The organism is Paenalcaligenes niemegkensis (assembly GCF_022230885.1).
Classification (GTDB): Bacteria; Pseudomonadota; Gammaproteobacteria; order Burkholderiales; family Burkholderiaceae_B; genus Paenalcaligenes; species Paenalcaligenes niemegkensis.
Genome location: NZ_JAKGCT010000004.1, coordinates 230,687 through 288,357, shown reverse-complemented (window position 1 = coordinate 288,357; position 57,671 = coordinate 230,687). Strand labels below are relative to the sequence as shown.

The 57,671-nt window shown below is 53.5% G+C and carries 44 protein-coding genes and 9 pseudogenes (2 of these 53 running past the window's edge); 22 read left to right on the top strand and 31 right to left on the bottom strand.

Annotated elements, in window-relative coordinates; genetic code table 11:
* The 4 genes from sucD to metE form a co-directional block, all read right to left on the bottom strand.
* Positions 1-604, bottom strand: partial view of a succinate--CoA ligase subunit alpha gene (sucD, locus tag L1889_RS05285; RefSeq protein ID WP_238664251.1) — the 5' portion only. It extends 278 nt beyond the left edge of the window; the window shows 604 of its 882 coding nt (coding positions 1-604); the start codon lies at positions 602-604; its stop codon lies beyond the left edge, outside the window.
* A gap of 21 nt (positions 605-625) precedes the next feature.
* Positions 626-1,786, bottom strand: a complete 1,161-nt coding sequence (gene sucC, locus L1889_RS05280) for an ADP-forming succinate--CoA ligase subunit beta (RefSeq protein WP_238664250.1) — start codon at positions 1,784-1,786, stop codon at positions 626-628.
* Between the two features lie 74 nt (positions 1,787-1,860).
* Positions 1,861-2,490, bottom strand: coding sequence for a DUF2889 domain-containing protein (locus L1889_RS05275; RefSeq protein WP_308217597.1), 630 nt, complete (start codon positions 2,488-2,490; stop codon positions 1,861-1,863).
* Positions 2,491-2,750: 260 nt separating this feature from the next.
* Entirely contained in the window at positions 2,751-5,051 is a 2,301-nt protein-coding gene (gene metE, locus L1889_RS05270; protein ID WP_238664248.1) for a 5-methyltetrahydropteroyltriglutamate--homocysteine S-methyltransferase, read from the bottom strand.
* Positions 5,052-5,189: 138 nt separating this feature from the next.
* Between metE and L1889_RS05265 the strand changes: the two genes are divergently transcribed.
* The gene (locus L1889_RS05265; RefSeq protein WP_238664247.1) at positions 5,190-6,119 is read left to right on the top strand and encodes a LysR family transcriptional regulator; all 930 of its coding nucleotides are present in this window, start codon (positions 5,190-5,192) and stop codon (positions 6,117-6,119) included.
* Here the strand turns inward: L1889_RS05265 and L1889_RS05260 are convergent.
* On the bottom strand, positions 6,116-7,081 hold the full coding sequence (locus L1889_RS05260; RefSeq protein WP_238664246.1) for a LysR family transcriptional regulator: 966 nt from the start codon (positions 7,079-7,081) through the stop codon (positions 6,116-6,118). The two genes, L1889_RS05265 and L1889_RS05260, sit on opposite strands and share 4 nt — an antisense overlap.
* A gap of 168 nt (positions 7,082-7,249) precedes the next feature.
* On the opposite strand from L1889_RS05260, the gene L1889_RS05255 reads away from it, so the two are divergent.
* The 4 genes and pseudogenes from L1889_RS05255 (at position 7,250) to L1889_RS05240 (ending at position 12,216) form a co-directional block, all read left to right on the top strand.
* Positions 7,250-8,584 (top strand): DUF3100 domain-containing protein, encoded by a 1,335-nt coding sequence (locus L1889_RS05255; protein ID WP_238664245.1) that lies wholly within the window; start codon positions 7,250-7,252, stop codon positions 8,582-8,584.
* A 74-nt stretch (positions 8,585-8,658) separates the two neighbouring features.
* Positions 8,659-9,522 (top strand): NAD(P)-dependent oxidoreductase, encoded by an 864-nt coding sequence (locus tag L1889_RS05250; RefSeq protein ID WP_238664244.1) that lies wholly within the window; start codon positions 8,659-8,661, stop codon positions 9,520-9,522.
* Positions 9,523-9,524: 2 nt separating this feature from the next.
* Positions 9,525-11,038, top strand: a pseudogene (locus L1889_RS05245) (aldehyde dehydrogenase family protein).
* A gap of 14 nt (positions 11,039-11,052) precedes the next feature.
* Positions 11,053-12,216 (top strand): M20 aminoacylase family protein, encoded by a 1,164-nt coding sequence (locus tag L1889_RS05240; RefSeq protein WP_238664242.1) that lies wholly within the window; start codon positions 11,053-11,055, stop codon positions 12,214-12,216.
* 41 nt (positions 12,217-12,257) lie between these two features.
* Here the strand turns inward: L1889_RS05240 and L1889_RS05235 are convergent, their stop codons facing one another.
* Complete coding sequence (locus tag L1889_RS05235) at positions 12,258-13,670, bottom strand: L-serine ammonia-lyase (RefSeq protein WP_238664241.1); 1,413 nt, start codon at positions 13,668-13,670, stop codon at positions 12,258-12,260.
* Between the two features lie 89 nt (positions 13,671-13,759).
* Here L1889_RS05235 and L1889_RS05230 point away from each other — a divergent pair, with 89 nt between their 5' ends.
* Positions 13,760-14,089, top strand: coding sequence for a LysR family transcriptional regulator (locus L1889_RS05230; RefSeq protein ID WP_238664239.1), 330 nt, complete (start codon positions 13,760-13,762; stop codon positions 14,087-14,089).
* Positions 14,090-14,100: 11 nt separating this feature from the next.
* On the top strand, positions 14,101-14,682 hold the full coding sequence (locus tag L1889_RS05225; RefSeq protein ID WP_238664237.1) for a LysR substrate-binding domain-containing protein: 582 nt from the start codon (positions 14,101-14,103) through the stop codon (positions 14,680-14,682).
* Positions 14,683-14,765: 83 nt separating this feature from the next.
* On the opposite strand, the pseudogene L1889_RS19090 reads toward L1889_RS05225, so the two are convergent.
* From L1889_RS19090 to recA, 3 genes and pseudogenes are all read right to left on the bottom strand, one after another.
* A pseudogene (locus L1889_RS19090) lies at positions 14,766-14,843 on the bottom strand (hypothetical protein); the annotation flags it as partial.
* Complete coding sequence (gene recX / locus L1889_RS05220) at positions 14,843-15,295, bottom strand: recombination regulator RecX (RefSeq protein ID WP_238664236.1); 453 nt, start codon at positions 15,293-15,295, stop codon at positions 14,843-14,845. The gene recX and the pseudogene L1889_RS19090, both read right to left, overlap by 1 nt.
* A gap of 6 nt (positions 15,296-15,301) precedes the next feature.
* On the bottom strand, positions 15,302-16,393 hold the full coding sequence (gene recA / locus L1889_RS05215) for a recombinase RecA (protein ID WP_238664235.1): 1,092 nt from the start codon (positions 16,391-16,393) through the stop codon (positions 15,302-15,304).
* 510 nt (positions 16,394-16,903) lie between these two features.
* On the opposite strand from recA, the pseudogene L1889_RS05210 reads away from it, so the two are divergent.
* Positions 16,904-17,804: pseudogene (locus L1889_RS05210) on the top strand (recombination-associated protein RdgC).
* A gap of 132 nt (positions 17,805-17,936) precedes the next feature.
* Here the strand turns inward: L1889_RS05210 and L1889_RS05205 are convergent.
* The 7 genes from L1889_RS05205 to L1889_RS05175 form a co-directional block, all read right to left on the bottom strand.
* Positions 17,937-19,232, bottom strand: coding sequence for an aspartate carbamoyltransferase (locus tag L1889_RS05205; RefSeq protein ID WP_238664234.1), 1,296 nt, complete (start codon positions 19,230-19,232; stop codon positions 17,937-17,939).
* Between the two features lie 230 nt (positions 19,233-19,462).
* Positions 19,463-19,909, bottom strand: coding sequence for a hypothetical protein (locus tag L1889_RS05200; protein WP_238664232.1), 447 nt, complete (start codon positions 19,907-19,909; stop codon positions 19,463-19,465).
* Positions 19,910-19,920: 11 nt separating this feature from the next.
* Positions 19,921-20,547: a SecDF P1 head subdomain-containing protein gene (locus tag L1889_RS05195; protein WP_238664230.1), complete on the bottom strand. Its 627-nt coding sequence runs from the start codon at positions 20,545-20,547 to the stop codon at positions 19,921-19,923.
* Between the two features lie 109 nt (positions 20,548-20,656).
* On the bottom strand, positions 20,657-22,921 hold the full coding sequence (gene pbpC, locus L1889_RS05190; protein WP_238664228.1) for a penicillin-binding protein 1C: 2,265 nt from the start codon (positions 22,919-22,921) through the stop codon (positions 20,657-20,659).
* 2 nt (positions 22,922-22,923) lie between these two features.
* Positions 22,924-27,165: an alpha-2-macroglobulin family protein gene (locus L1889_RS05185; RefSeq protein WP_238664227.1), complete on the bottom strand. Its 4,242-nt coding sequence runs from the start codon at positions 27,163-27,165 to the stop codon at positions 22,924-22,926.
* Between the two features lie 26 nt (positions 27,166-27,191).
* Positions 27,192-28,835 (bottom strand): hypothetical protein, encoded by a 1,644-nt coding sequence (locus L1889_RS05180; RefSeq protein ID WP_238664226.1) that lies wholly within the window; start codon positions 28,833-28,835, stop codon positions 27,192-27,194.
* Between the two features lie 86 nt (positions 28,836-28,921).
* On the bottom strand, positions 28,922-29,416 hold the full coding sequence (locus L1889_RS05175; RefSeq protein ID WP_238664225.1) for a MarR family winged helix-turn-helix transcriptional regulator: 495 nt from the start codon (positions 29,414-29,416) through the stop codon (positions 28,922-28,924).
* A gap of 164 nt (positions 29,417-29,580) precedes the next feature.
* Between L1889_RS05175 and L1889_RS05170 the strand changes: the two genes are divergently transcribed.
* Both L1889_RS05170 and L1889_RS05165 read left to right on the top strand, forming a co-directional pair.
* Entirely contained in the window at positions 29,581-30,333 is a 753-nt protein-coding gene (locus L1889_RS05170) for an MFS transporter (RefSeq protein ID WP_238664224.1), read from the top strand.
* The gene (locus L1889_RS05165) at positions 30,315-30,902 is read left to right on the top strand and encodes an MFS transporter (protein WP_238664222.1); all 588 of its coding nucleotides are present in this window, start codon (positions 30,315-30,317) and stop codon (positions 30,900-30,902) included. The genes L1889_RS05170 and L1889_RS05165 overlap by 19 nt, the downstream gene beginning before the upstream one ends.
* A gap of 20 nt (positions 30,903-30,922) precedes the next feature.
* On the opposite strand, the pseudogene L1889_RS05160 reads toward L1889_RS05165, so the two are convergent.
* Both L1889_RS05160 and L1889_RS05155 read right to left on the bottom strand, forming a co-directional pair.
* Positions 30,923-31,674 (bottom strand): annotated as a pseudogene (locus L1889_RS05160) (baeRF3 domain-containing protein).
* A 372-nt stretch (positions 31,675-32,046) separates the two neighbouring features.
* Positions 32,047-32,241, bottom strand: a complete 195-nt coding sequence (locus tag L1889_RS05155; protein WP_238664220.1) for a hypothetical protein — start codon at positions 32,239-32,241, stop codon at positions 32,047-32,049.
* Positions 32,242-32,622: 381 nt separating this feature from the next.
* Here L1889_RS05155 and L1889_RS05150 point away from each other — a divergent pair, with 381 nt between their 5' ends.
* Positions 32,623-33,330 (top strand): glutathione S-transferase C-terminal domain-containing protein, encoded by a 708-nt coding sequence (locus L1889_RS05150; protein WP_238664218.1) that lies wholly within the window; start codon positions 32,623-32,625, stop codon positions 33,328-33,330.
* 36 nt (positions 33,331-33,366) lie between these two features.
* Here the strand turns inward: L1889_RS05150 and L1889_RS05145 are convergent.
* Positions 33,367-34,231: pseudogene (locus L1889_RS05145) on the bottom strand (pirin family protein).
* Between the two features lie 173 nt (positions 34,232-34,404).
* On the opposite strand from L1889_RS05145, the gene L1889_RS05140 reads away from it, so the two are divergent.
* The 8 genes and pseudogenes from L1889_RS05140 (at position 34,405) to L1889_RS05105 (ending at position 42,005) form a co-directional block, all read left to right on the top strand.
* Positions 34,405-35,625 carry an MFS transporter gene (locus L1889_RS05140; RefSeq protein ID WP_238664217.1) on the top strand — a complete coding sequence of 407 codons (1,221 nt, stop codon included), beginning with the start codon at positions 34,405-34,407 and terminating at the stop codon, positions 35,623-35,625.
* Positions 35,626-35,714: 89 nt separating this feature from the next.
* Positions 35,715-36,731, top strand: coding sequence for a LacI family DNA-binding transcriptional regulator (locus L1889_RS05135; RefSeq protein WP_238664216.1), 1,017 nt, complete (start codon positions 35,715-35,717; stop codon positions 36,729-36,731).
* Positions 36,732-36,765: 34 nt separating this feature from the next.
* A complete protein-coding gene (locus L1889_RS05130) occupies positions 36,766-37,776 on the top strand; it encodes an ABC transporter substrate-binding protein (protein ID WP_238664215.1) in 1,011 nt (336 codons plus the stop codon).
* 15 nt (positions 37,777-37,791) lie between these two features.
* The gene (locus tag L1889_RS05125) at positions 37,792-38,634 is read left to right on the top strand and encodes an ABC transporter permease (RefSeq protein ID WP_238664214.1); all 843 of its coding nucleotides are present in this window, start codon (positions 37,792-37,794) and stop codon (positions 38,632-38,634) included.
* Positions 38,631-39,431, top strand: a complete 801-nt coding sequence (locus L1889_RS05120) for an ABC transporter permease (protein ID WP_238664213.1) — start codon at positions 38,631-38,633, stop codon at positions 39,429-39,431. The genes L1889_RS05125 and L1889_RS05120 overlap by 4 nt, the downstream gene beginning before the upstream one ends.
* A gap of 10 nt (positions 39,432-39,441) precedes the next feature.
* Positions 39,442-40,498 (top strand): annotated as a pseudogene (locus L1889_RS05115) (ABC transporter ATP-binding protein).
* Positions 40,495-41,328 (top strand): phosphodiesterase, encoded by an 834-nt coding sequence (locus L1889_RS05110; protein ID WP_238664211.1) that lies wholly within the window; start codon positions 40,495-40,497, stop codon positions 41,326-41,328. The pseudogene L1889_RS05115 and the gene L1889_RS05110 overlap by 4 nt, the downstream one beginning before the upstream one ends.
* 137 nt (positions 41,329-41,465) lie before the next feature.
* Complete coding sequence (locus L1889_RS05105; protein WP_238664209.1) at positions 41,466-42,005, top strand: YaeQ family protein; 540 nt, start codon at positions 41,466-41,468, stop codon at positions 42,003-42,005.
* Positions 42,006-42,018: 13 nt separating this feature from the next.
* Here the strand turns inward: L1889_RS05105 and L1889_RS05100 are convergent, their stop codons facing one another.
* A complete protein-coding gene (locus L1889_RS05100) occupies positions 42,019-43,344 on the bottom strand; it encodes a TIGR00366 family protein (protein ID WP_238664208.1) in 1,326 nt (441 codons plus the stop codon).
* A 389-nt stretch (positions 43,345-43,733) separates the two neighbouring features.
* Here L1889_RS05100 and L1889_RS05095 point away from each other — a divergent pair, with 389 nt between their 5' ends.
* The gene (locus L1889_RS05095; protein ID WP_238664207.1) at positions 43,734-44,522 is read left to right on the top strand and encodes an IclR family transcriptional regulator domain-containing protein; all 789 of its coding nucleotides are present in this window, start codon (positions 43,734-43,736) and stop codon (positions 44,520-44,522) included.
* Positions 44,523-44,575: 53 nt separating this feature from the next.
* On the opposite strand, the pseudogene L1889_RS05090 reads toward L1889_RS05095, so the two are convergent.
* The 8 genes and pseudogenes from L1889_RS05090 to L1889_RS05055 all read right to left on the bottom strand — a co-directional run bounded on the left by L1889_RS05090 (position 44,576) and on the right by L1889_RS05055 (position 52,718).
* Positions 44,576-45,666 (bottom strand): annotated as a pseudogene (locus L1889_RS05090) (PQQ-dependent sugar dehydrogenase).
* A 114-nt stretch (positions 45,667-45,780) separates the two neighbouring features.
* Positions 45,781-46,911 carry an aminotransferase class V-fold PLP-dependent enzyme gene (locus L1889_RS05085; protein WP_238664206.1) on the bottom strand — a complete coding sequence of 377 codons (1,131 nt, stop codon included), beginning with the start codon at positions 46,909-46,911 and terminating at the stop codon, positions 45,781-45,783.
* 214 nt (positions 46,912-47,125) lie between these two features.
* The gene (locus L1889_RS05080) at positions 47,126-47,968 is read right to left on the bottom strand and encodes a heme ABC transporter ATP-binding protein (protein ID WP_372871715.1); all 843 of its coding nucleotides are present in this window, start codon (positions 47,966-47,968) and stop codon (positions 47,126-47,128) included.
* A gap of 20 nt (positions 47,969-47,988) precedes the next feature.
* Positions 47,989-48,946, bottom strand: a pseudogene (locus L1889_RS05075) (FecCD family ABC transporter permease).
* Between the two features lie 66 nt (positions 48,947-49,012).
* A complete protein-coding gene (locus tag L1889_RS05070) occupies positions 49,013-49,828 on the bottom strand; it encodes a heme/hemin ABC transporter substrate-binding protein (protein ID WP_238664204.1) in 816 nt (271 codons plus the stop codon).
* A gap of 1 nt (position 49,829) precedes the next feature.
* Positions 49,830-50,876 carry a hemin-degrading factor gene (locus tag L1889_RS05065; protein WP_238664203.1) on the bottom strand — a complete coding sequence of 349 codons (1,047 nt, stop codon included), beginning with the start codon at positions 50,874-50,876 and terminating at the stop codon, positions 49,830-49,832.
* A 108-nt stretch (positions 50,877-50,984) separates the two neighbouring features.
* Positions 50,985-51,857: a M90 family metallopeptidase gene (locus L1889_RS05060; protein WP_238664202.1), complete on the bottom strand. Its 873-nt coding sequence runs from the start codon at positions 51,855-51,857 to the stop codon at positions 50,985-50,987.
* Between the two features lie 37 nt (positions 51,858-51,894).
* Positions 51,895-52,718: pseudogene (locus L1889_RS05055) on the bottom strand (arylamine N-acetyltransferase family protein).
* Positions 52,719-52,986: 268 nt separating this feature from the next.
* On the opposite strand from L1889_RS05055, the gene L1889_RS05050 reads away from it, so the two are divergent.
* Complete coding sequence (locus tag L1889_RS05050) at positions 52,987-54,486, top strand: catalase (RefSeq protein WP_238664201.1); 1,500 nt, start codon at positions 52,987-52,989, stop codon at positions 54,484-54,486.
* 140 nt (positions 54,487-54,626) lie between these two features.
* Here L1889_RS05050 and L1889_RS05045 read toward each other — a convergent pair whose 3' ends face one another.
* Positions 54,627-55,604: a glutathione S-transferase family protein gene (locus tag L1889_RS05045; RefSeq protein WP_238664200.1), complete on the bottom strand. Its 978-nt coding sequence runs from the start codon at positions 55,602-55,604 to the stop codon at positions 54,627-54,629.
* 252 nt (positions 55,605-55,856) lie between these two features.
* Positions 55,857-56,285 (bottom strand): DUF4148 domain-containing protein, encoded by a 429-nt coding sequence (locus L1889_RS05040; RefSeq protein WP_238664199.1) that lies wholly within the window; start codon positions 56,283-56,285, stop codon positions 55,857-55,859.
* A gap of 202 nt (positions 56,286-56,487) precedes the next feature.
* On the opposite strand from L1889_RS05040, the gene L1889_RS05035 reads away from it, so the two are divergent.
* The gene (locus L1889_RS05035; protein ID WP_238664198.1) at positions 56,488-57,420 is read left to right on the top strand and encodes a LysR family transcriptional regulator; all 933 of its coding nucleotides are present in this window, start codon (positions 56,488-56,490) and stop codon (positions 57,418-57,420) included.
* Positions 57,421-57,424: 4 nt separating this feature from the next.
* Here L1889_RS05035 and L1889_RS05030 read toward each other — a convergent pair whose 3' ends face one another.
* Positions 57,425-57,671, bottom strand: the 3' portion of a protein-coding gene (locus L1889_RS05030) for an outer membrane protein assembly factor BamB family protein (RefSeq protein ID WP_238664197.1). The gene runs 1,079 nt beyond the window's last position; only the last 247 of its 1,326 coding nucleotides appear in the window; its start codon lies beyond the right edge, outside the window — the gene reads right to left on this strand; its stop codon occupies positions 57,425-57,427.

Genomic DNA, 57,671 nt, shown 5'->3' with positions numbered 1-57,671 from the left:
CGTTGAACATTTTCAGCACATCAATGTGCTTAAGACCACTGATGGGGTCACCGCCAATACCAACTGCGCTGGATTGACCCAGGCCGAGTTCGGTAACTTGAGCCACGGCTTCGTAAGTTAAGGTACCGGAGCGACTGACCACCCCGATACGGCCTTTACGATGGATATGGCCGGGCATGATACCGATCTTGATTTCATCAGGTGTAATCAGACCTGGGCAGTTAGGCCCGAGCAGCAAGGTTTTCTTGTTCTCAGCGCGCATGCGGTTACGTAATTCGAGCATGTCACGAACAGGAATACCCTCGGTTATGCAAATAACCAGGTCGAGATCGGCTTCTACTGCTTCCCAGATAGCCGCTGCAGCACCTGCTGGCGGTACGTAGATAACTGAAACCGTTGCGCCCGTTGCGTCACGCGCATCACCGACGTTTGCGTAAATAGGTATACCTTCGAAGTCTTCGCCAGCACGACGTGGGTTGACACCCGCAACGAAAGCTTCCTGGCCGTTACCGTATTCGCGGCACATACGCGTGTGAAACTGGCCTGTTTTACCAGTAATACCTTGCGTGATGACTTTTGTGTCTTTATTGATCAGAATCGACATTTATTAAACCCTTTCCCGTACTTATTTGGCTGCGGCAACGACTTTGGTGGCTGCTTCAGCCATCGTGTCGGCACTGATGATGGGCAGACCGGAGTCGGCAAGCATTTGTTTACCCAGCTCTTCGTTGGTACCTTTCATGCGCACGACGAGCGGCACGTTGAGGTTGACTGCTTTACACGCGGCAATAACACCTTCGGCAATAACATCACAACGCATGATGCCACCAAAGATATTGACCAGAATGGCTTTGACGCCCTGGTTTGCAAGCATGATCTTGAAAGCTTCGGTTACCTTCTCGGCTGTGGCACCGCCACCTACGTCGAGGAAGTTGGCGGGTTCACCGCCAAACAGCTTAATGGTATCCATGGTGGCCATTGCCAGACCAGCACCATTGACCAGGCAACCAATATTACCGTCGAGCTGAATGTAGGCTAAATCGTACTTGCTGGCTTCAACTTCAGCAGGGTCTTCTTCATCAAGGTCACGGTACTCGACCAGCTCAGGCTGACGGTACAAGGCGTTGGTGTCGAAATTGAACTTGGCATCCAGTGCCATGATGTCGCCAGAGCCGGTCAGGATCAAGGGATTGATCTCAGCCAAGGAGGCATCAGTTTCCCAGTAGGCTTTATAAAGTTTCTGGAACTCGACAGCCGCTTTGGCCTGGGAGGCCTCGGGCACGCCGATACCGGCAGCCAGACCTGTGGCTTCGGCGTCAGTCAGGCCTGTAGCCGGATCAACAAAGACTTTAAGAATGGCATCGGGATTGCTCTCGGCCACTTCTTCGATTTCCATACCACCTTCAGCCGAGGCCATAACGCACACGCGTTGGGTCTCGCGATCGGTAACAATACCGACGTAGTATTCGGTTTTGATGTCGGCACCGTCTTCAACAAGAAGGCGACGTACTTTTTGACCTTCAGGTCCGGTCTGGTGAGTAATCAGCTGCATGCCCAGAATTTCGCTGGCCAGTTGACGCACCTCGTCGATGGAACGGGCCAGCTTAACGCCACCACCCATACCGCGGCCGCCTGCGTGGATTTGCGCTTTAACAACCCAGACCGGGCCGCCCAGCTCTTCGGCTATGGCAACTGCTTCATCGACGGAGAATGCTGGCTTACCACGTGGCACAACCACCCCGTACTTCCTTAGCAGTGCTTTGCCCTGATATTCATGAATTTTCATTTATTACCTGTCAGTCTTAAAAACACATTGAAAAAACTGTCGTCGGCGTGCCGACACAACCTTGCCCAACTTACTTACACCCCAGCCACTTCGACTTGAGGTGCTATATACCATCGGGGATATTTCACTTTCACTACCTCGCCAGAGCTATGCATCGCATGACAGCCATCGATATGGAACGGCTTGACTGGCTCGTCTCCGGTGGGCGGGTTCGTGCTGTGAACCCGGTTTGCCATGGACTGAATGGCTACGGTAGGTAATACATCGGTTAATTCGGTCATGTGCGTACATCCCGCCGTTTTGGAAAAACGTTCTCGTACGGCTCTGCGGAATCCCTTTACAAGATTCAAGCCTATAAGTTGCTGGTACGCGTCAGAAATCGAGACACACAATTGCCCATACGGGGCTGCATCGTAGACAGCAACGGCATCGGTAATGGTGAGTTCATCGTTAATCGTAATACGCAACAGCATGTGATGCACGGGCGTACCCGCCTTATGTACACCACCTTTAGCATGCGGAAAGTCGTAGGCCTTGATGTCGATCAGCTCGGCCTCGATATCCCATTGACCGTCGACGCGCGCAAAGGCTTGCGCACGGATGGTTCGGGTATGGAGAGGCTCACGTGATACGGTAGGTGGAGGAAGCGGCATGAAACGATTTAATGATGAGAAAAGACGAATTACTAATCGAGTATAACGCACCTCGTATCCTGCGTATAACTAGACAATGAGGTATCTATGCTGATGTTCGGTGCTGATAAGTCACAATAATGGCAAGCCTGGGCCAGCCGACGCAATAATTTCAAAAATGTGACTGTCACTTCAATCAATGTCATCAATCGCTGTACTCGGGCAAGTGCACGCATTTTGGCAAAAGCCGCTCTAAAAACAAAAAAGCGTGGATATGCATTAACACATCCACACTTGATCAGACCTCAACCCTCAGGCCAGCAGTCTGGTTTTTAAGCGACAGCCTTACGCAGCTCTTTCGCTGCCGAAACCATGGCTTTCAAGGAGCTGCCCGTTTCTTCCCAGCCGCGAGTCTTCAAGCCGCAATCCGGATTCACCCACAGACGTTCTGCTGGCAACCGTTTGGCCGCTTTGCGCATGAGATCCACCATCCATTGCTGATCAGGCACGTTGGGAGAATGAATATCGTAAACCCCGGGACCAATATCATTGGGGTAATCGAAGTTCTCAAAGGCTTCCAGCAGCTCCATATTTGAACGTGACGTTTCAATGGTAATTACGTCGGCATCCATCGCGGCAATCGAGTCAATGATGTCGTTGAACTCTGAATAGCACATATGCGTGTGAATTTGAGTGTCGTCATCAATTCCACTGGTGGAAATACGGAAGCAATCGACGGCCCAGTCCAGGTAGGCGTTCCAGTCGCCTTTACGTAGCGGCAAACCTTCGCGGAATGCCGGCTCATCAATTTGAATCACATGAATGCCTGCGGCTTCCAGATCTGAAACCTCGTCGCGCAAGGCCAAGGCCAACTGACGGCAAGTCTCTGAGCGAGCCTGATCGTCGCGCACGAAGGACCACTGCAACATGGTTACCGGTCCGGTCAACATGCCTTTTACGGGCAAGGACGTCAGCGACTGTGCAAATTGCGACCAGGCAACGGTCATGGCTGCCGGCCGAACCACATCTCCAAAAATAATGGGCGGTTTTACACAGCGTGAACCGTAGCTTTGAACCCAGCCATTTTTCGTAAAGGCAAATCCGCCTAACAGTTCGCCGAAGTACTCGACCATATCGTTACGCTCGGCTTCGCCGTGTACCAGCACATCCAGCCCCACTTCTTCCTGAAAGCGAATCACGTGTTCAATTTCAGCACGAATCGCTTTTTCATAAGCGGCATCGCCCAGCGAACCCGCCCGCCAGTCACGGCGCAGCTTACGGATCTCTTGCGTTTGCGGGAATGAACCAATAGTAGTGGTTGGGAAGACCGGCAATCCCAGCCGTTTATTTTGCGCTTCGATACGCTTATCGAAAGGAGCGCGATCACGGCTTAAGGTAGCCAGTTCCGCCACACGGGCTGCTACAGTCGGATTATGCGTACGGGGGGAACTCGCGCGAAGCTGCAGCGCCTTGCGTTGCGTATCCAAAGCTGCCTGACCCTGTGCGTCAAGGGTATCGTCGACAATATGCTTGAGCAAGGCCAGCTCATCAAGTTTCTGAACCGCAAATGACAGCCAGCTATAAAGCTCGGCATCCAGTCCGTCTTCGCCTTGCAAGTCAACCGGCACATGCAATAGCGAGCAAGAAGGCGCCAACCATAGACGCTCGCCCAGGCTGGCTTTTAACTTTTGGATCAACGCCGCGGCCGCGTCCAGGTCGGTGCGCCAGATGTTGCGCCCGTCAATAAGGCCTACCGACAGAACTTGCCCGGAATGTAACTGGGCAGCGACACTTTCCAACTGATCTGGAGCACGCACAGCGTCAACGTGTACACCATCAACTGCCAAGTCTTTGAGTACAGATGCATTATTGCGCAGGCCCTCGAAATACGTAGCCAACAGCAGCTTGGGTGCATTCTGCTTCAGCTGAGCATACACATCGGCATAAGCATCCAGCCACGCTTCGGGAATGTCCAGCGCAAGAATAGGCTCATCAATCTGTACCCAGTTCACGCCCTGCTCGACAAAGCGCGCAAAGACCTGCTGATACACCGTAACTAGCTGAGGCAGCAACGCCAGCTTCTGCTCATCTGCAGCGCCGTTGACAAAGGCGTCGCCCTTGGACAGCCAAAGCCATGTCAGTGGACCGGGAATAACGGGTTTGGCGTTATACCCCAGCGCTGCCGCGTCTTTGACTTGTTCAAACAAGTCTTCACGCGCTATGCGGAATTCCTGGCCCGGGGTGATCTCTGGCACGATGTAGTGATAGTTGGTATCGAACCACTTGGTCATTTCGCAGGCTGCAGCCGGTGTACCGCTTGGAGCACGTCCACGAGCCATTCTGAATAAGGTATCCAGGCTGACCGTTTCCGCACTGTCTTGAGCGAAGCGGGCAGGCACCACGCCCAGCAAGGTAGTCCACTCGAGAATCTGGTCGTACCACGCAAAATCCCCTACAGGCACAAGATCTACACCTGCCGACTTTTGAATCTGCCAATGACGCTCACGTAACTGGCGCCCTGTCTCGAGCAAATCTTCTGATAAAAGCTTGCCTGCCCAATAAGACTCGACCGCGCGCTTTAGTTCGCGTTGCTTACCAATGCGGGGGAATCCCAAATTATGAATAATTGTCATCATCAACCCAAATGTAGAAAGTAAAAGTCTTGCCGTCTCAGCTACCTATGAATTGTGCCTGTACAATTGCTTGAAAAAAAATCAAATTCACCATGCATAGTATGAATTATTTTCATTAAAAATCAGGAGTATGCACATATGCTTGAAGTACGTCACCTTGAGACGCTCACAGCCATACGTCAAACCGGCAGTTTGCAAGAGGCGGCCGAACATCTACATGTAACGCAATCCGCTCTCTCGCATCAGCTACGAGATCTTGAGGTGCGTTTAAAAGTAAAGTTGCTGAACCGCCGCACACGCCCGGCTCGGCTCACTACGGCGGCGCTGCGCATACTGACCTTAGCCGATGAGGTTCTGCCGCGCATACGTGCCACCGAGCGTGAACTTCAACGCCTGTCGGCAGGACAAACAGGCAGACTTCATATCGCGATAGACTGCCACTCTTGCTTTCAGTGGCTGATGCCCGCCCTGGATGCCTTCAGGCAAAGCTGGCCGGATGTCAGCCTGGACTTATCTGCAGCCTTTTCCTTCGCCCCTCTTCCCGCCCTGATACGCGGCGACCTGGATGTAGTGATCACCTCAGACCCCCAGCCCCTGGAAGGTATCGAGTATGTCCCTTTATTTAGTTATGAGCTGGTGCTCGCCGTCGCCTCGGCAAACCCTCTGGCGCAATACCGATATATAGAAGCCCACCAACTGCAGGACCAAACCCTTATTACCTATCCGGTAGAACGTAGCCGTCTGGATGTGTTTACCGAGTTTTTAGATCCGGCGGATATCGAGCCTGTCGCCATACGCCAGGCTGAGCTCACCACCATGATCATGCAACTGGTGGCCAGTCACCGTGGCGTGGCGGCACTGCCAAACTGGGCATTGACTGAATACCTGAATCACGGATGGCTACGCACAGTGAAATTGTCCGAGCACGGGGTCTGGCGAGACCTATACGCCACCGTACGCACCGAGGATCATGACTCGGATTACCTGAAAGCCTTTTTAGAACAAGCGCGACGCACCTGTTTTGAAACCCTCAGAGATATAGAAGAACTAAAGCAGGTTCGCTTCTAAGTTCGACGGGTCAGCGACTGCATATCGAGCTCGCCCTGCTCGTCGTAAAGCGTTCCGGCATCAAAAGCCCGCATGCCTTGAATACAATAACGCAGGAAACATTTGGCTGCGGGTGAAAGCGACCTCCCTGCCCGCGTGACCAATTGCACTTTGGCTTGCTGCAGTACAGTGCTGGCAATCGGCAGTGCGCATAAGGTGCCAGCCGCAATTTCGCTGGTGACCGAGAACTTGGGTAACAAGGTCACACCCTGCCCACTTTCTACAAAACTGACAACCACGCTGATCAGGTTGGTGCTCAGACAGGGGTTAAGCTTAAATTTTTCTATGTGCTCTGCATGCTCGATTAACTGCCTTATGCCGTAGCGGCCATGCAATAGTGCGAGTGGCCACGAGCCAAGCTCGGCAAGAGATACCTGCTCTTGCCCTATCAGCGGATGATTGGAGGGCACAATCAGGTGCATAGGTTGACTGCCTACCCATCGGCTGACAATGCGCGGATCTTCAGGCGGATAGTAAACCAGACCAATCTCATCGATATCATCAGCGAGCCGGCGCATAATCGCTGTCGTTCCTGCCACATCAATGGAGACGGAAATATCGGGGTAATCTCGCCTGAAAATCGGCAATAGCCCCACGACCACAGCTTGAGTAAAGCCTTCGCCCATGACAACCGAGACGCTTCCGCTATGCAGGCCACGCAAAGACTCCAGTTCGGCAAGCATATCGTCGCGATGTGAACTGTGCTGTCTATAGTAATCAATCAGCAATTCGCCCGCTTGGGTTGGAATCACACCACGCCGATTTCGCTCCAGCAGCGCCATGCCCAGCTCTTGCTCAAGCAGACTTATCTGGCGACTTACTGCAGATGCTGCTACTTTCAGACTTTCGGCTGCACCCCGGATTGAACCCAGCCGCACGCTCGCGTGAAAGTAATCAAGACGATTCTCCTGAAATTTTTGCATAACGGCGCCTCCACACAGCGCTCTAATAAACAGAACACAAATTCAAAAACGATAGAACCAATAGATTGCTATAGTAGCTCGCGTGGTAACAAACAGTACATTAATAAAAACGCCAACACGGCACACGCAATACATTCTGGAATTCACTGCTCTAAGGGAGAGGGGAAGATGCTGACAACAGCCAGTCCTAAACAGATAGAATCAAACCAACTTATCAAGGTATTCATCCTGGCGCTGGCCATTGCCTTGCTTTCCGAGTGGCTGGGCCCTCTTCCCATTGAGCTGGGTGTAGGCAAGGTAGTCTTGCTCCCCATGATCTGGGCCCTGCTTATTGGTCTGACGCTCGGTATTTTTAATAAACGCCTGCCCTCCTTAATTCGGGTTGATGTTAAAACCCAGTACCTGGCAGCCGCCATCCTGCAGCCCGCCCTCTTTCTTTTCATTTCCAAGCTCGGTCTGCTGGTGGGCGGCTCGTTGCCCAAACTCGCTGAGGCCGGTTGGGGCCTGGCATTGCAAGAGTTCGGCAATTTAATCGGCTGTATTCTTTTGGGGATGCCGATAGCCCTGCTTTTAGGCATCAAGCGTGAGGCCATTGGTGCCACCTTCTCAATTGGACGTGAGCCCGGCCTGGCCATTATTGGCGAGCGATTCGGCATGGACTCCCCTGAAGGCCGTGGAGTGCTGGCTGAATACGTAACTGGCACACTGGTCGGTGCCATCTTCATTTCGTTGCTCGCAGGCTTTGTCACCAGTCTGGACATCTTTCACCCCCTGGCCTTGGCCATGGGTGCCGGGGTGGGCTCGGGCAGCATGACGGCTGCCGCGGTAGGCGCCATTGCTGCCCAGCATCCGCCGGAAATGGCTCAGGATATTGCCGCCTTCGCTGCCGCCAGCAATCTGATCGCCACAACAGTAGGAACTTATTTAACCCTCTTTATTTCCTTGCCGCTGGCAGTTTGGGCATACAAGACTTTTGAACCCATTTTGGGCCGGGGCAGAAGCATAGGCTCCCAAGCAGCCTCGACCACCGCCCAAATCGACACCGAACAGCAGCGCATTCCTGCCATCCACTTTGGCGTACGTCTTTTGGCGTGGGCTGTGGTAGGCGCCATGGTACTCATCGGAAATCGCATCGGCTACGGCATCCCCATCATTGAAGCCCTGCCTGGTGTCGCGCTCATCATTGTGGCCGTGATTATTGGCGATCTGGTGTATCACGGTACACGACGCATCTTACCCGCTGTGTGCTGGATATCCCTGGTCGCAATGGCAATGACTTTTCCATTGTTCCCTTTCTCGGCCGAAATCAACGCCTTAACCTCCAAAGTTAACTTCCTGGCAATGATTACGCCCATGCTGACCTTTGCAGGTTTATCGCTGGCTAAAGACATCCCAGTCTTCCGGCGTTTAGGGTGGCGCATCGTTGTCGTGTCATTGCTGGCAAACGCCGGAGTCTTCTTGGCCGCCGCATCAATTGCGCAGTTTTTCGTTCATTCCATATAAAAATATCGTTTTGATCAAGCCGCCCGCGACAGCCTGATAACTCTGTCATTAAGGCGGCTTTTTAAGGAGACAGCATGACTCAGCCTACTATAGGCATTATCGGCTTAGGAAATATGGGGCGCGGCATGGCATGTTCAGCCGCCCGGGCGGGCTTCCGCGTGTATGGCTACGATCCCGCTGCAGGCAATGACGCCACCTTGACTGAAGCTGGAGTAACAAAAGCCGAAAGCCTTGCAGAATTAAGCCGGGCGAGCAACTGCATCGTCTTGTCTTTGCCTAACTCAGCCATTGTTGAGAGCGTAATTTTGGGAAAAGCAGGCCTTGCTGGCCTCATTAGCAAATCCACCTTACTACTTGACACCTCAACCGCCGACCCAAACAGCACGCGTCGCATTGCCAAAACACTTCAGGGCACGCCTATCCGCTTTGTAGACGGCCCGGTAAGCGGCGGCCCGCGGGCCGCAATGGCCGGAACCATGACCATGCTGCTGGGCGGCAGTCAGGACGATATAGCCGGGCTCGCCAGTCTGCTCGACGCACTCTGCGCAAAGCGGGTACATGTAGGCGAAGTGGGATCCGGGCACGCAGCCAAATTATTCAACAACTTGCTTTGCGGCTTAAACCTGATTGCCAATGGCGAAGCCATACGTGCTGCAAAAGCGTTAAATCTGGATATAGAGAAGCTATTTGAAGGCATCAACGCCGGCTCCGGTCGCAGCGGCGTCAGCGAATTCAATGTGCCCAACTGGATTCTCAACGATGCCTTTGACTCAGGTTTCAGCATGGGCCTCATGCGCAAGGATCTGCGCCTGGCCAACGAATTGCTGCAGCAGGCCGATGTCACTGCTCCGTTATCCCGGCACGCGCTACAAATTTGGTCCGATTCGGCGGCCACCCTGGCTGACGAACTCGACTTCAACCACATTGTTAAGGTGTAAGCATGAGTACTCCCGCCTCTTCCTCTTCTATAGCCAAGCTGTTTTCAGCCTTCTTCACTAACAACAGCCCATTTGCTTCATTCATCAATGGTGAGCTTAGACCTGGCACTGGCGAAACCATTAGGCTGACCAACGCCTACACCGGAGAGCAGCACTTTCACTATGCTGACTGTGGACCCGAACATGCTGTAGAAGCCGTAGCTGCTGCAAAGCAGGCTCAAATTAAATGGGCTGCATTAAGTCATGCCGAGCGAGGCCGACGCATGTATGCCGCGGGACAGCTCATTCGGCAGCACAGCGAAGCCTTGGCGCAGCTCGAGTCAGCCAGTAGCGCCAAGCCCATACGTGACTGTCGTGGTGAGAGCCTGCGCGTTGCTGAAATGTTCGAATACTATGCAGGCTGGGCCGACAAACTGTATGGCGAAGTCATTCCTGTTCCTAGCGGCCACTTGAACTTTACGCAGCGGCGTCCCGTGGGCGTGGTCGTGCAAATTACCCCTGGAATGCGCCTATTTTTACTGCCGGATGGCAGATCGCTCCCGCTATCGCCTGCGGCAACGCCGTCGTACTCAAACCTTCAGAACTCACTCCTTTTTCCTCGGTAGTACTGGCTCACCTGCTGCACCAGGCCGGTTTGCCCAAAGGCCTCGTCAACGTCCTTGCCGGCACAGGCACCGCGGTATTGAAACCCGCCCTGGAAACCCACGACATCGCAAAAGTGGTATTTGTGGGTTCGGTGAACACAGGCAAAATCGTGGCTCAGACAGCCGCCAGCTATTTGGTACCGTGTGTACTCGAGCTGGGCGGTAAATCAGCCAACATTGTCTTTGATGATGCCAATCTTGACCGCGCCGTCATCGGCGCCCAGGCCGCTATCTTCTCGGGTGCAGGACAAAGTTGCGTGGCCGGCTCCAGGCTGCTGGTACAGCGCTCGGTTTACGACAAATTCTTAAATAAACTCGTCACTGGAGCTTCAAAACTGGCTGTAGGCGACCCGGCCAGCGAGACAACTGAAATTGGTCCGGTGTGCAATGAACGCCAGTATCAACACGTCCGCACCTCCATTGAGCAAGCCATCGCCAATGGTGCCACGCTGGCCTTGGGGGACACAGGCCCTGATCGGCCTGGTTTCAGGGTATCACCTACCATACTGTCAAATGTCAGCAACGACATGGCTGTCGCACAGGAAGAAATTTTCGGTCCCGTGGTGGTGGTGATTCCTTTTGAAGACGAACACGATGCCATCAAGCTGGCCAACCAAAGCCGCTTTGGACTGGCCGGTGCTGTCTGGTCTGAAAACGGTGCCCGAGGCCACCGTGTCGCCGAAGCGTTAAATGCCGGCACGGTCTGGATTAACGGCTACAAGACCATTAACGTGGCCTCTCCCTTTGGCGGGATCAAGGAAAGCGGATACGGCCGTTCCAGCGGCATCGATGCGCTGCAAGAGTACACCACTGTGAAAAGTGTATGGGTAGAAACTGCCGCTAATCCCGCCGCGACATTCGGCTACTTATAACGTCAGGAGTTTCTATGGATGCTACAACATTTCCCTCTGTGGAACTGCTCACGCAATGGCGTCGTGACTTTCATCGCCACCCTGAAACCGCCTTCGAAGAGTTTCGTACCAGCGAAATAGTTGCCGAACGCCTCCGCCAGTGGGGCCTGGAAGTCACCACAGGTATCGCAGGCACGGGGGTAGTAGGAACTTTACGCGGCAGCATGGGTGCGGGCCGAAATATTGGTCTACGCGCCGATATGGATGCTTTGCATGTGCATGAGAAAAATGATTTCGAGCATGCTTCCAGCCATCAGGGCCGTATGCATGCCTGCGGTCATGATGGACACACGACAATGCTGCTGGGCGCAGCCCAGGCCTTGTCTGCCAATCCGGACTTCTACGGCACTATACACTTTATTTTTCAGCCGGCTGAAGAGAATGAAGGTGGCGCTCGCGTCATGATCGAAGAAGGTTTGTTTGAACGGTTCCCGGTAGACGCGGTTTACGCCTTGCACAACTGGCCTGGCCTGGCTGCCGGAGAGGCCGCCGTACACAGCGGTCCGGTAATGGCGGCCTTTGATATTTTCGATCTGACCCTTAAAGGGTCAGGAGCGCATGCCGCCATGCCTTACCTGGGCAAAGACACCCTGCTTATCTCATGCCAGCTGGTCAGCCAGCTTGCCAGCCTGATCAGCAGGGAGTTTTCTGCCCATCAGCCTGCAGTGTTTACGGTCACCAGCTTTAACGCGGGCGATACCTATAACGTCATGCCCCAAGAGGTGAGACTGCGGGGCACTGTCCGGTGCTTTGACATGCAGCAGCGCGCGCAGATCGAAAAACGCTTCAATGAGTACATCTCGGCCTATGCGCAGCTACATGACATCGAAGCCACGCTGGATTACCGCGTCAGCTACCCTGCTACGATTAACGCGCTCAGTCATGTAGATGAGTGTGCCGCCGTACTGGCCGATATCCTGGGCCCTCAGAACGTACATCGAGACCTGGCACCCAGCATGGCTTCGGAGGATTTTTCTTTCATGAGCCAAAATGTTCCTGGCGTCTATATCTGGCTAGGAAATGGCGAAGACAGCGCCTCGTTGCATAACCCCAGCTATGACTTTAATGACGGCATTTTGGAAAATGGCGTTAAGTACTTTGTAGAACTTAGCAGACGGCTATTGGCTGAGCCCGCATAGTTAAAGAGAAGCCATGACCATCGTCAGGTGGCCATGGCTCTTTAACATTCGGTGAAGGCGACTGCCAGCCCGCCCAGCGAGGTCTCTTTGTACTTGTCATGCATGTCCCTGCCCGTATCGCGCATAGTGCGAATTGCCTGATCCAGGCTGATGTGATGCTTGCCATCACCATGCATCGCCAGGCGTGCAGCATTAATAGCCTTTACACCCGCAATCGCATTGCGCTCAATACAGGGAATTTGCACGAGCCCGCCTACCGGATCACAGGTCAGGCCCAGGTTATGCTCCAGACCGATCTCGGCAGCGTTCTCCACTTGCTGCGGAGTCGCGCCCATCAAGGCCGCCAGGCCGGCAGCAGCCATTGCACAGGCAGAACCCACTTCGCCCTGACAGCCCACCTCTGCACCTGAAATCGATGCATTCATTTTGCACAGTTTGGCTATGGCAGACGCTGTCAGTAAAAACCGCACAATGTCGTCAAAGGAGTAATCTGGAAACAAGGCAATATAAAAATGCAGCACGGCGGGAATAATCCCGGCAGCGCCATTCGTGGGTGCTGTCACCACCTTGCCGCCCGCCGCATTTTCTTCATTGACAGCCATCGCATAGACGTTGACCCAATCCATCCCTTGCATCGTTAATACCGGAGCTGGCTGATTCCTGGATGCCAGCAAACGCTGGTACAAATCAGGGGCCCGTCGCTTAACGTCAAGCCCGCCTGGGAGCACGCCCGGATTTACCAGGCCCTGATGCACGCAGTCTTGCATGGCTTGCCAAATGCCCCGCAGTGCGGCTTCAGTCTCAGTCCACGGGCGCAACGTTTGTTCATTTGCCATCACGAGCTCGCTAATCGAGAGCTGATGTTCAGCACACAAGCGCAGCAAATCAGCGGCGCTGCTGAATGGATAAGGCACCTGCCCAGGTGCCTGCAAGCCTGCATCTGATGGCCACGGTGCCTGAGCCGATGCCGACAATTCGTCATCGTCAATCACAAAGCCCCCACCCACTGAATAGTAGGTTTTAACTGTCTTACTACCGTCAGAAAAAACAGCCTTAAAACGCAATGCATTTGGATGGTAAGCCAGGCCAACCGGCTTAAATATAATATTCCTAGCGGGATCGAACTCTACACTCTGATCAGCACTGATGGAAAGCTTATGACCGTGACGTACTTCTTTTACCTGTGCTCTCATTTGCTCGGGGTCCACCGTAGCCGGCTCAAGCCCGAGCAGGCCGGCCATCACCGCCGTATCCGTGGCATGGCCTATACCCGTTGAGGACAATGATCCATACAAATGCACATCAATGCGAAGTAATTGATTCAGCTCCAAACCATGCAGATGCCTCCTGAATTGGCCTGCTGCAATCATTGGTCCGGTAGTATGTGAGCTTGACGGCCCCACCCCGATTTTGAATATATCCAGAACGCTGATGTATGAATAACTATCTAACAAAAACCACCTCGGCAACAAAGAACGTGATTATCCATCATGATCTAAACAGCAAAGGCTGACAAACCTTAAATACTAAACACGATATAGAAATGCTAAATCATAAACGTGAAGTAACTACAGCTATTTTCGGGCGTCTGAATGTGTTTTCAGTTTGCGCCAAGACCCTGTCGTTTACTGAAGCTGCGGGGCATTTGCACGTTACCGCCGGCGCTATCAGCCAGCAAATCAAGCAGCTTGAGGAGTGGCTGGGCTTCAAGCTGTTTTTGCGGCTGACCCGCGAACTGGCACTGACTGAAGAAGGCGTGCGTCTGGCGACTGTGGTCGAGCAAAACTACGCCGCTATCGCCCTGGAAATCACGCGATTGTCAGGGGGTCATTTAAGCGGCATTATCCGTTTACGGGTGGTTCCCTCTTTTTAAGTATTTGGTTAATGCCCAGACTGGTCAATTTTCAAACAACTTACCCGCATATAGAATTAAAAATTGAAGCCGAAGACAGTTCACGCGCGTTATTGCCGGGCACCTTTGATTTGGCGATTGATTTAAATGACGGTGTGCAAAGTGGCCTGCAAATTACCCCTTTAATCAAAGAAGAAATATTTCCTGTCTGCTCTCCGTCGCTGCTGATCGACAACAAACTGGAAAAACCTGAAGATCTGCGAGCCTTTCCTTTGCTTCACGATATCACCGCATGGCGAGGCAGCCACCCCTATGCCGAATGGGAAGGCTATTTAGCCGCCATTGGGGCAACGGGTATTGATGTACGCCGGGGTTATATGTTTAATCGAAATCATGTGGTTATTCAGGCAGCGATTGCAGGCATGGGCGTGGCCATAGCCCGAAAAACCTTGAGTACCCACGAGCTGCGCTCGGGACAACTGGTCGCTCCCTTCAGCCAGCGTGTAGAGACATCCATGGAGTATGGTATAGCCTACTCGCCCGGCGCGCTGGATGACAGACGGATTAAAGCGGTGCACGATTGGATCGTAGACCAGGCTTCACAAAGTACTTAAGGGGGCTTAATACAGGAAGACGAGAAAACCGTTGCGGTTTTCTTCTTAAGAAAGGCACGAATTGGGGTACAAGCTTGGCAGTATTACTCGTAAAGATCGGGATCAGCTTTTGCCGCTGCGATTATTTTATGAAAGACATCACTGCTAAATCCGCGGCTGGCTAAAAAACGAAACTGGCGGGCGTACTCTTTTGATCAAGCGGTGCTTTACCAAACTTCCTATCCCACACTTCGTAAGCACGATCATATTCAGAGTGCCTCAAAGACTCGGCAAGCTCGGTGATTTTTTCAGCTTCAACACCATTTTGACGGAGTTCCTGCACAATACGCAGCGTACCCAATTTGTGGGCACGGCGATTGATCAGGCTTTGGGCAAAGCGATCGTCTGACAGCCACTTTTCGTGCTCTAGTTCGTCAAGCAAGGCCTCGATTTCCGAGGCCTCGTCGCTATGGCGCCGCAACTTGCGCTGCAGTTCAACACGAGAATGTTCGCGTCTGGATAAAAAATCGATAGCCCGAGCCTTTAGCGAAGGCCCCGAAGGTTTGGCCGATGCGGTTAAACGCTCGGCAAGCTCGTCGGGATCGGACTCAAAAGGCTCGTTATCGTAAACCATACAAACTTAATCTTTGGTTTCGGGGGCTTCGACTTCTTGGGGAGCGGCCTCTTTAGGGGCGGAAGCCGTGGCTGCCCCCATCTGCACGACGCCAAACTTCTCGCGCACCCGGTTTTCAATTTCACGTGCCATGACTGGATTTTCACGCAGAAACTCACGGGCATTGTCTTTACCCTGACCAATACGCGTACTTTCGTAGCTATACCAAGCCCCTGCACGGTCTACCACACCAGCTTGCACGCCCAGATCGACAATCTCGCCTTCCCGCGAAATACCGGCACCGTACATGATGTCGAACTCGGCTTGCTTAAAGGGTGGTGCAACCTTGTTTTTTACGACCTTGACGCGGGTTTCGTTACCCACGACCTCGTCGCCACGCTTGATTGAACCGATACGACGGATATCGAGACGCACAGACGAGTAAAACTTCAGTGCGTTTCCGCCGGTAGTGGTTTCAGGGTTGCCAAACATGACGCCAATTTTCATGCGTATCTGGTTAATGAAAATAACCATGCAATTTGCACGCTTGATGGTAGCGGTAAGCTTACGCAGGGCCTGGCTCATGAGGCGGGCCTGCAGGCCAGGAAGCGAATCACCCATATCGCCTTCGATTTCAGCCTTGGGCGTCAGCGCAGCTACCGAGTCGACCACAATAAGATCTACAGAACCCGAACGCACCAGGGCTTCGGTGATTTCGAGCGCCTGCTCGCCGGTGTCTGGCTGGGATATCAGTAAATCGCTTAGGTTTACGCCGACTTTTTGCGCATATTGCACGTCAAGCGCATGCTCGGCATCGACGAAGGCACACGTACCGCCGATTTTTTGCATTTCGGCAATGACCTGCAATGTGAGCGTGGTTTTACCCGAGGACTCAGGACCGTAGATCTCGATCACGCGACCCCGGGGCAAACCACCCACCCCCAAGGCTATATCTAAACCTAAGGAGCCGGTTGAGCAGACCTGGATATCGTGTTCGATTTCGTTATCGCCATAACGCATAACCGAACCTTTGCCAAACTGCTTTTCGATTTGAGACAAAGCAGCAGAAAGAGCCTTGGCACGCTCGGCTGTTACAGCTTTGCTTCGTTTATCGTCCATGAGGGATTCCTTGAATATTGATATACGGTAAAGATCGCGCAAACCATCAGTTAGCGGCTTGTATTTTTAGCTAAATCTTTTCAGCTGAACGTTTAGTTCAATCTGTAGTTGAATTATCGCATTAAATTATACTGTATAAATACACAGATAACCAGCAAGTTATAGCTTTGGGGCCAGAGGCCGGTGGCCGAACATGTACAGGCTCCAACGATGGCTTGCTATAACCCCGTCCACAGACACTATTGAGCCACAGATAAAAAGGTAGTGCATCATTAAAGGTAGAAATAACAATGGTATAAAACAGCCAGCCCAAAGGGCAACATAGCGCCTACCGAATCTCAAAATATGCGTCGTTACTTTGTTAACGAAGGTTAAAAACCATCACCGTACTTAAGATTCGCTGACTCGACAGTGTTGAATTTGGGCGTACAATCATCCTCCATTACTCCCACTCATTGCCGAAGCAATAGTACTGCTATTTGCCTTGGCCGCACCTTAAAGTCATTGTCCATGTGGTTTAAAAATTTACGTGTATTCCGTTTATCCCAGGCTTGGTCACATACGCCCGACACTCTGGAAGCAGCACTACAAGAGCATGCTTTTCAACCTGGTACCAGCCAGGATCCGGTCAGTGTGGGCTGGGTTGCCCCCGAGAAGGTGAAGGGCTGGTTCACAACCTGAATGGCCAGTTGCTGATCAGTGTACGTTCCGAAAAAAGCTGCTGCCTTCTACCGTTATTAATCAGGTTGCACGCATCAAGGCCCGCGACATCGAAGAAGAACAAGGCTATCGCCCGGGCCGTAAGCAAGTACGTGAGATCAAGGAACAGGTAATTACTGAATTAATGCCTCGCGCATTCAGCATCCATCGCGACACCAAAATCTGGATCGACACCAAAAACCTGTGGCTGGTCGTTGATGCCGCCTCCGCCGCCACGGGTGACGAAGTCATGGGTCTGCTGGCAAAAAGCCTGGATCCTTTTCCGGTGCTTCCTCTGTACACCGAGCTTTCCCCTGCTGCCGCCATGACAGCCTGGCTGGCCGAAGACGAGGCCCCCGCCAACTTCAGTATTGATCAGGATACCGAACTCCGCTCTACAAGCGAGAGCCGTGCCGTGGTTCGCTACGTACGCCAAAGCATCGACATTGACGAAGTTCGTAAACACATAGAATCCGGCAAACAGTGCACACGCCTGGCTTTGACCTGGAACGATAAGATCTCGTTTGTGCTGACCGACGGGCTGGAAGTGAAGCGCCTCGCCCCGCTGGATGTGCTGAAAGATCAAAACGACGCGCTTTCTGGCGACGATGCCGAGCTTTTCAACTCAGACATGACGCTAATGACGGCCGAACTGGCGCCCATGCTTAACGACCTTATTGAAGCCCTGGGTGGCGAAAAGGTTGTAATCTAAGCCTCTACGAAAAAAGCGTAACGGGCAGCCCTTGCCGTCCGTTACGCTTTGCGTTTCAGCGCCTTGGCTGCGTACGGCGTCTGCTATCGTTGACAGTCACAGGCCTTACCGCGCCCCCTGCCGGCGTATTAATTAATACATGCCATGAAACACGGCGTCTTCAGGCCCTATATGCGAAGGCGGGCTCCACGTGACATCACGCATTGAATGCTGGACCAGGTTCTCTACACCCAGCAGCACAGCAAAAATCGCCATTCGTACGGGGATACCGTTATCTGCCTGGCGGAAAATGCCCAGACGCGGATCATGATTAAGATCTGTGCTTAAATCATGGGCTCCCTCGCGACTGTCACGAGGCAAAGGGTGCAGGACAATAGCATCAGGAGCACAACAGCGGTCGACCACTTCTTTGCTTACCTGAAAATCTGCCGTATAACCCTCTAGCTGCTCATCCGAAAAGCGTTCTTTCTGCACGCGTGTTGCATAGATAACATCAGCGTCTTTAAGCCCTTCTTCAAGTGAATGGTACTGTTCGATTACATGTTTGCCTTGCCTGGCTATCTGCTCAATTATTTCAGCTGGCATCTCGAGGCCCGGAGGCGAGATCAGGGTGAACTTCAAACCCCGGTACAGTGCTAATAGCTTAACCAGCGAGTGCACAGTGCGGCCGTATTTCAAGTCGCCGGTGACGGCAATATGTGCGCCATCGAGCAACTTACCCAGACGCGAAAACTCGGTCAAGATGGTATAGAGGTCAAGCAGCGCCTGACTGGGGTGCTCTCCTGCGCCATCACCACCATTAACAACCGGAATGTTCGTGGCGCGGGCAAACTCAGCCACTGAGCCTTGCTCTGGATGCCGAATAACCATCGCATCCACGTAGCCGCTCATGACCCGGCTAGTATCGTAAATAGATTCACCTTTAGCCATCGACGAGAACGTAAAACCGGTGGTGTCACAAACAGAACCTCCAAGTCGACAAAAGGCCGCGCCAAAACTTACCCGGGTTCGCGTACTGGCTTCGAAGAATAAATTGCCCAGCACCGCCCCCTCAAGCACACGAGAGACTTTCTGCCGGCGTGCGATAGGCTGCATGATGTCGGCCACGCTAAAAAGTTCTTCTACCGATTCGCGCGTGAATTGCTCTACAGAAAGCAGCTGATGCTTTCCATTCGTGGCAATACGGTCACGTAGGGGCCCGGACTGTGCGCTTTGCGCATACTTGGCCAGTAATAACTCGTTTTCTACGATTTCAGTCACAAAACGCTGCACCACTTCAGGCATGCCGCGAAACTCTTGTGAGGCTTCGGGCAACAGCCACGTATCCAGCGCTCGACGTTTAACTCCGATACGAGCCGCGAAAATATCGCGCGTCAAATTCAAGCGACGCATCGCGTCACGCAAAAACACCTGTTGAGACACAGCCATTTCCACTCCTTCATAGAAACATAAACACAAATATACGCAATGCGCATATTTTATTTATAAGATGGGAGAAAAGCGAGAAGATTCAGCCTAAAAACCCAAAGATGGAGGCATAAGGCCCTAAGACGAGCTAGCCTTGTAGGCATAAACCGACGATTTTGTGGATATTCACATAATCGTGAAGAACAAAAACGGAAAAGCCATGCCTTCGCTATGGACAACGACGCCATCAACTAATCGTAATAAGGAAGAAGCGGAGGATGTGAGTCAGGCAGCCCAGATTGCATTGCTTCGTAATGCGTGGCTACCCCGGCCAAGGCAAAACTGAGCCAGCAGGCAATGACAAAGACGATAAGGCTCAGCCCGTAAGAGAGAATACTGCATAACATTGGCAACCAGTGGCCTCGCGCCAAACGTCCGGCCAGACTTTGGGCGAGCAGACTCACCCCCGTCAGATGCGTCCAGAATAAGCCGATGAACGCCAGCACAAGCCCCACCAGGTACATCATCAGGGGCATGCGCAGCCAGCCGGGGGTAAAAACCGACGGGATGGTGTCAAAAGCCGCCAGAAGCAATACCAGCACTCCGCCAGTGTTAAGCAATGCCACACTATAAAAGCCGGTATAGAGACTACGGTTAAGTAGACTGCCGTATACCGAAACACCATTATCGTGTGACATCTGTTCCAGCCTTACTGTGCAGGTATGCTAGGTGGCTGCGGCGCATTGGGTGCTGCGTCGGGAGCAGTATTCGGACCACGAGGGGTCGCGTCTTCTCCGGCAATAATACGTGCTGCGGTAAGCGCGTTTTCTTCACTCCCCACCATGAATACCAGACGCCCACCGGAAATAGGTTCGGAAAACCCCGGTACGGCAAGCATGGTTCCATTGACCACCAGCGCCAGGCGCTTGTTAATATTCTGGGAAGTCACGCGAGTCAGGGTACCGGCAGCCTGTTCATTTAAGTCCAGAGCCAGCAGACCGTCTCCGGCCTCACTGCGGCCCGCTTCAACCCCTGTTAAATCTTCAATGCCCAGAAAGGCCTCTGGCTGAACATAAAGTTTGCCGTCTGGCTCGATATCGACTTCAACCCAGTCTGTCTGAGGTTCAGTGTCAGCAAGGAAAATCAGAACAGGAGCCACTTGCTCTGCAGGAGCCGTTTGCCCGGTAGCAGGCGTTGCAGCCGTCTCAGTTTGTGCGGGAGCTGTAGCAGCAGATTGTGCTGCTGAATCGCTATCCTGCGGCACAGTTTGACATGCGGCCAGCGCAACCAAGCCTATAGGAGCAAAAATTCGGCTGATCCATCGTTTGCTGTGCATAAAACTTCCCCTTTATTTCAAAGTTACTATGAGCTTTGTATGTATGTAAGTAGTACGTATGTGAGTAAAAAGTTTAACAGCTTAGTACATTCTGTCCCGTTGAAGAATGTTAATTAGGCTTAAGCTGTGCTTTTGTTTCGCCACGCACTGTAATAACACGGCTGTCCAGTTGACGATTCCATGCATCGAACAGCTCGATAGTAAAACGCCCCGGTAGCAGCGACCACCAGGCAACGCTACCATTTGCAACCGTTTCACCGTTAACCCTCCACACCACAGGAACATCCGAGATAGCCCTTAGCTGCAAACGCTGATGCTCGGGCGGTATATCAGGATCAAAGGCGTACACGGTGCCAGATGTGGGCGAAAAAATCTGATTCTCGCCTGGCAATGCTGCAGAGGCGCCGCTGACTTCCGACAGTCTGACGTGGGTGAGCTCGGTGCCTGCTACGAAGTATTCGGTTCGGCCAGGCTCGAGCTTGCCCTCAAAACTGACGTTTTCAGTGCCGACGTCTGCGGGCGCATCAGGCTGTTGCGAAGGCCGCTCGCGATGCAGGTAGCCCATCACCTGATGCCAGACTGGCGCAGCCCCGCTGATGCCAGAGACATCCAGCATGGGTGAGCCATCGCTATTGCCCACCCATACTCCGACGGTGTAATCGCGACTGAAACCCACCGCCCAGTTGTCGCGCATATCTTTGCTGGTGCCCGTTTTTACCGCGCTCCAGAATGGCGTACTCAAGGGACTGTCCAAACCAAAGGTATAGGCGCGGGCATGCCGATCGGACAGAATATCGCCGACTATCCATGCTGCGCCAGGGGCAAGCAGCTGCGCTTTCCTCGTGATCCCGGAGGCAGGCACCGACTGCTGCACATGAGATAGCGGCGTGCTATTACATTCCGAAACATCTTTAGGCTGCAAAGTGGACGGCGCTGGCACTTTTGGCAGGGCGGCGGTCCACATGGGCGGGCTAAAGCAGCCCAAATTAGCAATAGCACGATATGCATTGGTCAAGGACAATAAGTCCACATCGGCGCTACCCAGTGCCAGGCTGTATCCGTAGAACTCCGCATCATGATTTAAAGGCAAGCCCAACGCTCTGAGCAAAGCCCAGAAATCGCTGACAGGCATCAAAGTCAGCGTGCGAACCGCAGGTATATTTAAGGAGGATGCCAATGCTTTGCGCACCGTAACCCATCCGTTGAATCGCTGGTCGTAATTCTGCGGCACATACAGCCCATTCGCAGTCTCCAGGCTTAGCAAAGAGTCATCCAGAAGCGAGGCGGCGGTCAGACGCTGGTCGGACAATGCCAGTGCATATAAAAACGGCTTGAGTGTAGACCCGGCCTGTCGCCGCGCAGCGGCATGATCCAGTTCTGCAGCTGCCGAACTATCGCTGGCCCCCACATAAGCCAGCACCTCGCCACTGGAATTACTCAACACGACAACTGCCGCATCGTCGACATGGCTACGTTGCAACTCGTGGAGATTGCCAGCTAGGGCCATTTGCACTTCACGCTGCAGCGCATAATCCAGGCTGCTCTCAATCACACGCAACGGATCAGGCAGGGGCGTTCGCCGCAGCAACTGGCGGGCGAAATGCGGAGCGAAATTCACTTCGTCCCACATTGACGCTCCTCCGCGCGCTAGGGCTGGCTGTAAAACAAAATCAATAGTCTTACACTGTTCAGGCACACCCATCTGTGCCAGTACGGCGCAAGCGCGCTGACGCAATGTCGCAGGATTCGCATTAGGCGCACGCAGCATAGCGGCGGCAATAGCGGCCTCAGCTGAGTTCAGCGCCGAAGCATGTTTCTGAAACAGCACGCGGGCTAATGCGTCCACCCCGACTATTTCGCCTCGAAAAGGGGCCAGATTCAAATACGCCTCAAGTATTTGAGATTTAGTGTAGCGCCCTTCCACCTCATAAGCCGCATAGGCTTGGCTGAGCTTGCCCTGCCAGGTCCGCCCCCTCGCCCCACGCCCGGAACTTTGTCCGATCAGATCCGCTAGCTGCATGCTCAGCGTGGAAGCGCCTCGGCGCCCATCCGTATCAACAAGCTGCGACCATGCGGCATTGGCGGCTGCAAGCCAGTCGACGCCGCGATGGTCCATGAACCGTTGATCTTCGGAGATTAGCACCGCCCGCTGAAGGGCAGGTGAAATCTCATGCAGGCTCAGCCAGTGGCCCCGCCGCTGACTAAAATCGACGCGTAGTTCTTGCACCAGCTTATGTTGACGGTCCAGTATCTGTATCGCAGAAGCTGGCGTTTTTGCCCTAAGTTGCTCATAAGAGAGCAAGTCGGCTCCCCAGGCCCCATTAACTGCAAAGGCAAAACTCAACACAATGCCTATGTCCGTAAATACGCGCATTCTCAAGGTTCTGCCACAGCGATATCCGCATTTGGGGTAGCGCCGTAAGCATCGGGCTCATACAAAGCCTCAACACGTGTATCGGGCAAGGTAAAACTGCCAGCTGTATTCAAGCGCACTGTATACTCCAGGTAATGGGTACCTGCTGGCAAATATTCAAAATAAGCCCTATAGCCATCAAACGCTCTCTCTACGTAGGTAGGTTCAGCGGCCTCCCTGTCCTCGCCCGCTATCGCAATGCTTGAATCCCTGCCCAGCCCGCTGCCCAGTACACTGGCTCCGCCGGGAACCGGATCATTCACCACAGTCCAGCTCATGGGCGCCTGGGCTTGAATCGTCAGACGCACAGTGTAGCTATCGCCCACGGACCACGTGTTTTCTGCTGCCTGGCTGACTGGCCTGATCTCGCGCTTGATGGTGTAGCCGGCCTCTAGAGGCTGAGTGGCGGGCACTGCGGCAAAAGATCGAAGCAGCGCCCAAATGTCTCCGCTGCCCTGATGGTCAATTGTCAGCCGCGTGGCTGCTCGAGGCCACGCTAAACTGACATCAGCCGTCTTCACACCATGAGTCTCGTCAAGCTCATCCCAGTCAATGATGCGAGTCTCATCCTCGCCAAGTTCTATCCGGCTGAGTCCCGCCACCCCTGCCGATGCAATCTGGTGTCGTAGTGCAAGGCTTGCCAGCACGTTTTCGGGAGTGGTGCCCCAGCGGCCTTTCTGCTGCTGTGAAATCAGGCCTTGTGTCAGGCGAGGTATATCTTCGCGCCAGGCTTGCTGTTCTTGAGCCCATAGCAGCAAGCGCGCCTGTGCAGTGACGGCGCTGCGCATCAGCCACCATTCGGCCTGCTGCTGACTCTGTGCTACCGACAAGGTGCTGCCCCTTTCAGTCAACATAGAACGCAGCAGACCGGTTACTTGTTCGCGCCGCGCGTCCGCAGATGCCACCATAGGTATACGGTCTGAAATACTTAGCCAGTCGAGCAAACTTTCGGCGGACCAGCGCTCTGGCGTGAAGGCAACACTATCCAGCATTGAGGCCTGCGCCATCTGGTTCCGCGACAAGGCTTCGATAACCATTAACTGGCGCTGTGCCTGACTATCTGGAGGCGACCAGGCAGCGGGCTTGACACGGCCCAGCGCCACTTGCTGCAAACCGTTAAGCATGGTCGATTTTGCCTCGGCAGGGATCTCGAAAGCAGGGTCAAGCGCTGCCAGTTCATCGGCCAGTACGAGTACGTAAGCAGTCAGCACCTCACTTCCCGCCACAGTGGGGCTGGGAAAATAGCGCAACAAACCATTGGTGTCTAGGTAGCTTCCTATACTTCCCATCAGATGATCCCACTGTCGTTGATCGCCCAGGGCTGCTGTCTTGGACACTTGCTGTTCATAGCAGGTGTAGGGATAAGCCTGGAACCAGCGTGTGACTTCAGGCATGTCGCCGGCCAGACTGGAACGCAACAATACCGAGAGATTTCCCAAAGGCTGTTCATTGCTATCTTTGAGCGCCCCCTCTGGCGGGGCCACCTCTAGTGTATAAGGCTGCCCGGCACTGATTCGAAGCAGACTGGCCTGCTGTGCAAGAACGGGGGTGGCTCTCAGCACGCGCTGGGACAATTGCAAACGATCCGTAGCAACAGGTGCATCAGATGTGGCAGAAGCCATTTCGGTAGCCACGACAGTCCAGCTAAAAAGACGCTCTACGGCAGCATCCTCACCGATCGGGACGACCACAGGCCAACTGAAGCGGTGCGCTGCTCCTGTCTTGATCGTCGCTCTCTGCGGAGCCAGCGTCTGCAAAAGTGTAGTCTGGCTGGAAAATTGGGGTTCAAGCGATATCTCCATGTCGCGATCACTGCTGTTTCGCACAGTAAACTGCGCCGTATAATGATCGCCCTCGCGTATCAGCTCCGGCAAGCCGGAAATCACCTGAAGGTCCTGAGAGGCCGTGATCGCAGCCGTGCCCATGCCGAAGCGTTGCGTTCCATGTTCGGCAATGGCAACCAGCTTGAACGTAGACAGCGTATCATTCAGGGGGACCATTAACTGAGCTTGCCCTTTCTCGTCCAAAACCGTGTCCGGCGCCCATAACAACAACGTATCGAGCAACTCACGGGTAGGGGCCCTGCCCCCGCCCCCGCCTGCAGGAATTGCCTTACGGCCATAATGCCGTCGCCCTACCACTTCGGACTGCGCCGTCGCGGTTGCTACACCATATTGGTGCTGCGCCAGCATGACGCGCAACACATCCCAGCTAGGATTTGGAGAAAGCTCCAGCAACGCTTCGTCTACTGCGGCAAAGCTGAAATGTCCGCCAGCTGCTGGCGATCCATCAGGCAAGGTCACTGACACTGTCACCCGGGCCTGATCTCTTACCGCATATCGCGTGCGATCAGCCTGGACTTTTACGTCGAGCTGATTTTCGTCTGTGCGCACTTCAATAGCAGCCAGCCCCAGGCGATAAGCCGGTTTGGCAAGGTCAACAGTGGTAGTGGGAGATACAAAATCGGAGGAGCCGTCAGACCAGGCGCGATACCACTCTATAGGCTGCTTCCATCCCCAGCTAAAGAATGATGACCATGAGACATCCCGCACCCGGCCCCGGATCGCAAGCACCGACACATAGACATTTGGCCCCCACTCCGCTTTTATCGGCAGGCGAAAGACGGGATCCCTCCTGTCTACCTCGATGACCTTGTATTCCAGGACACCTTCCCGCTCTACGCTTAGCAACACCGTTGCTTGCGCGAAGGGCATACGCACCTGGAACTCAGCCTCGTCCCCCGGTGCATACACTTTTTGCTCTGGAATCAGGTCAATACGGTCATCGTTTTCGCCACCAAACCAGAGCGGCCCACCCTGATTAAGCCAAAAGACTTGAGCGGCACGGGCCGTATTATTATCAGCATCTGTGGTCTGTGCGATCACTGTAATAGAACCGGCCTGTTTCAAGGCGACGTCGCAAGAAAATTCGCCAGCAGCATCGGTAGTACCTTGGCAGAGCTCGCCCAGGTCAACGTATTGCTCCTGATTATCATAACGATAGAAACCGCCCACCACGCGTTTTCGCACCGTCATTAACTTACGCTGCTGGGCGAGTAGCTGTACCGGCTCATTAGCCAGGGGCTCCCCTTCGGGAGACAGCACAACGGTTTTAAAGGTGGTCATCTCGCCCGCACTGCCCCATGATGGCGCCTGTACCCCCACAACTTTTGTGGCGGGCCACACAATGGTACTTTGACTTAATGTTTGTATCTGGCCATTCGGATCCGCAAAACTCGCTTCAAAGAGCCATTGCTCTGGAGAGCCGGCGCGAGGCAACTCGTCGATCCACAGTCTGGCACCCCCACTTTCATCCAGCACCAATGGACGCTTATCAAGAAACAGCCGCTGTCCTGCTGCAGGCCCTGCCTCATCGCGAGTTGAGTCATCATCCGTGACGTCAGCAAAAGAGTAGTCACGATAGGCAGCGAAACTCGGCGTGTAGCGCCTGGTTACCGCCGACAAACTCACCGGAAGCTGGCCTGCCGCACCTCCCGCTACATACTGCAGCTGCAAGTCTACGTTCACACCTTCGGGATTGACGAGTGTGGCTGATAAATCCTGATTGCTCAGCTTGATTGAGCCCTTAAGCAACGGCAGCTTGAATTCCTCGACTCTGAAGTGACTCGTCTGATACCAGCCATTTTCACTTGTCAGACTTAGGCTGTAGCGTCCAAGCGCCGTGTCTTTGGGGAGGTTAAAGGTAGAATAGGCACTTGCTCCGGATCCGCCTTCGCTTTGCCACTTCAGTGGCTGCTCTATGCTTTGACCAGAGCCTTCGTGTGTAATACGCAAAGTGGTGCTTAGCTGGTCAGCAGGAGGATTTAGCAAGCCTTCGCGTGTTTGGGCACGCATTATATGTTTCATGCTGACGACTTCACCTGCGCGAAACAAATCGCGGTCCAGAACCGTATGAGCCACGATATCCTGGATCACCCCGCGCCCTGTAGGCACATTGAAACGCCACGGCTCTATGCCACGATTCCAGTCCGATAACACGAAACTAAAATCAGCTTGTCCTCGCGCTTGAGCATGATCTGCAGGGATACGGGCAGAGGCGTAGAAGGCATCACTCGCGGATGCCCTGCAGTAACGTTGTTCCACAGCCTCTTTAATATGCAATACCCCGCTGTCATCGGTAACGCCGTTAAACAGCTCGTCGCCGGCACAATCCAGAACACGCACTGACGCGTTCGCCACCGGCATGGCGTCGTCCAGAGTCGTCACCCAGACTAAAAATCGTCTCGCCCATGCTTCATGTGTACTGACAGGTTGGTCACCAGCACACTGGTGCGCACATACATGGGTTCGGCATCTGCCAACAGCGCCGTCCCCAGCTTCTGCGATTTAGCCTCCAGCACATGAAAACCCGGCTCTGACAGCGGAATACCAATGAGTTCGAAGGGCCTGTCCTCTGCTGTCGGGGCTTTGGGCAGACTCAAGGTCTTGCTCTTAACCTTCAAGTGATCAAAAAGCGAAACCGTACGTACATCTACCTTGGGTGAATCATCACCATAATTAAGCTCGGCGCCTTGCAGAATTGCTTCAAGCTGCGAGGAGGCCAGAGTGGACTCGCCCAAACGGCGCAAGCGATTCATCCACGCCATGACTTCGGCATCGTCTTGCGTGCTGAAATCACTGACCGTGCCCGCTGACAGCGAAAGATCGTCGATTTGCAGCTCAGCCTCAATCGCGCGCACAGTGACTGGTACGGCCGGCGGGGCGAAGGAGTCGGAGCCATGCACGCCCGCGTGGCCAAATCTCTCGATGACACCAAAGCTCCCGGAGGCAAACTTCAGCAGAGGCGGATACTCAGCAGTGGCTAGTTTGACGGCCTGAAGTGCATGGGCGTTCTGCAGCTCACGGCCATCCTCATCACTAAAGTCCTCAGGCAGCTCAAGCTGCATCACCCCCTCTGGAGGGAAAGGCCCGATAAATTCAAGTGTCGATTGTCCAGTTATATAATCATCGTCGCCTGCCGATGGGAGCCACTCTTTTCCATCCGAACGTAGCCGCAGCGAAGCAAGCTTTTCAGGCGCCACATCGGCCGAGAAGCGAATCCGGATGGGAAGCAAGGGGTTGCATGGCGCTTGCGCATTGGTGCGCTCGCACAAAAGCTGAGCGCTAAACGGCTCTCGTACCGTGAAATCCACCACAATGGGATTAGGCAGGGCGATAGCAGTTCGCCCTTCGGCGGCACTGGCAAGCCCGGAAGCCACCACCAGTTTGAGCTGCGCACCGGGAGGCAATCGACGCGCGCACTGAAGCACCTGATCCGCCTGCGAGTCTAGCTTCGGATCAAAGTCGTAAACGGCACTACTCAAGATCTCGCTGCGACGCTCACCTGAGATCACCTTGACGGGTATGGCTTCGCCCACCCCTTTTAGCTGGCATGATGCCAATTGCTGTAATTGCCCGGAACTTACCGGTGTTGCGAAGCGCAAAACAAAGGCTTGCTCTTCAGAAACCTCTTGATAGTAGGGACGCTGACTTTGCAGCTCTGGTCCGGATGAGGAGAATTGATAGGAGGCTGCTGAAGTCGGGCTGATATCAGTACTGTTGGAAAAAGCCGGGTTGAGCTTGGCGCTGCACGAGACCCCTGCGGGCACTTGTTCGCTAAAGGCATAAGTCCACCGCTTGTCGTCCAGCCAACGTCCCGCACCGCTAACAGCGGGATCGTCACAGGCAACGATAAAGGGAGCGATTTGCAGGGCATCACCAAAAGCACTTACGGGCCTCGAAAACTCAACCGTGGCGGCACGTAATTCAGGGGTATAGCCCTGCGGACTGAAACGCGACACTTCTACTGTATTTGCCGATGCAATATTCGCGATGACTGCATAGGCGAAGAAAGAAATCAAGGCTGATAGTTTCATAGTTCGCGTTCAATAGGTAGACAGATACCCCTCACAGCCTATACCCTATTTCGACCCAACAGAAATGCAAACATACCCGTATAGACTTACACGTCGTCAGCGGCCTTGCCTCGCGCCAGCGGCGCACGGCTAAGCGAGTTGTTTATATCAACCAGTTTTTGCAGCAGCGCCACGAAACTGCGCGTTTCCTGCTGACTGAAACCCTCGAATAAGCGTCTGTGCATACGCGCAATACCTGCAGCAGACGTGCGCTGCAAAGCAGCGCCCTCATCTGTAAGAAACAGTCTCCTCTGACGTCGGTTAGCGGGGTAGATATTGCGCTTTAACAGCCCTTTTTCTTCAAGGCGTATGGCTACGCTGGCGGCTGTAGAGGTGTCAATGGCAACCAGCCCGGCAAGAGTCACCTGATCGATTCCAGGATTATCCGCCAAAACGTGCAAGATCATATATTGCACCGGCGTAATTTGCTTGCCAAGCTCGTCATGAAATAATGATGCGCTAATCTGATGGGCACGGCGCAACAAATTTGCTGGCTGAGTATATAACTCGTCAACGCCGCCTTTTAACGGTAGGGTAGTCATATATCACCTTGTCAAGAACTCACGTAAATCAATTGAACTGAGAAAACAACGCTTACTCACAGCCCCAGGCTTTATTAAGAGTTGCTAGTAGTACTATCATCATTGAGCGACCTCAATCAGTATCCTATAAGTTTGAGAGCTAATAAAATCCAAACCAGAACTCCATGCCCTTATCTTCAAAAAAAACAAAACAAGCCGACAAGCCTGATGCCGCAGCCGCCCAAGGCGCAGGCACCCACCACCGCAGTTTCCTAGCGGCAAACATTCATCGATACCCTTATCTCTGGGTCTGCTTTGCCATGTGTGTGGGGGTGATGGGCACGGCCCTGGCCAGCCCCTTATACCCGCTTTACCAGGAAGCCTGGAACCTCAGCGCGGGGGATATCACATTAGTCTACGTGGTCTATATGGCGTCCGCGCTGGCAGGTTTGCTGTTTTTGGGAAAACTCAGTGACCAGCATGGCTTTATGCCTATCTTACGATTTAGCATCATATTGGTGACCATTGGCATCACTTTTTCAGCCATTGCCTGGAGCTACGCCTCATTTAGCTTTAGTCGCGTGCTCATCGGCATGGCATCCAGCCTGATCGTAACCTCTGCCTCAATCGGGCTTACGCGCTTGAACCGGTCTTCTGACTTACAACGAGCCGCTGCAACCACCAGCCTGATGCTGGCATTCGGCTTCGGGCTGGGGCCGGTGATCGGCGGTCTTATCGCACAATGGAGCCCGGCGCCCCTGCGCATCAGCTACGTGCCCTCGATTGTGATGGGGCTGCTAGGGGCCTATGCGCTGTTCACCCTGAACCTCGAGAGCATCGGTATCAAAGCGATGCCATCTGCAAAAACACCGCCCCTAAGCAAAGCTGGATTCCGAGCATACTCATACCCAGGCCACCCTTGCGTCAGCCCTTTTTGATCGGCAGTTTTTCTGCCTTCAGCGCTTTCGGAATTTTCAGTCTGTTTGCCTCGCTGGCCCCCACCTTCATGTCGAAGATGATTCCCTGGCATGGCCCTGCTGTCAGCGGGCTGTCCATTGGTATTATTTTATTTTTATCAGCGTCATTTCAACTGATGGCCAGACAGTGGCCTACGCGTCGCAGCCTGGTAATCGGGCTAATTAGCCTGGGTCTGAGCAACATCCTGCTGATGGTCAATATGTTTGCGAACTCAGTGGTCATTTTTATTATCAGCCTATTGATTACCGCGCTGGGCCACGGTCTATGCTTGATTTCGGGCATGGCTATCGTCAATAAAATCGCTCATCCGAACCAGCGTGCGGCCTTGATTTCCACCTATCTGATAACCGGCTATCTGGGAGCGATTGTGCCTATCCTGGGGGTAGGCTGGATAGCCGATGCCTTTGGCATGACGTCTGCCCTGATTGCATTTTGCACCGCTATTGGTGGCTTGGCATTCGCACTAAGCTATATGGCTAAACGCTGCCCTGCCATTGTGTCACCTGAAGCCAGCCAAGGTGATCAGTAAGCTGGCTTCAGTATCAAGGTCTAGTAGCGGTAAACCGCTGCCAGACCAGAGCCGCTGGGCATGATCTCTGAAGGCACGACCATGACACGACCGCCGTTGCGCAGCACAATCTCGGCGATATCATCAAGAACATCGTCAGCATCAGGATCACTGAAACTACCTAGAAATTCGATCTGTTCGCGTTCGGTATTGAGCCGCCCTGCTATGCGAAGATCAGCATCAACCAGAAGATGCTCAACGCGTCCTGCCAGTGAAGCCACATACACTTGCTCGATATCGTCTTGTGAGAGCCCTGTGCCTTGAGCCTGCCTAAACCTGTCTATCTCGTCTCGGGTACGCTGATGATAGATGGGTTCCATCACTTTCCAGACACGCTCGAGCAGATCGCTGGTTGTGAGGGCCTGTGGATCGACAGAAACCCCTGTTCGAGCAAATAGGGATTATGCGAAAGCTTTCTGAATACCCCCTGGTGCTCAGGCAAGGTGACGAGAATCAAAGGCAGCTCTGCTGGCGCCGTATATTCCTCATGTGTAGCCCGGTCTACCGCTCGAAAGTAGTTCTCGGTATCGCGATCGATTTCGTCTGAGCGCTCGATATGATGAAGCTTCGCGCTAGTAACCGCTTCGGTGTGGTCAGCTCCGATGACATCTTCATTGCTATGCGGAAAGGTGGATGCCGTAGCAATTTTATCAAGGGCATAGCGATTTCCCTCGTAGAGCACGGCAGAGTTACGGCTTAAGGCCAGCACCTGAAAACGGTCAGCTGTTTGCATGTCGCGCAATAGTGGCTTTAAATGCCAGGAGTCAGCAACCACCGCAAAGTCCGGCACCGGGCGCTGCACTTTGAATACATGCGATTCGTTAGCACTGCTAAGTACCACCAGACCGTCAAAGTTCTGTTTCCAGAATTCGGTATCTGCAGCCAGCTTTTTGAACGGTGCCAGCAATGCGCCTTTGTCGAGATCGCCATTAAATTTAGCCAATGAGGACTCGAGTTCTTTGATCAGGTTCTTGAAGCGAATGACATCTTGCCCGTTATCAGGAAAAGAGCGGTGCGTTTTTTGCGAGATGGATAAGCAAGGACCATTTTGTTTGCTAAGTAGTTGGGCGAGTAACTGATTATTGAGTACATGCATGTAAGCTCCTTAGACGCTTTCAACTGGAGGATCGATGCGTTTGTGCGCGTCGCTACGTTTACCATTGCCTGATGCTTTCTCTTGTGCTGAACGTACAGCACGCGCCAGCTGCTTTGCCGCGCCGGACAAAGCCAGTTCGATATCGGCCGCCCGGTGCTCGGCAACCACCGGGGAAGCCCCGCTACCCGAGCTTCCAGCAGGCACTTTCGGTCCGTGGCACCACCGCGATCGCTATTCACGTCGCGCAGATGAGCCTCTACTCGGGTGATTGAGTCGGAAACATGCTTTAGCTCTTGACGCAGCACACTCGTGACACGTTCACGCAAATTGTCTGTATTTTCAATACGGGTGTCGGTGTTGGTAATAATTTCCATGCTGATGCCTTATATAAAAATACGTAAAATCCGAAACTCTACTGTTTATCTTAGCAAAAACTAAAACCCTTACCTGTTACGAAGACCAAGGATTAGCAACCCCATCATAGCGAAGGCTAATTAATAGCACTAGCTCTTATGCCACTAATTGCTAACAGCCAAAAAAACGATATAGTGGGTCTACCCCCATGCCCAATCACAAGGAAGCCGTATGTCTACCCGCCTTGACCAATTTGCCGTAACCCGAAAATGGCCCGCCTCGCACCCTGAGCGCCTGCAGCTGTATTCCCTGCCTACACCCAATGGAGTGAAAGCCTCGATTATGCTGGAAGAAATCGGCCTGCCTTACGAGGCTCACCTGGTCAGCTTCGAGACTAACGATCAGCTTACTCCTGAATTCATTTCGCTCAGTGCAAACAATAAGATTCCGGCCATTCTTGACCCCAACGGCCCTAACGGCGAACCACTCGGTTTATTCGAATCCGGCGCTATTCTTATTTATCTGGCGGAAAAATCCGGACTCTTGTTACCTGATGATCCTGCCCTTCGTATGGAAACCATACAGTGGCTGATGTTTCAAATGGGCGGCATCGGCCCCATGTTCGGTCAATTGGGTTTCTTCCATAAGTTCGCAGGAAGAGAATATGAAGACAAGCGTCCGCTCGAACGCTACGTCACTGAAAGCAAACGTTTATTGCGCGTGCTTGAGGTGCAGCTAAAAGACCGCGACTGGGTCACAGGCCCTGATTACACTATTGCTGATATCGCAATTTTCCCGTGGGTGCGTAACCTGATAGGCTTCTACGAGGCTGCCGATCTGGTCGAGTTCGATAAGTACCCGAATGTACAGCGTGTGCTGGCGGCATTTGTAGATAGGCCCGCCGTACAACGAGGCCTGCAAATACCTGCCAGAAACTAGAGGCTGAACCGTGACATGACCTAAAAGTCGTGGCTTTTAACGGCTTGGCAGCGGTATAAACTCGCTGCTATCCAGGGGGGCAAGGCAATCCGCCCTGCTACCCAATCAGCTTTGGCCTGTTCTATACGGTCTTTGCTCGATGATACAAAATTCCACCAGATATGGCGCGGTCCCACGGCTTCGCCCCTAACAGCATCACTCGCACAGGGCTAAGGGCCACGATTTTCGGATCAGTGTTTTCTGCAAACACCAACATATTCCCCGCCTTGTAGCGATGGCCGGCATGCTCGACAGTACCTTCTATTAAGTACAGAGCACGCTCGGCATAGTTTAAGGGGAGCGAAATAGAGCCTCCCGCCATTACCTGCAAATCGGCATAGAACAAGGGCGAATGCGTTTTCACAGGCGAACGGCACCCAAAAGCCTCGCCGGCGATCAGCCGCCCTCGCCATTTTTCATCGTCCAGCCGTGGCAGCACCGTAGCCTCATAATGCTCAAAAGCCGGCGCTTGCTCTTCGAACTCTGTGGGCAGGGCCACCCACGCCTGAATACCATCCATTGAACCGCCTGTCGACCTCATGTCGTCAAAACGTTCTGAATGACTAATGCCGGATCCGGCCGTCATCCAGTTCAGGTCGCCAGGTATAATGGCCTGCTCGATCCCCAGGCTGTCGCGATGTGTCATGCTACCTTCAAATAAGTAGGTGACAGTAGACAAACCGATATGAGGATGCGGCCGCACATCAGCCTGATGTGAAACAGGAGCCTCCAACTGCTGCGGCCCCATACGGTCAAAAAAAACAAAAGGGCCCACCATACGACGCTTGCGAAATGGCAGGATCCTTTCAACATCAAAAGCACCAATACTTTGCACGCGTGGCTCTATAAGCAGTTCAAGCATAATGCCCCTCTTTCCTATTAGATGAAAGCCCAGTCAGCTTTATAGACCATAGCAGATGAACGAAGTCCAAAGCGGCAGAGTCTTGCGTTCTATTCAGCATCCAGTCTGTTCAGCACCGTAAAAACACGTCATTTCATGGTTCAATACGTCATCCCTTGTTTAACGTAATAATAATGAATCCCAGTATTTCCAGCACCACCACCAGCTCCGGTACTACACCCTCTTCCTCCTTAGACTCCTCAACTTTACTCGCCATTTTTTCGCTGGCCATGGGTGCATTTAGCATCGGCACCGGCGAATTCGTCATCATGGGCTTATTGCCAGATGCAGCTGATGACCTTGGAGTCAGCATTCCTGGGGCCGGGCATCTTATCAGCGCCTATGCCCTAGGGGTTGTCATTGGCGCCCCAGTTCTGGCCGTACTTGGCGCCAACTGGGAGCGCAAGCGCCTGTTGATCGCACTCATGGCCGCTTTTGCCGTGGCCAACTTTTTCAGCTCAGTTGCTCCAGGCTACTTGAGTATGAATGTAGCCCGCTTTATCAGTGGATTTCCACATGGCACCTACCTAGGCGTAGCCGCCTTGGTCGCAGCAGGAATGGTTCCCCGGCATCGGCGCACCCAATCCGTTGCATGGGTATTAATGGGCTTAACTGTAGCTACCTTGATAGGCGTGCCTATAGCCGCAGCCATCGGGCAATGGTTTGGCTGGCGCTCAGCCTTTGTGATTGTCGGGCTGCTTGGCCTGGCAGCGCTGGGCTGCATCCTGCGCTTTGTACCGAAGTCTGCCCCGCAGCGCCGCACGCATCCCCTAGCCGAACTGAACTCGCTTAAGCGGCCCCAGGTTTGGCTGACACTCGCGATTGGTGCAGTAGGCAGCGGCGGCCTTTTCGCCGTGTTCAGTTACGTCAAACCCACGATGATGAACCTGGCAGGTGTAGGCGAAAATACCATCCCCGTTATCCTGGCGCTGTTTGGCATAGGAATGGTGGGCGGGAATCTGGTAGGGGCGTATTTGGCAGACAAGAATTTAGAAGCAACCATCCGGGGGATTTTAATTTGGGCCTTCTTTGTGGTGGGCGCCTTCTTCTTTACAGCTAAACACCCGATTTTAGGCTCCATCAATATCTTGCTGGTGGGCACGCTAGTGGCCCTGGGCCCTGCTCTTCAAAGTCGATTGATGGACGTGGCCGGCGACGCACAAACGCTCGCTGCCGCGCTGAATCACTCTGCATTTAACGCCGCCAACGCCCTGGGCGCCTGGCTGGGCGGTGTAGGAATAGCGGCAGGCCTGGGCTGGGCCTCTACCGGATACATTGGCGCGAGCCTGGCCATCAGTGGCCTGCTTATCCACTTTGTGTCCCTGCGTTTGATGCGTCGCCACACTCATATTTAACACTAACCGCATATTTTTCTATTTTAGTCATCCTAACGTCACAAAACTTTGGTTTAATGTAATCGATTACATCACAGGCCAGTTGCGATATGTCGACCATTCAAAAAGTAGCGAAAGAAGCCGGGGTTTCAGTAGCCACGGTTTCGCGCACCTTTAATTTGCCAGACAAGGTAAATGCAGAAACTCGAAAAATAGTCGAGCAGGCGGCGGCACGGCTGCGGTATATACCGAATGCCAGTGCACGCAGCCTGCGTACTCAACGTAGTCAAACCCTGGGCGTGGTGCTGCCTACGCTAAACAACCCGGTGTTTGCCGAATGCCTGCAAGGCATCGCGCAGGCTGCCGCTGCCGCGGGCTATTCCATCATGCCTTTCACGACCGACTATCTGCTTAAGCAAGAAGAGTCCGCCGTACGCGCCCTTCATGGCTTTGGTGTGGATGGGCTGATTCTGGTGGTATCTGACCCCAGGGCATCGGCCACATTAGACTTTGTGCGCGAACAGAACATTCCCTATGTTCTGGCCTATAACAGCAATGACGAACACCCCTGCATCTCGGTGGATAATCCCGCTGCCTTCGCCCGGATGGTCGCGTATCTGGTATCGCTGGGACACCAGCGCATCGCCATGGTCAGTGGCCGACGCAGCGACTCAGATCGCGCTCAGCAGCGATACAGCGGCTTTCTCGCAGGAATGACAGCCGCCGGATTACAGCCACACCAAGCTATTATCGAAGTTCCTTTTATTGACAATGCCGTCGATCAGATTGTGCAGGCCCTGCAACACAAACCCCGCCCAAGCGCCCTCGTGTGCTCGAACGATTTACTGGCAATACGAGCCATTCGAGCCGCACACCAGCTAGGCTTGCGGGTTCCTGACGATATCAGTATTACAGGCTTTGACGGCATACGTCTGGGCCAGGATCTCACCCCTTCATTAACCACAATTTCTCAACCCAACGCCGATATCGGCCGTTATAGCGTCAGCTTGCTTATTCAATGCTTGAGCCAAGGTAGCAAGCCAGGCCCATCGGCCAGCTTGCTGCTGAATTATGTCTTGTGTCCCGCCGAGTCCAGTGCCCCTCCGTCCCAGGTGCTGGGTGGCTAAAACGACAACATCTATTTAATTATCGGAGAACACCATGTCCCCCTTTATGAAACGCATCGCTGCCAGCAGCCTTCTGGCATTAAGTTTTAGTGCCGGCAACGTCGTCGCACAAACTGCCATTTGCTATAACTGTCCTACAGAATGGGCAGACTGGGGCACGCAGCTAAAAGCGATTGAAAAAGCCACCGGAGTACGTATCCCGGCGGACAACAAAAACTCGGGCCAGTCGCTGGCCCAGCTGGTTGCTGAAAAAGCCAAACCGGTTGCTGACGTAACCTACCTGGGCGTCAGCTTCGCCATCCAGGCCCAAAAAGAAGGTGTAGTCACTGGCTACAAACCCGCAGCATGGGACGATATCCCTGATGGTTTAAAAGACCCTAACGGCGACTGGTTCACGATTCATTCAGGTACCATGGGTTTTATGGTCAACGTAGACGCTCTTGAAGGAAAACCGGTTCCGCAATCGTGGGCCGACCTGCTCAAACCTGACTACAAAGGCTTGATCGGTTACCTAGACCCTGCTTCGGCTTTTGTTGGGTATGTAGGCGCGGTCGCCGCCAACCATGCCTTGGGCGGTACATTGGATAACTTCGAACCAGGCATTGATTACTTCAAAGCCCTACAGGCAAACCAGCCTATAGTTCCTAAGCAAACCTCGTACGCCCGCGTCCTGTCTGGCGAGATTGCTATTTTGCTTGATTACGATTTCAACGCCTACCGTGCCAAATACAAAGACCACGCCAATGTTGAATTCGTAATTCCACAGGAAGGTACTGTTGTCGTTCCCTACGTCATGAGCCTGGTGGCCAACGCACCACACGCTGAAGATGCCAAAAAAGCACTTGATTTTGTCCTCTCTGACGAAGGTCAGGAAATCTGGGCTCGTGCCTACCTGCGCCCTGTGCGCGCCAATGCCATGCCTGAAGACATTAAGGCGCAGTTTTTGCCCGAAACCGAGTACGAGCGTGCTGACGCTATTGACTACAGCAAAATGGCAGAAGTACAGCGCGATTTTGCAGACCGTTATCTAAAGGAAGTTCACTAACTTCATCTCTGCACCATGAGCAAAGCGTCTTTCTTTCCGAGAAGCCAGCGCGCCATCATGCTGGCGTGTCTCGGGCCCACCACCGCGTTTTTCTTCGCGTTCTGGTTGTTGCCCGTCACGCGCCTGGTCATGCTGCCAGCCCAGCAGGGCTGGCAAACCTATTTCGCTGTGCTGACTCACTCGCGCTATTTAAATAGCTTATTAAACACCGTCGTACTGTCGGTGATTGTCACCATTCTTACTCTGATACTAGGAGCCACCGTAGGCATGTACCTGGCACGGCGCCAATTTAGAGGGCGCGAGCTCTTGCTGTCCCTGCTCACGCTTCCCCTGTCGTTTCCCGGGGTTATCGTCGGTTTTTTTGTGATCCTGCTGGGCGGCCGCCAAGGCCCTATCGCCGATTTAACCCAGGCGCTGGGCATGGGCCGTATCACCTTTGCTTACGGGGCCATCGGGCTATTCCTGGCCTACCTGTATTTCTCGCTGCCCCGGGCCATTGCCAATTACACCGCTGCAGCTGAAGCCATGGACACCTCTCTGGAAGAGGCAGCACGTGCGCTGGGCGCCTCAAAATACAACATCACCCGCGATGTCTGGATACCCCAGCTGGCACCCACCACCGTAGCCTGTGGCGCAATTATCTTTGCCACGGCCATGGGGGCCTTTGGCACCGCCTTTACCTTATCGAGCAAGTTCGAAGTGTTGCCTATTTCGATCTACAACGAATTCACCAACTATGCCAACTTTGCCCTGGCTGCTTCCTTGTCCGTTGCCCTTGGCCTGATCACCTGGGCGGTCTTGTTTATCGCACGTATTGTCTCCGAATCAGGCAACCGTACTCTGGGGCGTCCGGCATGAGTCAAACCCTAAACAAAAAAGCCCCAATACTCAGCGTCATTACCTGGCTGGTCTGCCTGTTCATGATCCTGCCCATGCTGCTATCTATTTATGCTGGCCTGATCAATAATTTCAGTGTCGGATACAAAAGTGGATTTACCTTTCGCTGGATTAACGAAGTCTGGAGCGTCTACGGTGGCACAGTGGGCTGGTCGATTGCGATTGCCCTGGCCTGTGTGGCCAGCACCCTGATCATCGGCGTTCCCTGTGCTTATGCATTGGCTAGAAACCCTTCTCGCTGGGCCCGTGCTTTCGAAGAACTCATTACCCTTCCCGTCGCTGTCCCCGGCCTGGCTTCCGCGCTGGCCCTGATTTTGGCTTACGGACAAATCAGTTTCTTTCGCCAAAGCTTCGCCTTCATCCTGGTGGGCCATATTGTTTTCACCTTGCCCTTCATGGTGCGTACTGTCGCTTCGGCCCTGCAAAAAAACGAGCTTATCGCTATTGAAGAAGCGGCACGCACGCTGGGTGCCAGCTTTCCACGCCGTTTTATAGGCGTAATAGTGCCTGCCGTTTTTCCTGCAGTAGTGGCCGGATCCATGATGGTATTTACCTTGTCGATTGGCGAATTCAACCTGACATGGATGCTGCATACCCCGCTTACCCGTACCCTTCCCGTCGGGCTGGCCGATAGCTACGCCTCAATGCGCCTGGAAATCGGCTCGGCCTACACCCTGGTGTTTTTTGCCGTAATTTTACCGGTGCTCTGGATTATGCAAACGGTAGCGAATATCGTGCAGAAGAACTACGGAAACTAATCTAATGATGATGCAACTAGAAAGAATCAGCGTCGATATTATTAACGGCGCAAAAACCTATGCCGACGGCACGCAAGGGCTCAAACCCACCCAACTGCATATAGAGCCGGGCGAAGTCATGGCATTGCTGGGCCCCTCTGGCTGCGGTAAAACCACATTGCTACGCATGATTGCCGGCCTGGAAACGGCTGACGAAGGCAGCCAGATTCTGTTCGGCACCCAAGATGTCACCCGCCGTCCCGTAGAGGAACGCAATGTCGGCATGGTGTTTCAAAGTTACGCCTTATTCCCGCAAATGAGCGTTCAGGCAAATATCGCCTACGGCCTGACGATTCGTGGGGTGAATGACACCGAGAAAAAAGGTTGTTGGGCAATTAATCGACCTGGTGCGATTAAATGGCCTGGAACACAAACGTCCCGCAGAGCTGTCCGGCGGGCAACGCCAGCGCGTGGCCCTGGCCCGTGCTGTGGCGGTGCGCCCACGAGTGCTGCTGCTGGACGAGCCGCTGGCTGCCCTGGACGCCAAATTAAAAGAAACCTTGCGTGATGAACTGGCCGATCTGCTTCGCCAATTAAGTATTACCGCCATACACGTCACACACGATCAGCACGAAGCGCTTGCCATCGCTGACCGCCTTGCGGTCATGCATGCCGGCAACATCATGCAGGTCGGTCGTGGCGAAGATCTGTATCGCCGCCCCGAGCACCCCTTTGTGGCTGAATTCCTGGGCCGCGTCAACCGTCTGGAACGTGATGAGCAGGCACGGCAGAATGGCATTATTCAGCTTGGCGATCTTGCCATGCCCTGTCCTGCTGCCCTGAAAAACAGCGCGCGTCTGCTGGTGCGGCCTGAAGACATTGAACTGGGAGCTGTCGCCGACGGCTGGGCGACCGCCGAAGTTGCCCATCGCAGCTTTTTAGGCGAACGCATCCAATTACGCCTGAACCTGGCGCACCAGCCTCCCTTAATGGCTGAAGTCAGCAACCAGTGTGCTTTCCGTACAGGTGACCGCATTGGCTTGCGCATTCACCCAGACCGACTTTTGAATTCCGAAGGTGCAGTATGACAACCACCCTTTTTGCGCAGATTACAGATCTGCACATCCGAGAGCCCGGACGACTCGCTTACGGCCGCATCAATACGGCGCCCTATTTAGAAAATGCCGTAGCAGCAATCAACGCCTTGCCACAACAAGTCGAAGCAGTCGTCATCACGGGCGACCTGACTGATTTCGGCCGCGATGCCGAATACGCCCATTTACACGAGCTGCTTGCGCCTCTCAAAGCCCCAATTTATATGATTCCGGGCAACCATGACGAACGCAATCGCTTACGTGCGTGCTTTCCCTCGCACACCTATCTGGACGGTGACAGCAGGTTCGCCCAGTTTGTCGTGCCCGTTGGTCCGCTCAGGCTGATCGCGCTGGACACCGGTGAGATCGGTCTGAGCAGTGGCCGCCTGTGCAAGGAGCGCCTGGCATGGCTGGAAAAAGCCCTGGCAGATAACGCTGAGCACCCTGTGGTTATTGCCATGCACCATCCTCCTTTCGACACCCTGATTGGACATATGGACAAAATTGGCCTGTTGGAAGGCGCTCCAGAACTCGAGGCTCTGGTACGCCAGCATCCGAATGTGGAGCGAATTATTTGCGGCCACTTACACCGCGCTATCGACACCCGCTTTGGCGGAACAATTGCGTCCACCTGTCCGGCCCCTGCTCATCAGGTCTGCCTCGACCTGGCCCCTGATGCAGAGTCCGCATGGTGCCTGGAACCTCCGGCTTACCGCCTTCATGCCTGGGACCCTGGCGCCAATCGTCTGGTATCGCATCTGGCGATGGTAGGCCCCTACGAAGGCCCCTACCCCTTTCATGACATGGGCAAGCTGATCGACTAGCGAATCAGCCACGCGATAAGCTGTATTGCAGGCCGCGACGCAAATGTCTGCGGCCTTCTTTTTAAAATCGTAAACCGGCACGTGTTGTGTGCACGGACTGCGTTACACTCTGCCGACCTTTAACTCATCGACACATCATGGCCCTACGTTCTACGATTTATAAAGCCGACCTGCACATTGCCGACAATGATCGGCCTTATTACGCCACTCATTCGGTAACCGCGGCTAAGCATCCGTCTGAAACCGAAGAACGGCTGATGGTACGCCTGTTGGCCTATGCAGTACATAGTGATGACACGGATAGCCTGGCCTTTGCCTTGGGTTTAAGCGATGCCAATGAACCCGATCTCTGGCGACGCGACTTAACCGGCGCTATTCAACAATGGATTGAAGTCGGCCTGCCAGACGACCGCCGCCTTATCAAAGCGGCCGGCCGTGCCAATGAGGTTATTGTGTACGCCTACGGACGAAATGTAGATGTGTGGTGGAAAGGGATCAGGAACAAGGTGGCAAGAATTAAAGAGCTCAAGATTTTTGTAATCCCTGAAACCGCCTCTGACGCCCTCACCTCGATGGTTGAACGCTCAATGTCCATCAACCTGAACGTCCAGGATAAAACCATCTGGGTATCTAGTGCTAAGGGCGAAGCTACCATTGAGCTTCGCTTACTGTCATAGCGATAGCACTCAGCTAGAGGCTAGCCCCCCACCAAAGCATGGTACTTCCAAGAATCACGCCACTTAATAAGAAAACCGGAAAGGTGTACTTAAAAATCGTGCGCACATGCAGGCCCGCGATGGCCAGCAGAGGCAAGGCGAAAAATGGTTGCAGTAAATTCGTCCATGTATCCCCATAAGAAATGCCCATAATCACGGCAGCCGGATCCACGCCTAAACGAACAGCAGTGTCTATAAAGATAGGGCCCTGTAGCGCAAACTGGGCTCCGGCGCTTGGCACGGAAAAGTTCACCACACCAGCAACAATAAAAGCAATAAAAGGCAATGTGGCTGGCGTGGAAACCGAAATAAAGAAGTCGCTCAGCACCACCACTAATCCCGTGCTGCTCAATATGCCCAAAATCCCCGCATATAAGGGAAACTGAATCAGCACATCCCCTACGGACGATGCCGCTTTTTTGATCAAGTGCATAAGTTCCACGGGTGAGCTAACCATGAACAAGATACACGTCAACATAATCCAGTTCACGATATCCAGGCTTAATGAAAAGCCATTATGCAAAAAATGGAAAACCAGATAAGTCGCTAGGAAAATACCCAGCACTGTCGTCAGAAAACGTTTTTTCTCTAGATGATCAGTCGGGTTTTCAATCGTACTATCGAACTGCTCCTCTGCAGCGGCGCTTTCCTGAGCAAGATTCGAAATTTCATCTGGCTTAACACGCGGACGCAGCCACGCCAGCAATAGTGGCATTAGCACAAGCAACAGCACCAAAGCCGTCATGTTGTAGACCGTAAATACAGTTTCGCTCAAATCGACAATGCGCCCCAATGCCGCCTCGACAAATGAGCCACCAGTAGCCGACGTTAAGGGAATCGTACCGTTGTAGGCCAAGCCTGCGAAAATAAATCCTGAATATGCACCGGCAATTAGCAAAGGAAAATCGACTTTTACACCACGCTGTTTTAGCGAGAACGCTACTGCTTTAGCCAATACCGCTCCTACGATCAGACCCAGCGCCCACTGCACGATAGTGGCAAAGCTCGAAAAGACAGTGACCATGATGTAGGCTTGTATCGCCGTTTTAGGCAAATTCGACACCATCAGCAAAGCCCGTTGAGCTCTTCGCGTGTGTGCCAGCACATGACCAAACATAATGGCTAAGGATATCTGCGTCATAAAAGCCAGCAAACCCGTCAAGCCTTTCCCCCATGCTTCGAATACCTTTGGGATGCCCGCATCCGTATAGATCAATGCGAGCGCCATGACGATAATCGTTAGGATAACGGCGATTACAAACGGCGTTGGCGTCCAACGTTCAAATGCGCGTGTCAGCACATCTGTAACAGTCCTTTTTCTTTTTTCTGTAGCATCCATTTTTTCTCTTTTATCGTTAATTCGATCATGTGATCAAAGTACTTTCTTGATCACTACTGGCAGTCAATGACGCCAGAATCCCTGATCTAGTTATGAATCGTTCTTATGCTATGTTCGACTAACGAACACTTGTTCATTAAACGAACAATCGATACCATATTGAAGCAACGCTTCGTTGTCAAGAAAAAGGTAGGCGCTGCAACGAAGATAGCAATAAGAGAGAAATTTTCAGGGGACGACACAATTACCGATAAGGAATGCCGATCTACGTAAATGTGTAAAATTGATTTGGGATGCGCTGTCTCGGACTGCGCTCACATCCGATAACAAACAACAAAAAGGACGTTTTTTTGGCAAACGCAGATACCTCCCCGACTTCAAAGAAACGTAACGAAAGCGAGCTGCTGCTTTCCTTCGCGCGCGGGTTAGCGGTCATTGAAGTGTTTTCGCGTACTAATGCACCGCAATCAATGGCTGAGATAGCGAAAATGACAAAGTTGCCGCGAGCTACCGTTCGCCGCATTTTGTTTACGCTTAAAGATTTGGGCTATGCCTTGGAAGATGATAAAAAATATTGCCTGACTCCCAAAATTTTAACGCTGGCACAGGCCTATTTAGTGTCTTCCTGCTTGCCCCGCACCATTCAGCCCATACTCGAGGACATAACTAAGCACACAGGGGAATCCTCATCATTTGCGGTTCTTGAGGATACGAATATTATTTATGTAGCACGTTCTTCAGAAGAGAAAATGCGCATTATGAGCGGGTCGTTACACGTGGGAAGCACCCTGCCAGCCTATTGCACCTCAATGGGCAGGGCCATATTGTCGCAACTGTCAAAGAATGAGCAACTCGGTATCCTTAAGGCCTCAAATATTATCCGTCACACCGAATACACCTTGATTAATCTTGACGACATTCTTGAAACCCTGGATAACGATCGAATCAACGGTTATTCAATCGTCAACCAAGAATTAGAGCTTGGTCTATGCTCTATATCAGTAGCGGTAAAAAGCAGGGATAACAAGGTACTGGGTTCATTAAATATCAGCACTCACGTTTTACGTACCGATCCCACCCAGGTAAGAGAAAAATACCTGCCATACCTGGAATCCGCTCTTAAGATGATCAGTCTCTGACCGTTTACAGACAAAGCCTCTGCTGAGTGCAGGCAAGAACTTAATCTTTAGCATCAAGGGGCATTATTCACGGCATCCGCAGGTGCCAACCGTAGCAACGCCCCGTTGGATGAGTCTGTGAGCACATAAACATAACCATCAGGCCCTTGGCGCACATCGCGTATGCGATCGTTGCGGTCGTGCAGCAGACGTTCTTCAGACACGACCGTATCGCCATCCAGCGTTAAACGAATCAGCTCTTTGCTAAGCAAGGCCCCTATGAACAACGAGGACTGCCACTGTGGAAATCGCTCGGCGTCGTAGAATGCCATACCGCTGATTGCGGGCGATTTCTTCCACCAGACCAAAGGCTGCTGCGTACCCGGAACCTCGGTGCCTTCAGCCTCAGGAATACGAAAGCCGGTATAATTTATGCCGTAAGTAGCAAGCGGCCAGCCATAGTTTTTACCCGCCTCTACAACATTGACTTCATCCCCCCGCGCGGCCCATGCTCGTGTACCCAGAGCTCGCCATTCCAGGGGTTCAGCGCCATTCCCTGCGGGTTGCGATGTCCATAAGACCAGATCTCGGGCCTGGCGCCTGCATGCTGCACATAGGGGTTGTCGCCAGGTACCTTGCCGTCGGGAGCAATTCGTACGATTTTCCCTTGCAGTTTGTCCAGATCCTGAGAAGTAGGACGCTGATTGTTTTCTCCGAGCGCCACATACAGCATGCCATCATGGCCGAACACCATACGGCTACCAAAATGGTGTCCTGTCGACAGTTTGGGCTCCTGGGTAAACAGCCGGGTAAAGCCTTCCAGCGTGCGAGCATCGTCTGAAAGACGGCCCCGGCCTACTGCCGTACCCGCTTTATCGCCGTTTGACTCTGCATAACTTAAGTAAATTAGCCGATCGTTGGCAAAATCCGGAGACACTATGACGTCGAGCAAACCGCCCTGGCCGATCGCGGCGACCTGTGGCAAGCCACCGATTGGTTCAGACAAGGCGCCTTGTGCATCAAGCAGTCGCAGACGCCCGGGCTTTTCGGTAATGAGCATGGAGCCGTCAGGCAGAAAGGCCAAAGACCAGGGGTGATCGAGACCTGTAACCACTTCGCCAACCTGCACGTTGCCTTTAGAGGCAACTGGTGCCTCGTTGGCCATGATAAGAGGAGCGGCCGCCAGCAGTAGCCCCCATGATCGTTCTGCACAATAAACGTATGTGAATCATGAAGCACCTCGTGCGATGTGGATTATAGGATGTACCGTGCTCCTGCTTTATTTCCCTATCTGGTCCAGCGCCTTTGCAAGGCTGGCTACCGTACGATCGATATTATGCAGCTTGTCCAGACCAAACAAGCCAATGCGGAAGGTCTTGAAATTCTCCGGCTCATCACACTGCAGCGGTACCCCTGCTGCCGTTTGCAAGCCCACTTCCGCGAACTTTTGAGCTGAATGGAGCTTATCGTCGTCCGTGTAGCTGACCACCACGCTGGGCGATTCAAAACCGCTTGCAGCCACGCTTTTGAAGCCTTTTTCACGCAGCAGCGTCCGCACACTGTCACCGAGTTCTTGCTGTTCGTCGCGTAAGCGCTCAAAGCCATAGCTTTCAGTTTCTGCCATGACGTCGCGTAATATAACGAGCGCATCGGTGGGCAGGGTCGCATGGTAGGCAAAGCCACCCTGCTCATAAGCCTCCATGATCTGCAGCCACTTGCGCAGATCGCAGGCAAAAGAAGAGCTGGTTGTGCTGTCTATGAGCTTACGCGCCGCGGCGCTTAGCATCACCAGAGCGCAACAGGCCGACGAAGTCCAGCCTTTCTGCGGCGCAGTGATGAGCACATCCACGCCTACGGACTGCATATCTACCCAAATCGTGCCCGAAGCAATGCAATCCAGCACAAAAAGCCCGCCCTCGGCGTGCACGGCTTCAGCAACCCGACGCATATAGTCATCTGGCAATAAAATCCCCGAGGCCGTCTCTACGTGGGCAGCAAACACCAGGTCGGGTTTCTGTTCGTGTATAGCGGCAACGACCTCTTCAATGGGTGCTGGGGAAAATGGCGCCTGTGGTCCGTTGTGCTCAGGACGCGCTTTAAGCACAGTTGTTTCCGCAGGGATATTACCCATTTCGAAAATCTGGCTCCAGCGAAAACTGAACCAGCCGTTGCGAATGACCAGGCACTTCTTGTGCGTCGCAAACTGTCGTGCAACGGCTTCCATGCCAAAGGTACCGCTGCCGGGCACCACAATCGCCGACTCGGCGTTATAGACCTGCTTCAGCGTTCTGGAGATATCCTTCATTACACCTTGAAAAACGCCAGACATATGGTTGATGGCACGGTCTGTGTAAACCACCGAGTATTCAAGAAGACCATCAGGGTCTACGTCGGGCAACAAGCTAGGCATAGGGTTTCCTTAAAGAAAAAGCCGGATAATGACGAGAGGCTATTAATAACGGGGTTGAATGACAGAATTAAAAGGTCTTAAGAACCTGAATGCTGGCACCAACCACGATGGATAAGCTGATTTTAGACCATTCCGGCCATGGCTGCGGCTGAGCAACGGCATGACAAGCTGTCAGTAGACCTTAGCTTGGCGTGCCGAACGTCAAGGTGCTTATCTAGAGCACAATCAAGGGCCGTCCAGCACGTGTAGGATGCGGCATGATATGGGCTTCTACACCATAGACCGTATACAGGTGCTTTTGAGTCAGCACGCTAGCCGGTGGCCCACAGGCAAGTATCTTCCCCTCGGCCAGAAGCGCAACACGGTCACTCCAGGAAGCCGCCAGATTAATGTCATGAAGTATTAGCAGTACGCCGATGCGCTCGGTTTGTGCAAGCTCGCGCACGGTTTGCAGCAATCGCTGCTGATGCAAGGGGTCCAGGCTGGCTGTGGGCTCGTCCAGGAGCAGATAGCGCCCCCGCGGATCCTGTGAACGCTGCGCCAGCACTTGCACCAGGACTCTGGCAAACTGCACTCGCTGCTGTTCGCCCCCGGATAAGGCCAAATAGCGGCGTTGGGCCAGATCTTCGAGCTCAGCCTTAGCTAATGCCTTGCTGCTCAAATCATGTACCTGGGCGTTGGACAGCTCCGGAAAAGGATAAGCCCCCATGGCCACGACTTCCATCACTTGCAGGTCAAAGCTTAGACCTGGCTTTTGCGGTAACACCGCACGCGACTGCGCCTGCTGTGTAGTTCTCAGCGATGTCAGTTCGGTGCCGTTCATCAGAATAGCCTGCTTATCGTGCAGGCGCCGATCAAGCTTGAGTTCTCCCGCCAGGGCCGTCAGAAACGTGGTTTTCCCGGCTCCGTTCGCCCCCAGCAGGCACACCACTTCACCCGCCTCAAGCCTGAGCCCTGTACGCTGCAAAACAGTACGCTGACCACGCTGTACCGTTAGTGCCCATGCAGCCAGTTCATCACAGTTATACGTCGTTCCGCCGTGTAAAGCGGAAGGCATATCGGCACGGCTATCCTTGCTCATAAGCTGACCGATCGGCCGCGACTGAGCAGCCAGAAAAAGAAGGGGCCGCCTACCAGGCTGGTCACCAAACCAATCGGTAGCTCAGCCGGGCTCATCACCACGCGTGCCAGCCAGTCAGCCAGCGTTAGCAGCAAGGCTCCGGCAACAACGGAAACCGGCATCAGATAACGATGATGGGCGCCCAGCATCATGCGAACCAGGTGAGGCACCACCAGCCCGATAAAACCAATGCCGCCGGTTACCGCAACCAGCGGCCCGATAATAAGAGCAGTGATGACAATGAGGCGACGCCGGACCCTGACTAGTTCAAAGCCCAGATGGCCTGCCTCCCGTTCGCCCAGCAGCAAGGCGTTGAGAGTGCGCCACTGCAGGCACAGGTATCCCACCAGCAGCGCCGTCCACGGCCCCAGCAAAAAAGGTTTTCCAGTCGGCAGCAGCCAGACTGCCCATGCTCCAAAAGGTGAGATCCCGTAGCTGCGTATCGTTAGCCAGATAGGTAAATACGCCAATAGCGCTGCCAGCAACGGTATTGATGGCGATGCCGGCCAGCAGCAGCCCGGCAACACCACTGTAGCGTCGGCCAATCGAGTAAGCCAGGAAAGTGGCTCCCAGGCTGCCGGCAAAAGCCGCGGCGGCAACAGTGAGAAACCCTCCTGCGGTCATCACAATGGCAAACACCGCCCCGAGCGCCGCTCCCGCCGAAATTCCAACCAGCCCGGGTTCAGCCAGCGGGTTGCGAAACAGCGCCTGCATCGTTACCCCGGTAATTGCCAGTGCCGCACCCGTCAATGCACTGAACAATACCCGCGGCAAACGAATATCGAACAGCACTTTTTGCAGCAATGCTTCGCCCGGCTGCAATTCGCCCCATAAGAGCCGGGGCAGGCTCGACCAGGGAATGGACATCGCGCCGTGGGCGCTGGCGCCCATCATGGCAACGATCAGACAGGCCATCAGAACCAGCAAAACCGGTTGGGGAGGCAGTTTTTCTTGCATGATGAGCGTGGTGCCAATGCGCGCTCAGCGCGCTGCGTTTTTCAGTTGCTGTATCGCTTGCGCGACCCGTGGCCCTATACCCAGGATAAGCAGGTCGTCCATGGCAATGACACGGCCCTGCCCAGCTGCAGGCGTTGCCGAGATACCGGCCTTGCGCCTTACCAGCTCCAGGCCGCCGTTGGCCTCCGCAGAGGCACTGCTTAAGATAATCATATCTGGCGCCAGTGCAGCCAGGCCTTCGGCCGAAATCGGCTTATAGCCCACCTGTTGCTCGAGAACATTCTCCAGGCCCGCAAGCCCCAGCACGGCATTGGCAGCTGTGTCTTGCCCTGCCCCCATCAGCGACCCTGTACGATCAAGCAGTACAAGCGCGCGCCGCGGAGTTGTCTCGATGGTCTGTGCCTGCGCTACCTCGCTGCGGATCGCATCGATAAGCTCGTGACCCTTGTCAGAAGCCTGCAATGCTTCAGCAATTTGGCCGATTCGCAAATAAAGAGAATCTAGCGACGGTGCGTCAGAGACAGAACGTACGGGCACACCCAAACCGCTAAGCCTCTCCAGTATATTGACAGGTCCGGCGTTATCGGACGCGAGCACCAGATCAGGAGCCATGGACAATATCCCCTCAAGAGGTACCGAGCGGTAGTAGCCCACACGAGGCAAACGGGTTGCTTCTGGCGGGTACAGGCTGGAAGCATCGTTGGCAACCAGACGATGACCCTGCCCTAAATCGTAAATGATTTCGGTAACGCTGCCCCCTAGTGAAACCACCCTTTCCGGCGGGGCAGCGCAAGCCGCACCGGCGACAAAGACAGCAAGGGAAAGCAGCCAGTTTCGCATGCTATGCTGCCAGCGGAAAGGGGCAGAAGCTCACCATCAACTGACGCCAGCTATGCAGTTCAGGAACACCTGGCTTACGTGCACCAAAGAACTGCGCGATCATTTCACCGTTATCGGCATAACACTCCAGGGAGGTAACCCAGCCGTCCTTGGACGGTTTGTTCACAATCCAGCTCGAGGCAATCGCCGTCGTATCCAGATGCAGGTTGAAATGAGGATCAAGTACATTGAACCAAGGCCCGGTGCGCCGGAGTTGACTAATGGGACCCGAGTGTATTTGTATCAGGCCACCATTGCCGACGAAACACATAAAAGCAATGTTTTGCCTGGCTACAGCCTGGAGCATGCGTTCGGCAGTATCAACAGCGACTTCTTGAGCAAGATCGGTTCCCACTGCCGCCAGAGCATCAAGCCGCGACGCCTTATGTTTCTGCAGCAGGCCATGAAATTCGTGCGTGTCTTTCAAAGCGAGCCAGTCCGTACGCAATGGCAACGCATCCGGCGTGACCGTCTCCGTCTTCTTATCTGGCAAAGCCTGCGGCTCAGGCCAGACAGCATCAGTATCTGTGTATTTTTCGACCAGGAGGCGGTAGGCCTCCATGTCCGTCTCGCCGGTGCAATACACCTTGTGCAGGGCGCCCCCTGCCTTGTCGAAGAACTGAATGCTTTGCCGGCCGTTATCATTCACTGCCCAGGTACTCTTCCAATTCGCGAAGAACAGGCGCAAGTCGATGTCAGGACCCAGCACAATACCCATGGTTTTGCCGGCCCGGATTTCTTCGTAGCGGCCATGGCGTTCGTGTACGCACCAAGGGTTACGCGTCAACGCCATGACTCGACCCAGACTGCCCAGCTCTTTAAAGATATCCTGCGCGGGTTCGCGCAGCAACGTGGATTGAATATCGCCGCAGCCAGCAGCCACCAGCTCCATTTCGCTCACCGCCATTTTTTCTGCCAACGTGCGTATGCGGGCCTTTGGATCCTGTGCTTTCAGGTCGCTATATCTGGTGCGCAGCGCCTGCGCTTCATGTCCGGATGCTAAATGCACGTGATTTCCTTTTGATTTTGAACAAGTAAAAATAATCGCTGTTAATACTGCCCAACATCGAGAATGATAACCATTCCTATTCACATTCGCAAGGATCAAACTGGCTGCTTATCGCCATGTGGCTCTTTGGTTTTCTTTAACCCCAGCAAGCCGAGTGAGGGGGTCCTGACGATAATACTGCGCAAGCAAGTCATACCAGCATGGCAGCCCGCGTTCCAGCCGCACAGGGTCCACAAAAAAGGCCTCGGTACTGACAGCAAAGAACTCACCTGTATCTGTGGCGGCGTAGGGATCTAGCGGCAACAGATCAAACCACGGTGCAGCCTCGTCTGTTTCAGGATCCACATGGGCGGGAATGGCGCCTTCAGTTTCTGAAAGAGCCGTAGTAAATTCAGTAAATGAGCTTTTGAGCACCTCGCGCCAATGTTTCGTGCTGAGATGCGGGTGTGCGCTTAGGCTGGGCATGCCATCAGCCTCCGAATTTGCGTGCATGTCCAGCTTATGGGCGAACTCGTGTATCACTACGTTGGCGTTATGCGCAGTGCCAGAACGGGCATCTTCCCATGACAAGATCACTGGCCCGCCTTCCCAGGCTTCTCCGGAGGCTTCCTGCAAGTACTCGTGCACCACACCATTTTCGTCTGTTTCATGATACGGAATCACAAAGCCACCCGGATAGAGAATGATTTCTGTCCAGCGCTCGTAGAGCACGGTATCGAGTTTTAAAATGGGCAGCGCCGCCTGGACAGAAATGGACAGCATGATTTCTTCGGTTAGCGTCATACCCTGCACAGCGCCGAAACGCTTGCTGGCCAGCAGCCAGGCGCTTCGCAAGCGCAACGACTGGTCCTCGAGCGGCGACAGCCCCCTTAGAAAAACATGGCCGGATAAGGTCTGACTCCAGAGTTCATCCGTAATCATAGCCAGTTGGCGCTCCACCTGGCGTTGGGTAGCACCACGTCCGGCAAGCCATCTGAACATGCTTTTTCCTTGAGTCGTTCGTTCTGCTGCTGACAGACTAAGACGCAACTACCGCGCGTCCCAGTATCTCAGAGAGCCTGGAATCCAGCTTCGGGATGTCGGAAGTGTTTATGGCAAACTCATTTTCCAGCACTTCCCTGACCTGGCCCACCGAATTGAGCTGCTTTTTTTCTGTTCGGCCATCGAGATGATAAAAAGAATACTGCCTGTTATATAAAGCATGCCGGCCTGTTTCTACCGGACGGGCGGCAACCAGGTCATTTACAAAGAACGAACTGGGATGAGTGGAGGTGTACCAGTTGAAGACTTCGTAATCCTGCAGAACGCATCGCGTCAAATCAAAGACGTAAAGTTCTTGCCAGTCATTTCTTGGCCTGGTTTGCAGGCTGAATGCCTCGCCCTTGCGCATCAGGCGATACGGACCGTGGGGGTTTCCTGCATTTGATCCGCCACGAACCGAATCGGTGCCGTCAGGGTCAGTCCGCCAAACCCGGTATCGGCAATAAATTTGTCTCCTGCTGCCTCCACGAGCAAAAGCATATGACTGCGAGGTGTCTCTACCTCGTCGGGCACATTCATACGGACACGCGCAGCAAGTCCCTCAACGCTAAACCCCATGACTTGCAATACATGCTGGAAAAGCAGATTGTGCTCATAGCAATAGCCTCCCCGTCTCTGCCTGGTGAATTTATCCATAAGTGCATCACTATCCAGCTTTATTGGCTGCCCCATCAACGGCGAGAGATTTTCAAAGGGAATTGAACGTGTATGCTTTACGTGCAGCTCGTGGAACGCTTCGCGAGTGGGCTGACGTGGGCCTTGGTACCCGATGTGTTCTAAATAGGCAGAAATGTCGGTCATATGGCGATTCCTCTGAACGTTGCAGGCGTTTATCTGTCAGAGTAAAACCTCAACTTAGGCTTGGGTCAATAGTGCTTAGTGCTGTGCGATGCGCATGTTTTAGCGATAACGTTAAAAACTGCCCATGAGGGGTTTACTCTTTTGTAAGCTTTTATTATTGTTAGGACACACTATCGTAAACCAGCTCTTGTACCGTTAATTCAAAGCTGCCAAAGTTAGCAGCTGATTTTTTAGATCCTAAGCTTTTTCCTGTCATTTGGAGTGCATTTTGACTGACACCACGAATAAAACGTCTAAGGGCTCAACCACCGGTGCCGGGGCTCCCGCTCCCAGCGACCGTAACTCGTTAACGGTTGGCCCAGACGGCCCCATTCTGCTTCACGACGTACATTTTCTTGAGCAGATGGCACACTTCAATCGCGAAAAAGTGCCAGAACGTCAGCCTCATGCCAAAGGCGCTGGCGCATTCGGTACATTCGAAACCACCGCCGATGTCTCCGCCTACACCAAGGCTGCCCTGTTTCAAAAAGGCTGTACGACCGAAATGCTTGCGCGCTTTTCGACAGTGGCCGGCGAATCAGGAAGTCCCGACACCTGGCGCGATGTGCGCGGTTTTTCACTCAAATTCTACACCGACGAAGGTAACTACGACCTGGTGGGCAACAACACCCCCGTCTTCTTCGTTCGCGACCCCATGAAGTTTCCACACTTCATTCGCAGCCAAAAACGTTTGCCGGACACAGGCCTGCGCGACAACAACATGCAGTGGGACTTCTGGACACATAACCCGGAGACCGCTCACCAAGTCACCTATCTGATGGGTGTACGTGGTTTGCCGCGCACATGGCGTCACATGAATGGCTACGGTTCACACACGTATATGTGGATCAACGCGCAAGGCGAAAAATTCTGGGTAAAGTACCACTTCCATACCCATCAGGGCATGGAGTACTTCAATAATGATGAAGCCAAGGAAATGGCCGGCAGCGACGCCGACTACCACCGCCGCGATCTTTTTGAGTCTATCGCCAAGGGTGAGCATCCAAGCTGGACATTATCAGTGCAGATAATGCCTTATGACGAAGCCAAATCCTATCGCTTCAACCCCTTTGACCTCACCAAGACCTGGTCGCACAAAGATTACCCCCTGATCGAAGTCGGCAAGATGACGCTTAACCGCAATCCCGAAAACTTCTTCGCCCAGATCGAGCAGGCAGCATTCTCTCCTGGCAACACCGTACCAGGCATCGGACTGTCACCCGATAAAATGCTATTGGGCCGCGCCTTTGCCTACAACGATGCACAGCGCAACCGTATCGGCACCAATTTCCATCAGTTGCCTGTCAACAAACCCAAGAACCCGGTTAATACCTATATGTTCGACGGTCAGATGACCTACGAACATAGCGGCAATCAGCCTGTATATGTACCTAACTCGTACGGACGCAGCTATGCTGACAACACCGGCACGATGGAAGACGGCTGGGAAAGCGACGGTGACATGGTACGTAGTGCCTACACCCTGCATGCAGAAGATGACGACTTCTCTCAGCCTGGTGCCCTGGTCCGCGACGTGTTCAGCGACGACCAGCGTAGCCAGCTTGTAGAGACTGTCGCCGGCAGTCTGCTAGGTGGCGTGCGCAGCCCTGTACTTGAACGTGCTTTTGAATATTGGAAGAGCGTAGACCCTGAAGTGGGCCAGCGCATCGAAGATAAAGTACGTGCGGGCCAGGCGCCCGAACCTGCCGCCGGAATGGGCGAAGCCTAAGTTCCGCTAAATAAAAATGAGGTGACTCTGTCACCTCATTTTTTTGCCAGTCGCTGTGTATTTAATCACGCCCGGGTAAAGCAGGCTCCCATGACTATGCTTATGCTGCTTCGGCATTGCCTCCAAAGCATGGCATACGTTTAGGCAGTACGACGGCTTGGCGCCCTGTCCAGGTCCAGAATCGGCCCCACCGGAACGATCCCATTAGGATTGATGCTGTGGTGGCTTCGATAGTAGTGCTGCTTGATATGATCGAAATTGATAGTGGAAGCGATACCCGGCCATTGGTACAGTTCACGCGTATAGCTCCAAACGTTCTCGTAGTCGGACAGGCGTTTAAGATTGCACTTGAAGTGACCGTGATATACGGCATCGAAGCGAATCAAGGTGGTAAACAAACGCCAGTCGGCCTCTGTTATGCGTTCACCCACCAGATAAGCCTGGCGGCCCAGCCTGGCTTCGAGTTCATCCAGAGACGCGAACAGCTTGCTGACTTCCTGCTCATATACATCCTGAGACGTAGCGAACCCCACTTTATATACGCCATTATTGATGGTGTCGTAGATTTTTGCATTGACCGCATCAATCTGAGGCATCAAGGCGTCAGGGGAGTAATCACCCTCTTTTGCACCTATTCCGTCAAACGCCGAATTAAGCATACGGATGATTTCAGAAGACTCATTATTGACGATGGTGTTGCGTTGCAGATCCCAGAGTACGGGTACAGTCACACGGCCGCTGTAAGCTGGCTCTGCCCGCAAATAGACTTCATATAAATAGTCGGCCTGTCCAACAGGATCAGCAATCACTCCGGGGCCGGGTTCAAAGGTCCATCCGTTTTCGCCCATATAGGGATTCACCACCGATACGCTAATTATCTGCTCCAGCCCCTTCAAGGCGCGCAGGATCAACGCACGATTAGCCCATGGGCAGGCCAGCGATACATAAAGGTGATACCGGCCGGCTTCGGCCTTAAAGCCTCCATTACCACTGGGGCCAGCGCTGCCATCAGCCGTGATCCAGTGCCGAAACTGGGCATCGCTACGTACAAACCGGCCACCAGTGCTTGAGGTGTCGTACCATTGGTCCAGCCATTTTCCGTCTACCAGAAGTCCCATAATTATCCTTTAGCCTTAAAAGTTTTTGCCATGCGGCTGTGCGGCAGATAAACACCCGAACTTAGCGATCAGCCTAACCGTTTTCATTGCATAAAGACAGTGGAGCTGAACGAACCGCCATATTTTCACGGAACTGAACCGCGCTATCGCTGCTGTCTATAAACGAAAAATGCCGATGGCGCCATGCTGATTGCCGCTTCCAAAGAATTGGCATCTGCCACATGGCGCCACCGGCTATTCTGTCAGGCTATATCAGGCTTCGATATGGTCAGAAAGCTGTCCCAGGCTAATGGCTTCAGCCAGTTCTGCCTTGACCTCTGCACGGGTTTTGCTGGCTGCATATTGCTGCTCAGGATAGCGTTGCGGGAAGGCCTCATTAAGCTTCACGCCGCTTTCGCCCCTGGTAACGTTGCCCGAACGAACGGCTTCGGCAAGCTCGGCGTTAACCTGTGCGCGTGTCACGCCGGATGTAGCCTGCTGCGCTGCATACTGTTGAGGAAACATCTCGCTCAGCCTTGCGCTGCTTTCGCCCATAACGACATTACCGGACTGGATAGCCTCGGCCAATTCTGCCTTGACCTGTTCACGTGTCAATGACGCGCTTGTGTCGGCCGCCATGGCTTGTCCTGCAAAAAGGGTAGTAAAAGCAAATGCTATAGTTGAAATCTGAGTGCGTGTCATAGTAACAAGTCCTGTTGTTTAAACAATTAATTAATGAAAGCTGCCGCCTGAAACTCACTGATGCGCTTTGCTGAGTTTTTTCTTGTTGGCGGGTTGATGTAGTTACTTTAGTATACCCACCACAATGAATAAATAAGCAAATACAACATGCACTATTTCTATAATACGAATAATATAACTGTAATAAATTAAGGAAAGCTCAATGGATCGTTTGTTGGCGATGCAGGTGTTCGAACGTGTAGCAAACGAAGGCGGTTTTGCAGCGGCAGGCCGGGCAATGGATATATCGCCTCCCGTCGTCACCCGTCTGATAGCCGAACTCGAAGCGCATCTGGGTGCCAGGCTATTTCAGCGAACCACGCGCCGCGTGTCACTGACCGAAGCTGGCGAGGCTTATCTGAATCGCGTGCGCCACATTTTGCAGGATGTCGAAGAGGCGGATGCCGTCGCCAGCGCGCACACAAACCGTCTGGCAGGTCGTTTGCGAATCCATACCCCGCCTGTAATGGCGACTTACGTCATCGCGCCCATGCTATCTGAGTTTCGCCAACGCTACCCGAGCATCATCATCGATATCGAAGTCGAAGCGCATGGTCTGCTGCATATTGAAGATTTCGACATTACCTTATTAGGGGCTGATGTAAATTTCGATGCCGACATCGTGGCTCGTAAAGTGGTGGAATCCGACGTTATTTTGGTAGCCTCACCCTCCTACCTTCAACGGCAAGGAGTGCTCAGTCAACCCCAAGACTTGCTTCAGCACGACTGTCTGCGTCTCAAGCGCCCCGAAACCCCGTTGCAGCCATGGAATCTGTGGTGCGACTCACACTCCAAAAAGGCCGTTGAAATAGATGTAGCGCCAGTGCTTGTGGCCAATCATACCGACACGCTGCTGCGCGCCGCCGTAGACGGCGCAGGCATCACCTCAATGTCGCTTGACATGGTCGCCCCACACTTGACGCGTGGCGAGCTGGTACGGGTGCTAAACCCCTGGATCACCGGCAGGCTGGGAATGTATGCGGCACTTCCGAGCCGCAAGTTCATTCCACAGCGATCCTTGGTCTTTCTTGACTATTTGCTTGAGCATACACGCGAGCAAAACCGCAAAGCCCTGGCAGCGTGCACAGCCTGCTAAACAATCAAGGCTTTTCAGGCAGTGCGAAAACAAATACCGAATGCCCGCCATCAACGACATTTTTCAGTTCGGGGTTCAGCGAGGCCGCTACCGGAGTCTGGGCATTAGGACCCGTAACCACAGCAATATACTGCTTGCCGTCAACGCTGTATGTCATGGGGTGCCCGCCAATCGTGGTATTAAGCTTGACGTTCCATAGTTCCTTGCCATCTTCCTGGTCGACAGCGGCAAAGTTTCGCATGCTGTCACCG

What these genes read in the sequence shown, in the direction of transcription:
- L1889_RS05225 (WP_238664237.1), top strand. Translation starts at nt 14,101, where the DNA reads ATGCCCAGACTGGTCAATTTTCAAACAACTTACCCGCATATAGAATTA.
- L1889_RS05085 (WP_238664206.1), bottom strand. Translation starts at nt 46,911, where the DNA reads ATGCCTAGCTTGTTGCCCGACGTAGACCCTGATGGTCTTCTTGAATAC.
- L1889_RS05105 (WP_238664209.1), top strand. Translation starts at nt 41,466, where the DNA reads ATGGCCCTACGTTCTACGATTTATAAAGCCGACCTGCACATTGCCGAC.
- L1889_RS05135 (WP_238664216.1), top strand. Translation starts at nt 35,715, where the DNA reads ATGTCGACCATTCAAAAAGTAGCGAAAGAAGCCGGGGTTTCAGTAGCC.
- recX (WP_238664236.1), bottom strand. Translation starts at nt 15,295, where the DNA reads ATGGTTTACGATAACGAGCCTTTTGAGTCCGATCCCGACGAGCTTGCC.
- L1889_RS05070 (WP_238664204.1), bottom strand. Translation starts at nt 49,828, where the DNA reads ATGCGAAACTGGCTGCTTTCCCTTGCTGTCTTTGTCGCCGGTGCGGCT.
- recA (WP_238664235.1), bottom strand. Translation starts at nt 16,393, where the DNA reads ATGGACGATAAACGAAGCAAAGCTGTAACAGCCGAGCGTGCCAAGGCT.
- L1889_RS05250 (WP_238664244.1), top strand. Translation starts at nt 8,659, where the DNA reads ATGACTCAGCCTACTATAGGCATTATCGGCTTAGGAAATATGGGGCGC.
- L1889_RS05045 (WP_238664200.1), bottom strand. Translation starts at nt 55,604, where the DNA reads ATGGGACTTCTGGTAGACGGAAAATGGCTGGACCAATGGTACGACACC.
- L1889_RS05035 (WP_238664198.1), top strand. Translation starts at nt 56,488, where the DNA reads ATGGATCGTTTGTTGGCGATGCAGGTGTTCGAACGTGTAGCAAACGAA.
- L1889_RS05080 (WP_372871715.1), bottom strand. Translation starts at nt 47,968, where the DNA reads ATGCCTTCCGCTTTACACGGCGGAACGACGTATAACTGTGATGAACTG.
- L1889_RS05240 (WP_238664242.1), top strand. Translation starts at nt 11,053, where the DNA reads ATGGATGCTACAACATTTCCCTCTGTGGAACTGCTCACGCAATGGCGT.
- L1889_RS05150 (WP_238664218.1), top strand. Translation starts at nt 32,623, where the DNA reads ATGTCTACCCGCCTTGACCAATTTGCCGTAACCCGAAAATGGCCCGCC.
- L1889_RS05040 (WP_238664199.1), bottom strand. Translation starts at nt 56,285, where the DNA reads ATGACACGCACTCAGATTTCAACTATAGCATTTGCTTTTACTACCCTT.
- L1889_RS05060 (WP_238664202.1), bottom strand. Translation starts at nt 51,857, where the DNA reads ATGTTCAGATGGCTTGCCGGACGTGGTGCTACCCAACGCCAGGTGGAG.
- L1889_RS05175 (WP_238664225.1), bottom strand. Translation starts at nt 29,416, where the DNA reads ATGACTACCCTACCGTTAAAAGGCGGCGTTGACGAGTTATATACTCAG.
- L1889_RS05120 (WP_238664213.1), top strand. Translation starts at nt 38,631, where the DNA reads ATGAGTCAAACCCTAAACAAAAAAGCCCCAATACTCAGCGTCATTACC.
- L1889_RS05180 (WP_238664226.1), bottom strand. Translation starts at nt 28,835, where the DNA reads ATGAAACTATCAGCCTTGATTTCTTTCTTCGCCTATGCAGTCATCGCG.
- L1889_RS05200 (WP_238664232.1), bottom strand. Translation starts at nt 19,909, where the DNA reads ATGTCACACGATAATGGTGTTTCGGTATACGGCAGTCTACTTAACCGT.
- L1889_RS05125 (WP_238664214.1), top strand. Translation starts at nt 37,792, where the DNA reads ATGAGCAAAGCGTCTTTCTTTCCGAGAAGCCAGCGCGCCATCATGCTG.
- L1889_RS05185 (WP_238664227.1), bottom strand. Translation starts at nt 27,165, where the DNA reads ATGCCGGTGGCGAACGCGTCAGTGCGTGTTCTGGATTGTGCCGGCGAC.
- L1889_RS05255 (WP_238664245.1), top strand. Translation starts at nt 7,250, where the DNA reads ATGCTGACAACAGCCAGTCCTAAACAGATAGAATCAAACCAACTTATC.
- L1889_RS05265 (WP_238664247.1), top strand. Translation starts at nt 5,190, where the DNA reads ATGCTTGAAGTACGTCACCTTGAGACGCTCACAGCCATACGTCAAACC.
- pbpC (WP_238664228.1), bottom strand. Translation starts at nt 22,921, where the DNA reads ATGCGCGTATTTACGGACATAGGCATTGTGTTGAGTTTTGCCTTTGCA.
- L1889_RS05195 (WP_238664230.1), bottom strand. Translation starts at nt 20,547, where the DNA reads ATGCACAGCAAACGATGGATCAGCCGAATTTTTGCTCCTATAGGCTTG.
- L1889_RS05170 (WP_238664224.1), top strand. Translation starts at nt 29,581, where the DNA reads ATGCCCTTATCTTCAAAAAAAACAAAACAAGCCGACAAGCCTGATGCC.
- L1889_RS05230 (WP_238664239.1), top strand. Translation starts at nt 13,760, where the DNA reads ATGCTAAATCATAAACGTGAAGTAACTACAGCTATTTTCGGGCGTCTG.
- L1889_RS05130 (WP_238664215.1), top strand. Translation starts at nt 36,766, where the DNA reads ATGTCCCCCTTTATGAAACGCATCGCTGCCAGCAGCCTTCTGGCATTA.
- L1889_RS05205 (WP_238664234.1), bottom strand. Translation starts at nt 19,232, where the DNA reads ATGGCTGTGTCTCAACAGGTGTTTTTGCGTGACGCGATGCGTCGCTTG.
- L1889_RS05260 (WP_238664246.1), bottom strand. Translation starts at nt 7,081, where the DNA reads ATGCAAAAATTTCAGGAGAATCGTCTTGATTACTTTCACGCGAGCGTG.
- L1889_RS05140 (WP_238664217.1), top strand. Translation starts at nt 34,405, where the DNA reads ATGAATCCCAGTATTTCCAGCACCACCACCAGCTCCGGTACTACACCC.
- L1889_RS05110 (WP_238664211.1), top strand. Translation starts at nt 40,495, where the DNA reads ATGACAACCACCCTTTTTGCGCAGATTACAGATCTGCACATCCGAGAG.
- sucC (WP_238664250.1), bottom strand. Translation starts at nt 1,786, where the DNA reads ATGAAAATTCATGAATATCAGGGCAAAGCACTGCTAAGGAAGTACGGG.
- metE (WP_238664248.1), bottom strand. Translation starts at nt 5,051, where the DNA reads ATGACAATTATTCATAATTTGGGATTCCCCCGCATTGGTAAGCAACGC.